46 protein-coding genes (2 of these 46 only partly in view) are annotated in these 57,671 nt (G+C 70.1%); 24 read left to right on the forward strand and 22 right to left on the reverse strand.

Translation table 11 applies throughout. The features are described 5' to 3' along the window. Positions 1-214 carry the 3' portion of a hypothetical protein gene (locus tag ACN20J_RS31085; RefSeq protein ID WP_419667303.1) on the forward strand. The gene continues 1,181 nt to the left of window position 1, outside the view, so the window shows 214 of its 1,395 coding nt (coding positions 1,182-1,395); its start codon lies beyond the left edge, outside the window; it ends in the stop codon at positions 212-214. A 184-nt stretch (positions 215-398) separates the two neighbouring features. Next, positions 399-911 (forward strand): peptide-methionine (S)-S-oxide reductase MsrA, encoded by a 513-nt coding sequence (gene msrA / locus ACN20J_RS31090; protein WP_189837356.1) that lies wholly within the window; start codon positions 399-401, stop codon positions 909-911. A 193-nt stretch (positions 912-1,104) separates the two neighbouring features. Here the strand turns inward: msrA and ACN20J_RS31095 are convergent, their stop codons facing one another. Next, the gene (locus ACN20J_RS31095) at positions 1,105-2,229 is read right to left on the reverse strand and encodes a hypothetical protein (protein ID WP_419667304.1); all 1,125 of its coding nucleotides are present in this window, start codon (positions 2,227-2,229) and stop codon (positions 1,105-1,107) included. 311 nt (positions 2,230-2,540) lie between these two features. On the opposite strand from ACN20J_RS31095, the gene ACN20J_RS31100 reads away from it, so the two are divergent. Next, on the forward strand, positions 2,541-3,695 hold the full coding sequence (locus ACN20J_RS31100; protein ID WP_055614169.1) for a cystathionine gamma-synthase: 1,155 nt from the start codon (positions 2,541-2,543) through the stop codon (positions 3,693-3,695). Between the two features lie 98 nt (positions 3,696-3,793). Here the strand turns inward: ACN20J_RS31100 and ACN20J_RS31105 are convergent, their stop codons facing one another. The 3 genes from ACN20J_RS31105 to ACN20J_RS31115 form a co-directional block, all read right to left on the reverse strand. After that, positions 3,794-4,036: a hypothetical protein gene (locus ACN20J_RS31105; protein WP_362000875.1), complete on the reverse strand. Its 243-nt coding sequence runs from the start codon at positions 4,034-4,036 to the stop codon at positions 3,794-3,796. Between the two features lie 5 nt (positions 4,037-4,041). After that, positions 4,042-4,551, reverse strand: coding sequence for a sigma factor-like helix-turn-helix DNA-binding protein (locus ACN20J_RS31110; RefSeq protein ID WP_246575252.1), 510 nt, complete (start codon positions 4,549-4,551; stop codon positions 4,042-4,044). Between the two features lie 140 nt (positions 4,552-4,691). Continuing rightward, on the reverse strand, positions 4,692-5,192 hold the full coding sequence (locus tag ACN20J_RS31115; RefSeq protein WP_189838420.1) for a MarR family winged helix-turn-helix transcriptional regulator: 501 nt from the start codon (positions 5,190-5,192) through the stop codon (positions 4,692-4,694). A 162-nt stretch (positions 5,193-5,354) separates the two neighbouring features. Here ACN20J_RS31115 and ilvA point away from each other — a divergent pair, with 162 nt between their 5' ends. The 3 genes from ilvA (at position 5,355) to ACN20J_RS31130 (ending at position 8,658) form a co-directional block, all read left to right on the forward strand. Then, positions 5,355-6,584 carry a threonine ammonia-lyase gene (gene ilvA, locus ACN20J_RS31120; RefSeq protein ID WP_190229637.1) on the forward strand — a complete coding sequence of 410 codons (1,230 nt, stop codon included), beginning with the start codon at positions 5,355-5,357 and terminating at the stop codon, positions 6,582-6,584. 200 nt (positions 6,585-6,784) lie between these two features. After that, complete coding sequence (locus ACN20J_RS31125) at positions 6,785-7,804, forward strand: ATP-binding cassette domain-containing protein (RefSeq protein WP_190229638.1); 1,020 nt, start codon at positions 6,785-6,787, stop codon at positions 7,802-7,804. Further along, the gene (locus ACN20J_RS31130; protein ID WP_190229639.1) at positions 7,801-8,658 is read left to right on the forward strand and encodes an ABC transporter permease; all 858 of its coding nucleotides are present in this window, start codon (positions 7,801-7,803) and stop codon (positions 8,656-8,658) included. The genes ACN20J_RS31125 and ACN20J_RS31130 overlap by 4 nt, the downstream gene beginning before the upstream one ends. Before the next feature lie 130 nt (positions 8,659-8,788). Here ACN20J_RS31130 and greA read toward each other — a convergent pair whose 3' ends face one another. Together greA and ACN20J_RS31140 are read right to left on the reverse strand one after the other, a co-directional pair. Further along, positions 8,789-9,286 (reverse strand): transcription elongation factor GreA, encoded by a 498-nt coding sequence (gene greA / locus ACN20J_RS31135; RefSeq protein ID WP_055614165.1) that lies wholly within the window; start codon positions 9,284-9,286, stop codon positions 8,789-8,791. 190 nt (positions 9,287-9,476) lie between these two features. Further along, complete coding sequence (locus tag ACN20J_RS31140) at positions 9,477-9,869, reverse strand: DUF4307 domain-containing protein (protein WP_419667305.1); 393 nt, start codon at positions 9,867-9,869, stop codon at positions 9,477-9,479. 126 nt (positions 9,870-9,995) lie between these two features. On the opposite strand from ACN20J_RS31140, the gene mca reads away from it, so the two are divergent. The 3 genes from mca (at position 9,996) to ACN20J_RS31155 (ending at position 12,337) form a co-directional block, all read left to right on the forward strand. Further along, positions 9,996-10,877 (forward strand): mycothiol conjugate amidase Mca, encoded by an 882-nt coding sequence (gene mca, locus ACN20J_RS31145; RefSeq protein ID WP_079053195.1) that lies wholly within the window; start codon positions 9,996-9,998, stop codon positions 10,875-10,877. Beyond that, complete coding sequence (locus ACN20J_RS31150; RefSeq protein WP_189837361.1) at positions 10,870-11,136, forward strand: hypothetical protein; 267 nt, start codon at positions 10,870-10,872, stop codon at positions 11,134-11,136. The genes mca and ACN20J_RS31150 overlap by 8 nt, the downstream gene beginning before the upstream one ends. A 61-nt stretch (positions 11,137-11,197) precedes the next feature. Further along, a complete protein-coding gene (locus ACN20J_RS31155) occupies positions 11,198-12,337 on the forward strand; it encodes a Fic family protein (RefSeq protein ID WP_190229640.1) in 1,140 nt (379 codons plus the stop codon). Between the two features lie 6 nt (positions 12,338-12,343). Here ACN20J_RS31155 and ACN20J_RS31160 read toward each other — a convergent pair whose 3' ends face one another. The 4 genes from ACN20J_RS31160 to ACN20J_RS31175 all read right to left on the reverse strand — a co-directional run bounded on the left by ACN20J_RS31160 (position 12,344) and on the right by ACN20J_RS31175 (position 20,795). Continuing rightward, on the reverse strand, positions 12,344-13,360 hold the full coding sequence (locus ACN20J_RS31160) for a hypothetical protein (RefSeq protein WP_190229641.1): 1,017 nt from the start codon (positions 13,358-13,360) through the stop codon (positions 12,344-12,346). After that, positions 13,357-14,691: a CHAT domain-containing protein gene (locus ACN20J_RS31165; protein WP_190229642.1), complete on the reverse strand. Its 1,335-nt coding sequence runs from the start codon at positions 14,689-14,691 to the stop codon at positions 13,357-13,359. Before ACN20J_RS31165 ends, ACN20J_RS31160 begins: the two co-directional genes overlap by 4 nt. Positions 14,692-14,696: 5 nt before the next feature. After that, complete coding sequence (locus tag ACN20J_RS31170) at positions 14,697-17,519, reverse strand: ATP-binding protein (RefSeq protein WP_190229643.1); 2,823 nt, start codon at positions 17,517-17,519, stop codon at positions 14,697-14,699. Positions 17,520-17,591: 72 nt separating this feature from the next. After that, positions 17,592-20,795: a tetratricopeptide repeat protein gene (locus ACN20J_RS31175; protein ID WP_419667306.1), complete on the reverse strand. Its 3,204-nt coding sequence runs from the start codon at positions 20,793-20,795 to the stop codon at positions 17,592-17,594. 183 nt (positions 20,796-20,978) lie between these two features. Between ACN20J_RS31175 and ACN20J_RS31180 the strand changes: the two genes are divergently transcribed. The 5 genes from ACN20J_RS31180 (at position 20,979) to ACN20J_RS31200 (ending at position 29,928) form a co-directional block, all read left to right on the forward strand. Beyond that, the gene (locus ACN20J_RS31180; RefSeq protein ID WP_419667307.1) at positions 20,979-23,009 is read left to right on the forward strand and encodes a thioredoxin domain-containing protein; all 2,031 of its coding nucleotides are present in this window, start codon (positions 20,979-20,981) and stop codon (positions 23,007-23,009) included. A gap of 199 nt (positions 23,010-23,208) precedes the next feature. Further along, the gene (locus ACN20J_RS31185) at positions 23,209-24,534 is read left to right on the forward strand and encodes a glycosyltransferase (RefSeq protein WP_419667308.1); all 1,326 of its coding nucleotides are present in this window, start codon (positions 23,209-23,211) and stop codon (positions 24,532-24,534) included. Beyond that, positions 24,531-26,231, forward strand: a complete 1,701-nt coding sequence (locus ACN20J_RS31190; protein ID WP_419667309.1) for an ArnT family glycosyltransferase — start codon at positions 24,531-24,533, stop codon at positions 26,229-26,231. Before ACN20J_RS31185 ends, ACN20J_RS31190 begins: the two co-directional genes overlap by 4 nt. After that, positions 26,228-27,463, forward strand: coding sequence for a glycosyltransferase (locus ACN20J_RS31195; protein WP_419667310.1), 1,236 nt, complete (start codon positions 26,228-26,230; stop codon positions 27,461-27,463). Before ACN20J_RS31190 ends, ACN20J_RS31195 begins: the two co-directional genes overlap by 4 nt. Then, entirely contained in the window at positions 27,463-29,928 is a 2,466-nt protein-coding gene (locus ACN20J_RS31200) for a galactose oxidase-like domain-containing protein (protein WP_419667311.1), read from the forward strand. Before ACN20J_RS31195 ends, ACN20J_RS31200 begins: the two co-directional genes overlap by 1 nt. Positions 29,929-30,021: 93 nt before the next feature. Here ACN20J_RS31200 and ACN20J_RS31205 read toward each other — a convergent pair whose 3' ends face one another. From ACN20J_RS31205 to trhA, 3 genes are all read right to left on the reverse strand, one after another. Beyond that, positions 30,022-30,660: a TetR/AcrR family transcriptional regulator gene (locus ACN20J_RS31205; RefSeq protein ID WP_419667312.1), complete on the reverse strand. Its 639-nt coding sequence runs from the start codon at positions 30,658-30,660 to the stop codon at positions 30,022-30,024. Continuing rightward, positions 30,657-32,294: a DHA2 family efflux MFS transporter permease subunit gene (locus tag ACN20J_RS31210; protein ID WP_419667313.1), complete on the reverse strand. Its 1,638-nt coding sequence runs from the start codon at positions 32,292-32,294 to the stop codon at positions 30,657-30,659. Before ACN20J_RS31210 ends, ACN20J_RS31205 begins: the two co-directional genes overlap by 4 nt. Positions 32,295-32,399: 105 nt before the next feature. Then, positions 32,400-33,113: a PAQR family membrane homeostasis protein TrhA gene (gene trhA / locus ACN20J_RS31215; protein WP_189837373.1), complete on the reverse strand. Its 714-nt coding sequence runs from the start codon at positions 33,111-33,113 to the stop codon at positions 32,400-32,402. Between the two features lie 361 nt (positions 33,114-33,474). Here trhA and ACN20J_RS31220 point away from each other — a divergent pair, with 361 nt between their 5' ends. Next, positions 33,475-35,319, forward strand: coding sequence for a phosphoenolpyruvate carboxykinase (GTP) (locus ACN20J_RS31220; RefSeq protein ID WP_361902802.1), 1,845 nt, complete (start codon positions 33,475-33,477; stop codon positions 35,317-35,319). Between the two features lie 683 nt (positions 35,320-36,002). On the opposite strand, the gene ACN20J_RS31225 is transcribed toward ACN20J_RS31220, so the two are convergent. From ACN20J_RS31225 to ACN20J_RS31250, 6 genes are all read right to left on the reverse strand, one after another. Beyond that, on the reverse strand, positions 36,003-36,611 hold the full coding sequence (locus ACN20J_RS31225; RefSeq protein WP_419667314.1) for a hypothetical protein: 609 nt from the start codon (positions 36,609-36,611) through the stop codon (positions 36,003-36,005). Further along, positions 36,598-38,208: a substrate-binding domain-containing protein gene (locus ACN20J_RS31230; protein ID WP_419667315.1), complete on the reverse strand. Its 1,611-nt coding sequence runs from the start codon at positions 38,206-38,208 to the stop codon at positions 36,598-36,600. The genes ACN20J_RS31225 and ACN20J_RS31230 overlap by 14 nt, the downstream gene beginning before the upstream one ends. Before the next feature lies 1 nt (position 38,209). Next, entirely contained in the window at positions 38,210-39,385 is a 1,176-nt protein-coding gene (locus ACN20J_RS31235; RefSeq protein ID WP_361916752.1) for a toxic anion resistance protein, read from the reverse strand. A gap of 12 nt (positions 39,386-39,397) precedes the next feature. Then, a complete protein-coding gene (locus ACN20J_RS31240) occupies positions 39,398-40,474 on the reverse strand; it encodes a hypothetical protein (protein ID WP_419667316.1) in 1,077 nt (358 codons plus the stop codon). 315 nt (positions 40,475-40,789) lie between these two features. Further along, positions 40,790-41,218 carry a hypothetical protein gene (locus tag ACN20J_RS31245; protein WP_419667317.1) on the reverse strand — a complete coding sequence of 143 codons (429 nt, stop codon included), beginning with the start codon at positions 41,216-41,218 and terminating at the stop codon, positions 40,790-40,792. A 113-nt stretch (positions 41,219-41,331) separates the two neighbouring features. Next, positions 41,332-42,543 carry a pyridoxal phosphate-dependent aminotransferase gene (locus ACN20J_RS31250; RefSeq protein ID WP_055614150.1) on the reverse strand — a complete coding sequence of 404 codons (1,212 nt, stop codon included), beginning with the start codon at positions 42,541-42,543 and terminating at the stop codon, positions 41,332-41,334. A 125-nt stretch (positions 42,544-42,668) separates the two neighbouring features. On the opposite strand from ACN20J_RS31250, the gene ACN20J_RS31255 reads away from it, so the two are divergent. Next, the gene (locus tag ACN20J_RS31255; protein ID WP_419667318.1) at positions 42,669-43,403 is read left to right on the forward strand and encodes a hypothetical protein; all 735 of its coding nucleotides are present in this window, start codon (positions 42,669-42,671) and stop codon (positions 43,401-43,403) included. A 334-nt stretch (positions 43,404-43,737) separates the two neighbouring features. After that, positions 43,738-44,652, forward strand: coding sequence for a S1 family peptidase (locus ACN20J_RS31260; protein WP_361903410.1), 915 nt, complete (start codon positions 43,738-43,740; stop codon positions 44,650-44,652). Positions 44,653-44,667: 15 nt separating this feature from the next. On the opposite strand, the gene ACN20J_RS31265 is transcribed toward ACN20J_RS31260, so the two are convergent. Both ACN20J_RS31265 and ACN20J_RS31270 read right to left on the reverse strand, forming a co-directional pair. After that, entirely contained in the window at positions 44,668-46,293 is a 1,626-nt protein-coding gene (locus ACN20J_RS31265) for an N-acyl-D-amino-acid deacylase family protein (protein ID WP_419667319.1), read from the reverse strand. A 9-nt stretch (positions 46,294-46,302) separates the two neighbouring features. Further along, positions 46,303-47,586, reverse strand: a complete 1,284-nt coding sequence (locus ACN20J_RS31270; protein ID WP_419667320.1) for an amino acid deaminase — start codon at positions 47,584-47,586, stop codon at positions 46,303-46,305. Positions 47,587-47,791: 205 nt separating this feature from the next. On the opposite strand from ACN20J_RS31270, the gene ACN20J_RS31275 reads away from it, so the two are divergent. From ACN20J_RS31275 to ACN20J_RS31295, 5 genes are all read left to right on the forward strand, one after another. After that, positions 47,792-49,018: a sugar kinase gene (locus tag ACN20J_RS31275; protein ID WP_419668997.1), complete on the forward strand. Its 1,227-nt coding sequence runs from the start codon at positions 47,792-47,794 to the stop codon at positions 49,016-49,018. Then, positions 49,015-49,779 carry an IclR family transcriptional regulator gene (locus tag ACN20J_RS31280; protein ID WP_189837383.1) on the forward strand — a complete coding sequence of 255 codons (765 nt, stop codon included), beginning with the start codon at positions 49,015-49,017 and terminating at the stop codon, positions 49,777-49,779. Before ACN20J_RS31275 ends, ACN20J_RS31280 begins: the two co-directional genes overlap by 4 nt. Continuing rightward, positions 49,776-50,186: a RidA family protein gene (locus ACN20J_RS31285; RefSeq protein ID WP_419667321.1), complete on the forward strand. Its 411-nt coding sequence runs from the start codon at positions 49,776-49,778 to the stop codon at positions 50,184-50,186. Before ACN20J_RS31280 ends, ACN20J_RS31285 begins: the two co-directional genes overlap by 4 nt. 161 nt (positions 50,187-50,347) lie before the next feature. Next, positions 50,348-51,976 carry a GntP family permease gene (locus ACN20J_RS31290; protein WP_419667322.1) on the forward strand — a complete coding sequence of 543 codons (1,629 nt, stop codon included), beginning with the start codon at positions 50,348-50,350 and terminating at the stop codon, positions 51,974-51,976. A gap of 58 nt (positions 51,977-52,034) precedes the next feature. Next, a complete protein-coding gene (locus tag ACN20J_RS31295) occupies positions 52,035-52,778 on the forward strand; it encodes a hypothetical protein (protein ID WP_419667323.1) in 744 nt (247 codons plus the stop codon). A 70-nt stretch (positions 52,779-52,848) separates the two neighbouring features. Here the strand turns inward: ACN20J_RS31295 and ACN20J_RS31300 are convergent, their stop codons facing one another. Then, the gene (locus ACN20J_RS31300) at positions 52,849-54,225 is read right to left on the reverse strand and encodes a M14 family metallopeptidase (protein WP_189837387.1); all 1,377 of its coding nucleotides are present in this window, start codon (positions 54,223-54,225) and stop codon (positions 52,849-52,851) included. Between the two features lie 632 nt (positions 54,226-54,857). On the opposite strand from ACN20J_RS31300, the gene ACN20J_RS31305 reads away from it, so the two are divergent. Then, the gene (locus ACN20J_RS31305) at positions 54,858-57,320 is read left to right on the forward strand and encodes an ATP-binding protein (RefSeq protein WP_419667324.1); all 2,463 of its coding nucleotides are present in this window, start codon (positions 54,858-54,860) and stop codon (positions 57,318-57,320) included. Between the two features lie 321 nt (positions 57,321-57,641). After that, positions 57,642-57,671, forward strand: the 5' end (the start) of a protein-coding gene (locus ACN20J_RS31310; RefSeq protein ID WP_419667325.1) for an anti-sigma factor RsbA family regulatory protein. It continues 858 nt past the right edge of the window; only the first 30 of its 888 coding nucleotides appear in the window; it begins with the start codon at positions 57,642-57,644; its stop codon lies off the right edge, out of view.

Genomic DNA, 57,671 nt, shown 5'->3' on the forward strand with positions numbered 1-57,671 from the left:
GGACCTGGAAGCGCCCGTCGACGCACTGGTCCGGCTGCTCGCCGACCCCGACCGTCTTGTACGCGCCATGGCAGCCGCGCACCCCGCCCTCCCGGTCGATCTCATCCTCGAAAGCTGCGAGAACCCGGACACCTCCACCGACGCCCTAACCAACCCGAGCCTTCCTGCGAAAGCCATGCACGGATACCTGGACGAGGCGGGCGTCCCTCGCTGAAGCAAACAGACCGGCAGTAACGATGCCGCGTGCCCCACCCCCGGCCGTGGCGGCCGGTTGGACGGGCGCGGAATCGCCCGGAACCCTCGTGCGTTGAGGACAGTGGGTAAGGGATGCCGGTGGTGTGCGAGCCGATGACCCCGAGTGACCGAGCTGACAGATACAGACATTGGAAGGGGCCGTGATGGCTGCGCAGACGCAGAGGGCCGTACTGGCGGGCGGATGCTTCTGGGGGATGGAGGAGCTGATCCGCCGGCTTCCGGGCGTGACGGGGACCCGGGTCGGATACACCGGCGGTGACGTGCCGAACGCGACGTACCGTAACCACGGCACGCACGCGGAGGCCATCGAGATCGTCTTCGACCCCGAGAAGACAGACTTCCGCGCGCTCCTGGAGTTCTTCTTCCAGATCCACGACCCGAGCACCAAGAACCGCCAGGGCAACGACATCGGCCTAAGCTACCGCTCGGCGATCTACTACGTGGACGACGAGCAGAAGCGGATCGCCGAGGACACCATCGCGGACGTGGACGCCTCCGGACTGTGGCCCGGCAAGGTCGTCACCGAGGTGGAGCCGGTCGGCCCCTTCTGGGAGGCCGAGCCCGAGCACCAGGACTACCTGCAGCGTTACCCGGACGGCTACACCTGCCACTTCCCGCGCCCCGGATGGCGCCTGCCCGCCCGCACGGAGGGCTGACCGCGAGGCGGCCCGGCTGGGAAGGCTGAGGTCCTGACGGGCCCAGGCTTCCCAGCCGGGCCGCGCTTGCGTTCGCGGGGCCGGAGCACCCCGCTTGCGATCCGGCACCCTTCACCCGCCCACCACCTGGCCGGCGGGTCGTCGGGCCGCCTCGGTCGTTCCACCGGTCACCGCCCCGACCGGCGGTCCGCACTCAGTGCGGCAACGTAGCCGGGCTCCCCCCGTTCGCCTCGTACCCGCCCACCGCCAGTGCCCGGTACACCGCGTAGTCCGCGGCCGGGTCGGACGTCAGGGTCCAGGGGAGGGCCCCCACGTGGCCGTCGACGTGGATCAGCTGGGTCATCGCCTCCGACCAGCGTTCGCTGCGGACCAGGAAGAAGACCAGCAGGTGGCGGACGTGGGCGAGCATCGGGTCGTCGGGGCGGGCCGAGTGGACCGCGTAGAGGGCGCCGTGGACCGCCTTCGTCACGACCTCGCTCTGGTAGAAGCTGCTGACCAGGTTCACCTCGGGGAGGTGCTCGAAGACGGCGAAGAGGGGCATCGCGGCCAGGAGGGAGCCCTTGGGAGCCCGGGCAGCCGCCGCCTCCGCGAAGGAGTACGCCACCTCGCGCGAGCCGTGCCACTTCTCGCACCAGTAGTGCAGCGCCGCCAGATGGGCCCCCATGTGCGCGGGCGCGCGGTCCAGGATCTTCAGCCAGACCTTCTCGAACTCCGCCTGGGGATAGGCGAGTCCACGGCCCACGGAGAGCTCTATGACGTACGGGATCGGGTCGCCCGGAGACAGCAGCGCGGCCTCACCGCAGGCCGCCCTCGCCTCCTCCATGATGATCCGGAACTCGTCCGTCCCCGGCGACGACGTACGCCACGCCTGTTGCACCAGGAACTCCGCGTGCACCGCGGCGCCGCCCGCGTCCTTGGGATTCTCGGCCCGCCACACCCGCAGCCACTGCCCGCCGGGGGAGTCGCTCACCCCGCCGGGGCGCTGCTGCAGCTCCAGCGACGCGGCGCCCGCGAAGGCCTGCACGCGCTGCCAGCGCCGCTCGCCCTCGATCTCGGTGCCGGCCAGGAGCTGCGACGCCGCCCGGTAGTCCTGGGTGCGCTGCACCAGGTCCAGGACCTCCAGCAGGTCCTGGTCGGGGCCGGGCATGCGGATGTCCAGCTCCTCCTGGCGAAGGAAGCCGTAGTTCGCCGGGTCGGCCGCGTCCGGGTCGCCCGGGGCGACCTGCTGGATACCACCACCGGCACGCCTGCGCAGAAGGGTCGGCCAGAGGATGAGGCTCACCATGAGCATCGCCATCAGGACCCAGAGAATCTCCATGCCTCAAGCGAACCAGACTCGTCCGACAATTGGCGAACCTGGTCACCGCTCCTGTGGAAAACGGTCGGCACCTCCTGTGGAAAACCGCCGGACACGGCCCCGCCTCGGCCCCACCCCGGCTTCCCCCGGCCGCCGCCTGGCTCGCGACTGACCCACGCCAGACCCGCGTCGGACCCGCCACTAGACCCGCGTATGCCCCGCGTCAGACCCGCGCCCACCCACTGGCCCCCCACTGCCCCGGCCTACCGCCCCGGCCCACAGCCGGGCCCCCTGCCGTCACTTTCCCCGCGAGCGCATTACCCTCGGTGCCCATGAGCGACAGGCACATCAGCCAGCACTTCGAAACCGTGGCGATCCACGCGGGCAACACCGCCGATCCCCTCACCGGCGCGGTCGTCCCGCCGATCTACCAGGTTTCGACCTACAAGCAGGACGGCGTCGGAGGTCTGCGCGGCGGCTACGAGTACAGCCGCAGCGCCAACCCCACCAGGACCGCCCTGGAGGAGAACCTCGCCGCCCTGGAGGGCGGTCGCCGCGGGCTCGCGTTCGCGTCCGGACTGGCGGCCGAGGACTGCCTGTTGCGTACGCTGCTCAGCCCGGGCGACCACGTGGTCATCCCCAATGACGCGTACGGCGGTACGTTCCGCCTCTTCGCGAAGGTCGTCTCCCGGTGGGGCGTGGAGTGGTCGGTCGCCGACACCAGCGACCCCGCGGCCGTACGGGCCGCCATCACCCCGAAGACCAAGGCCGTCTGGGTCGAGACCCCCTCCAACCCCCTTCTCGGCATCACCGACATCGCCGCGCTCTCGCAGGTCGCGCGCGAGGCCGGCGCGAAGCTGGTCGTCGACAACACCTTCGCCAGCCCTTACCTCCAGCAGCCGCTCGCGCTCGGCGCGGACGTCGTCGTGCACTCGCTGACCAAGTACATGGGCGGCCACTCGGACGTCGTCGGCGGCGCGCTCGTGGTCGCCGACCAGGCTCTCGGCGAGGAGCTCGCCTACCACCAGAACGCGATGGGCGCGGTCGCCGGGCCCATGGACGCCTGGCTGGTGCTGCGCGGCATCAAGACGCTCGCCGTCCGCATGGACCGGCACAGCGAGAACGCCACGCAGGTCGCGGAGATGCTCACCCGGCACGCGCGCGTGACGCGCGTTCTGTACCCGGGCCTCCCGGAGCACCCCGGTCACGAGATCGCCGCCAAGCAGATGAAGTCGTTCGGCGGCATGGTCTCCTTCCAGGTCGAGGGCGGCGAGGAGGCGGCCGTCGAGGTCTGCAACCGCGCCAAGGTGTTCACGCTGGGCGAGTCCCTGGGCGGCGTCGAGTCCCTGATCGAGCACCCGGGGCGCATGACGCACGCGTCCGTGGCCGGCTCCCTCCTGGAGGTCCCCGCCGACCTCGTACGCCTCTCCGTAGGCATCGAGAACATCGACGACCTCCTCCAGGACCTCAAGCAGGCCCTGGGCTAGTCACCGACGGGCTCACCGGCCGGGCGAACAGGTCACCCGACAACAGGTCACCCGGCAACGGGTCACCCGGTCGACGGGCCCACCGGCCGCTGGTGGGCTCACCAGCCGGTCAGCGGTGGAGTCGTCTCCGACGGCGGCTCCACCCACGGCTGGACCAGCGACGCCCACACCACGAAGGCCACGGCCGCCGCGAACAGCAGCAGCCAGAACAGCCGCCGCGCCGCCCTCCTGCGGCGCAGCATCCGGCCGCCCCGGCGCAGAGCCTCCCCGTACAGATCGGGTGGTACGGGCGGCTGCGGCTCCTCCAGGATCCGGCGGACGTCCGCCTCCCTGCGGCTCATCGAGCTCATGACGGGGCCACCTTCGCGATCACCGGAGCGGTCTCCCTCGGCGGATGCAGCAGCGTCGCCATGGCCCGCGCGCAGATGGCCCGTACGCGCTCCGTGGGCAGCCCCAGCAGCGCCGCGGCCTGCTCCTCGGCGACGCCCTCGTACATGCGCAGCACGAGGATCAGCCGCTCCTGGGGCGTGAGGCAGTGCAGGACGCTGTCGGGATTCCGGTGACTCCGGGGGTGTGTCCAGCCCAGGCCGCCGTACTGATGCCACGCCCCGCGCGCGAAGCGCACGGCGAGCTGCTGCCGGGTCCGGTCGTACGGGTCCTCGCCGCGCAGCCGGTCCCAGGAGGCGTATGTATGGGCGAGGGCGGCCGTGAGCAGGCGCCGCGCGCGTGGGTTGTCGTCCGGGGGCTCCGCCGTGAGCAGTGTGGCGGCATGCAGCAGCCGCCCTGCCGCGCCCGCGACGAACGCCTCGAACTCCCGGGCCCGGCGGGCGTTCTGGGACGCCTGCCGCTCTCGCACCGCGCCTCCCGGCTGGGGGAAACCGGGCCCTGGAGACGTACGCCGAGGACAGCCGCGTACGACAGGACCCGGTCTCATATGAGGCCAGGCGCGGGTCCCCGGTCAAGAGGCCGGGGCCGATGCGGTGCGCGCGGGGTGTTTCAGGAGGGCTCCGGTGCCTCCGCGGAGGGGGATGCGGCCATGCGGGCGGAGAGCGCGAGGTTGAACCGGGTGAGCAGCGTGCAGAAGGCCTCGCGCTCCTCCGGGGCCCACTCCTGGGTCAGCTCCGCCATCAACTGGCGCCTCGAGGACCGCACTTCCTCCAGGCGGGAGAGCCCGCGCGGCGACAGCTGGAGCACCACGGCACGTCCGTCCTCCGGGTGGGAGGTGCGCTTGACGAGCCCGGTGTCGACGAGCGGGGCGACCTGCCGGGTGACCGTCGACGAGTCGATGCCCATGCTCGCGGCGAGTGCCTTGACGCCCATCGGCCCCTCCTTGTCGAGGCGGTTGAGCAGCAGGTATGCGGCACGGTCCATGGAGTTGCGCACCTGGCCGACCCCGCCGAGCCGGGTCTGTTCGGCACGGCGGGCGAACACCGCCACCTCGTGCTGCAGCGATTCGAGAAGACCGGTGTCACCGACGGTCGTCATGTCCATCGACATTTCAGGTGTTGTGGGCATGGCCGGAGGCTCTATTCATGCGTGGGGCTGGGTTGGGGGACAGAGTACGCGGACGGGGGGCGGGCCGTACCTGCGCTGAGCAAACCGGTCTCGGACGTTGGTCACAGCCGGTGTGGCGCCACGTGAACTGCGAGACTGGTGGTCATGAGCTACCGCACGGCTGACTCCTTGCCGCTGGTGACCCTCGACGATGTACGCGGCGCCCAGAAGATGCTCGCGGGCGTGGCGCGGATGACCGCCATGGAGGGCAGCAGGTACCTGTCCCGGCTGGTGGGCGCGCCGGTCCACTTCAAATGCGAGAACCTCCAGCGGACGGGTTCGTTCAAGCTGCGCGGCGCGTACGTGCGGATCGCCGGGCTGAGCCCCGAGGAGCGGGCCGCCGGCGTGGTCGCGGCGAGCGCGGGGAACCACGCGCAGGGCGTCGCCCTCGCCTCCTCCCTCCTGGGTGTGCGCTCCACGGTGTTCATGCCCAAGGGCGCCCCGCTGCCGAAGGTCGCGGCGACCCGGCACTACGGCGCCGAGGTGCGCGCCCACGGCACGGTGGTCGACGAGACGCTGGCCGCCGCGCAGGAGTACGCGGCCGAGACGGGCGCCGTCTTCATCCACCCCTTCGACCACCCCGACATCATCGCCGGGCAGGGCACGGTCGGCCTGGAGATCCTGGAGCAGTGCCCCGAGGTGCGCACGATCGTCGTCGGGATCGGCGGCGGCGGTCTCGCCGCGGGCATCGCGGTCGCCGTGAAGGCGCTGCGGCCGGACGTACGGATCGTGGGCGTGCAGGCGGCGGGCGCCGCCGCGTACCCGCCCTCGCTGGCGGCCGGCCGGCCGCTGTCCATCGAGAACCCCGCGACGATGGCCGACGGCATCAAGGTCGGGCGGCCGGGAGACGTGCCGTTCGGGATCATCGGCGACCTGGTGGACGAGGTCCGTACGGTCTCCGAGAACGATCTGTCCAGTGCGCTGCTGCTCTGCCTGGAGCGGGCCAAGCTGGTCGTCGAGCCGGCCGGCGCGAGTCCCGTGGCGGCGCTGCTGAGCGAGCCGGGGGCCTTCGAGGGCCCGGTCGTGGCGCTGCTGTCCGGCGGGAACGTGGACCCGCTGCTGATGCAGCGCATCCTGCGCCACGGCATGGCGGCGGGCGGCCGCTACCTGGCGGTCACGCTGCGGCTGACGGACCGTCCCGGTGCTCTGGCCACACTTCTCGGGGTGTTGTCAGTGGTGGACGCTAACGTCCTCGATGTGAGTCACGTACGGACCGATCCACGGCTCGGGCTCACGGAGGTGGAGGTCGAGCTGCACCTGGAGACCAAGGGACCGGAGCACTGTGCCGAGGTGAACTCCGCGCTGCGGAAGGCGGGTTACACGGTCATCGACTGAGGTCGTCACTCGGTCGTCGGCTGAGGTCGGTTCGGCTGTCGCCCCGGTTGGAAAATTCCGTTGAGAAACGCGATACATCGCGTTATGGTGTGTCTCTGGTCACAGGTCCGCCTCGTCGCCGATCCGCTCGTCGGACGGGGCAAACCTGAGAAAAATAGCCTCTCTTCTGCGCAATCCCCAACCACTTTTCGGAGACTCATATGCCAGGCGCCATCTACGCCGAAGGCCTGGTGAAGACCTTCGGCGACGTAAGGGCTCTGGACGGCGTCGACCTCGATGTCCCGGAGGGCACCGTTCTCGGCCTGCTCGGGCCGAACGGCGCGGGAAAGACCACCACGGTCCGCTGCCTCACCACCCTGCTCCGGCCCGACAGCGGCAAGGCCGTCGTCGCGGGCATCGACGTGCTGAAGCAGCCGAACGAGGTGCGGCGCTCGATCGGCCTGTCCGGCCAGTTCGCCGCGGTCGACGAATACCTGACGGGCCGCGAGAACCTCCACATGGTCGGCCAGCTCTACCAGATGCGGTCGAAGCAGGCCAAGGTCCGCGCGGTCGAGCTGCTCGAGCAGTTCCACCTCACGGACGCCGCCGACCGCCCCGCCAAGACGTACTCCGGCGGTATGCGCCGCCGGCTCGACCTCGCGGCGGCGCTCGTCGTCTCGCCGCCGGTCATGTTCATGGACGAGCCGACGACCGGCCTCGACCCGCGCAACCGCCAGCAGTTGTGGGAGGTCATCAAGGACCTGGTCTCGGGCGGTACGACACTGCTGCTCACCACCCAGTACCTCGAAGAGGCCGACCACCTCGCGCACGAGATCGCCGTGGTCGACCAGGGCCGCGTCATCGCCCGGGGAACCGCCGACCAGCTCAAGGCCCGCACCGGCGGCGAGCGCGTCGAGGTCGTCGTGCACGAGCGCGAGCACATCGAGACGGCGTCCGAGGTGCTGCGCGGCTTCGGCAAGGGCGACACCACCGTCGAGCAGCACACCCGCAAGCTGACCGTCCCCGTCACCGGTGGCGCGAAGCTCCTCGCGGAGGTCATCCGTGAGCTGGACACCCGTGGTATCGAGATCGACGACATCGGTCTGCGCCGCCCCACCCTCGACGACGTCTTCCTCTCGCTGACCGGGCACCACGCCGAGGCGGAGGAGCAGGAGAACGGCACGGACGAGGACGCCAAGGGCCGCAAGGGCAAGAAGGACAACAAGGAGGCCGCCAAGTGAGCGCCGTCACCGACGCCGTGCGGACCGCTGCCCCGGGAGGCTCGTTCGGCCAGTCCGTCCGGGACTCCCTGGTCGTGGCCAAGCGGAACCTGATTCGGATGACCCGAATTCCCGAAATGATCCTGTTTGGCCTGATCCAGCCAGTGATGTTCGTGGTGCTGTTCACGTACGTCTTCGGCGGCTCGATGCAGATCGGCGACACCACCAATCCGGACGTCTACAAGAACTTCCTGATGGCCGGCATCTTCGCGCAGACCGTCACCTTCGCCACCGCGGGCGCCGGGGCGGGCATCGCGGACGACATGCACAAGGGCCTCATCGACCGGTTCCGCTCGCTGCCCATGGCGCGCGGTGCGGTGCTGACCGGCCGTACCGTCGCGGACCTCGTCCAGACGGCCCTGACGCTGCTCGTCCTCGCGATGGTCGCGCTGCTCGTCGGCTGGCGTCCCGGCTCCATGGAGCCGACCAACTTCGGGAAGATCATGGGCGGTTTCGGCCTGCTCCTGCTGCTCGGGTACGCGTTCACCTGGATCGGCGCGCTGATCGGGCTGTCCGTGCGCACCCCGGAGGCGGCGACCTCGGGTGGTCTGATCTGGCTCTTTCCGGTGACGTTCCTGTCCAACGCGTTCGTGGACTCCAGCAAGATGACGCCCTGGCTGCGCCACATCGCCGACTGGAACCCGTTCAGCGCGACCGTTCAGGCCTGCCGCAAGCTCTTCGGCGACCCAGGCCTGTCCACGTCCGGCGCCTGGCCCATGCAGCACCCGGTCTGGGCCTCGCTCATCTACTCGATCCTGATCGTCGTCATCTTCCGGACGCTGGCGGTACGGAAGTACCGCTCGGCGTCTGCCTGAGACGCGGCGCGCCCGCCCGGAACATGAACATGGTGAAGCCCCCGGACCAATGGGCACCGGGGGCTCACCAGGGGCGACGCGCTGGACGGGTCGCGAGGCGCGGGCAGCGCGCGACGCGACGCGGGAGGAACTACGCGGCGTACGGCTTGGCCTCCAGGATCTTCACCGAGGCCAGCTTGCCGTTCGGCAGTTCGTACTCGGCGTCCTGGCCGATCTTCTTGCCGTTCACGCCGGAGCCCAGCGGGGACTGCGGCGAGTACGTCTCGATGTCCGTGCTCGCGTACTCACGCGAGGCGAGCAGGAACGTGAGCGTGTCGTCCTTGTCGCCGTCGAAGGCGATGGTCACGACCATGCCGGGCGCGACCGCGCCGTCGGCCGCCGGGGCCTCGCCCACCTTGGCGTTCTCCAGGAGCTGGGTCAGCTGGCGCACACGGAGCTCCTGCTTGCCCTGCTCCTCCTTGGCCGCGTGGTACCCGCCGTTCTCGCGCAGATCGCCCTCCTCGCGCGCAGCCGCGATCTTGGCGGCGATCTCCGTGCGCGCAGGACCAGACAGGTGATCCAGCTCGGCCTTGAGCTGGTTGTACGCCTCCTGGGTCAGCCAGGTGACGTTCTCGCTGGTCTGGGTCACAGGTGCTCCTCGTAGGTACTGGGAATACAAAGCATCGCCCTACCCAGAAGAATGTTCCTTCACGGGTGGGCGAAACCACGAGCCTAACAATTCACGGCCCAAAGGGGGAGGACATAAGCCATCAGTAATACGTCAACGCAGGTCAGCGGCTAGTTGTCCAGGGTGACATCCGTCAGCCGCGGGACGGGACTCAGTCCGTGTGGCAGCCGAGGAGCTCCGCGGTCGTGCCGGGGGCCGTGGTGCGCAGGGTGACGACCTTGTCGATGCGGCTGGAGTCCTGGTCGAAGCGGAAGTCCGCGCGGCCCACCTCGGCGCCGCTCTCGGCCTGCGAGCGGATCGTGCAGTAGCCGCTCGCGTCCGCGTCCTTGCGGACCTCCAGGTGCACCTTCACCGAGGTGTCCGAGAGGTCGTAGGTGATGATCTCGGCGCTGATCTTGTTGCCGCCGACGTAGTAGTACGCGAAATAGCCGACCAGGGCGAGCAGGGCCGCCCCCAGCACCGCACCGATGATCCTGAGCCTGCGGTCGGCGCGTCCGTCCGTCGAGCGGCCGTACCGGCCCTCGGGCAGCTGCACCGTACTCATGATCGTCCTCTCCGGGGCGAGCGGGCGGGGTTCGGGGCCCGGAATTATTCGCCCCCCGATTCGGTCACTATAGAAGCGCCGATCGCGCCGTTTCACACAGGGGCGCCGACTTACGAGGATTGAGTCTTGACTGACCAGCTGCGACTGATGGCCGTCCACGCCCACCCCGACGACGAGTCGTCGAAGGGCGCGGCCACCATGGCGAAGTACGTGTCCGAGGGGGTGGACGTGCTGGTCGTGACCTGCACGGGCGGGGAGCGCGGCTCCATCCTCAATCCGAAGCTTCAGGGGGACAAGTACGTCGAGGAGCACATCCACGAGGTACGCAAGAAGGAGATGGACGAGGCCCGCGAGATCCTCGGCGTCAAGCAGGAGTGGCTCGGTTTCGTGGACTCGGGCCTGCCCGAGGGCGACCCGCTGCCGCCGCTGCCCGAGGGCTGCTTCGCCCTGGAGGACGTCGACAAGGCGGCCGGTGAGCTGGTCCGCAAGATCCGCGCCTTCCGTCCGCAGGTGATCACCACCTACGACGAGAACGGCGGGTATCCGCACCCGGACCACATCATGACCCACAAGATCTCGATGGTGGCGTTCGAGGGCGCGGCCGACACCGAGAAGTACCCGGAGTCGGAGTTCGGCCCGGCCTTCCAGCCGCAGAAGCTCTACTACAACCAGGGCTTCAACCGCCCGCGCACCGAGGCGCTGCACAACGCGATGCTGGAGCGCGGCCTGGAGTCGCCGTACGGGGACTGGCTCAAGCGCTGGGACGAGTTCGAGCGCACCGAGCGGATCCTGACGACGCACGTCCCGTGCGCCGACTTCTACGAGATCCGCGACAAGGCCCTCATCGCCCACGCCACGCAGATCGACCCCGATGGCGGCTGGTTCCGGATCCCGATGGACCTCCAGCGCAAGGTCTGGCCGACCGAGGAGTACGAGCTGGCGAAGTCCCTCGTCGATACCTCCCTCCCCGAGGACGACCTCTTCGCGGGCATCCGCGACAATGCCTGACATGAGCGCAAGCCTGGCACTGACACACCTCGTCCCCCTCGCCAAGGAGGTCGACGAGAACAAGGTCACCCCCGGTGTCCTCGGCTTCATCGTCTTCGCGGTGATGGCCCTGGCCGTGTGGGGGCTGATGAAGTCCATGAACCGGCAGCTGGGAAGGGTCGACTTCACGGAGGAGACCGACCCGAAGGCGACCACCCCCGAGCCGGAACCGGCCGGTCCGGCCGGCTCCGGGGGGAAGACCTCGCCCGCCAAGGGCTGAGGGTCCTGGGTGGTTGAGTCGACAGCATGACTCCATGACACCCATTGGGTATCATGGAGTCATGCTGTATGTGACTCCTGCCCTCACGCCGAAGGACCGGCAGGTTCTCGACGAGGTGGACGCGCTGCGCGAGGGACTGCGGCTCCAGGTGCGGCAGTCCCCGGCCAAGTGGACCGAAGGGCTGCGCAGGACCCTGACGGCCCAGGCCATCGCCGGGTCCAACACCATCGAGGGCTACAAGGTCGACTCCACCGACGTCGAGGATCTGATCGACGGAGAGGAGGAAGTCGCCACCTCGGCGGAGAACAAGGCGGAGACGCTCGCCTACCAGCACGCCATGACGTACATCCAGTCGCTCCATGACGCCCCCGACTTCGCCTACTCCAAGTCTCTGCTCAACGGCCTGCACTGGATGCTGCAGGGCCATCACCACCCGGCGCGGCTCGCCGGCCAGTGGCGCAGGCGCGGAGTCTGGATCAACGAACCGGGTGACCCGGAGTCCGCCGCGTACGTCGCACCGGACGCTGAAGCCCTCCCCGGACTCATGGAAGAGCTGGTGAACTGGCTCAACGAGGGTGACCGCGACACTCATGTCCTGGTTCGGGCGGCCATGGCGCACTTCAATCTGGTCAAGATCCACCCGTGGTCCGACGGAAACGGTCGGATGTCACGTTCGCTGCAGACGCTGCTGATCGCCCGGGGCGGCGTACTGGCTCCGGAGTTCTCCTCCATCGAGGCGTGGCTGGGCAAGCCGGGCAACACCTGGGAGTACTACAAGGTCCTGAAGCGGGTCGGCGGTCCCGACTGGAGCCCCGAGGCGGACGCCTCGCCCTGGATGCGCTTCAACCTCCTTGCCTACCACCAGCAGTCCCAGTCGGTGAAGCACCGCATCGACCGGTCCAACCGTGCATGGATCGACCTCGCCGACCACGCCGAGCGCAATGGAATCGACGAACGTCAGGTCACCGCCCTTCACGACGCGGCCCTGGCCGGGCGCGTACGTCGGGCCCGCTATCAGCGTGCCGAGAACCTCAGCAACCAGCAGGCCGTTCGGGACATCCGGGCGTTGTCCGAGGCGGGACTCCTGGAATCCGTCGGCAACACCAAGGCCCGCTACTACGTGCCGGGCCCTGACTTCCCCGCCGACGTACTGGAGCGCGTCCGGCAGCCGATCCGCCTTGTGGACCCCTACGACGACTGACACCTCTCAGCGGGAGTGATCCGCCAGCGAGAGGAGCAGGTGCGCCGACTCGGGGCGCAGATGGTCGGAGTGGGCGCCCGCGGGGCCGTTCCCCCGTGTGAAGACGTCGCTCGCGTCGACGCTGACGAAGCGGTGATCGAGAGTGTCGCGACCGTACGCCTTGTCGGCCGGAAGCATCCGGATCGACGAGACGGGTGCGGGCGCCGTCCCGATTCCCGCATACCCGATGCCGGCCAGTTTCTCGGCACGTAGGTGCCAGAAGCCGGTGGCACGGTCGTGCTGGGAGTACGTGGCCACCACCGGGCCCCGCAACGGTGCCTCGGCGAGCGCGGTGAAGGTCGTGGCGAAGGCGTCGCGCGGGGCCGCCATCTGCAACAGCAGCATCGAGTCGACCGTGAAGGGCCGGCCCGGCGGCTCCGGGGCGCTCCAGCCCAGGGTGACCGGGGCGTCCGCGGCCCACTGCACCGCCTCGCACAGGAAACGGCATCCGAAGGAGTGGCCGACGAGGTGCAGGTACTGACCCTCGCGGTTGGCGAGGGCCGGTGCGGCTGACGGGTCCCCGCGGTGGGCGTCCAGGTAGCCCAGCAACCGGCCGATGACGCGGGCCGCGTGACCGTTGCCCGTACTCATGGCGTGTGCCCGGTCGCGGATGCGCCGGTACCCGCCCAGGGACGGCAGCGAGCGGGAGGGCCAGCGGACGAGGACCGTCCAGGGTCTCCAGGGGCGGAGGCCGGGGTACAGCCCGTCGTGGGAGTACGTGTGGCTGCGGTCGTACTGGGCGGCGGTCAGGTCCAGGAGCCGGGTGACCGCCCTGAGCGCGGACTCCGGCCCGGTCTGCCAGCCGTGGACGTAGACCACAAGGTCCGTGGCCCAGTCCGGCGGGCACAGTTCCTCGGCGAAATGGTCGTCCAGACGGTCAGCGGGGACAGGGCGCGGGCCGGTCGGTGTGTTCTCCATCAGCCAGCCGTCGGTGTCCAGATCCACCGTGTGCACGGGATGCGCCGCGTACGTCGGACCGCTCATACGGCGATCTCCCGGCCGCTCTCGGCGGCCTTCTCCGCGGCCCGCTCCAGGCGGGTGTCCATGCCGCAGTGCAGCGCGTACGCGAAGCCCAGCGGGTTGAGCAGTTTGTCTGCGAAGTGGCGGGCCACCGCGTGGGCGATCTCCCCGGCTGTTTCCGTGCCGCGCAGATAACGGGTCAGGAACTCCAGCGCGTACTCCGCCGCGAAGCGCTGCGGCATCTCGATCTGCGGGCCGAGAACGCCGCGCGCGCCCGCGTGGATCAGGGCACGGCCCAGGAACGCCAGGTCGCCGCCGCCCTCGGGCACTCCCGCGTGGCAGGCGTTGAGCAGGACGAACGGCTGGAACGGGCTGTCCTCGCCGAAGCGTCGTCGGCGTTCGCGCACGGTCTGGGCATCGATGGCGGTCTGGTCGCTCAACTTCACGGCCAGGCAGGCCGGTTGGGAGCCGTTGGGTACGAAGTGGCCGTGGCACCAGAAGTACATCAGGTGCTCGTCCAGGCCGTGATCCGCGAGCGCCCGCACCAGTTCGGCACGCGTGGTGCGCTCCACGAAACGCGTGTTCCTGGCGAGAACGGTGGCGACTTCTGCGGCCTTGGTACGGCCCTGGCGGTCGACCCGTGTGTCGTGGTTGAGGCTGACGGAGGGCACGGCGGGGGGCTCGTGGCGGCCGGCCAACCAGGGGTAGGCGCCGCCGGTCTGCTCGATCTGGTGGCGGTGGCCGAGGAAGTGGGCGAGGAGCGCGGCCGGGTCCTCGTCGTCCTGGTCCGGCGGCGCCTCTTCCTCCGGCCGGAGGCACACCATCGGCCACGGTATGTACAGCTCCGAGTCGAAGCGGACACGCAGGCCCTCGCGAGCGGAGAGCGCCTCGGCCAGGTACGTACGGAAACGGCGGACGCGTGGGTCGGTGCCGCCCAGCAGCGTTTCGAACAACAGCTCCGAGCCCGAGAGCGTCAGTTCTTCGAGGATGGCGTGGAGTTCGGCGGGTGGGCGCGTGCCCAGGTCCACGAGGGCGGCGTAGGGCTGCTCGGGGGTGTCGGGTGCGGGGCGGCCGTCGTCCGTCAACGGGCGGAAGTCGACCAGGAGTTCCTTCCAGAGTCTGCACAGGCGAGCCGCGGCCGTTCGCACCTCGGTGGGGCGCGCGGTCAGGTCTGCGCGGTGTTCGGTGCCGTAGAGGGACGGTACGGCGGGCCCGTACAGCCGTGCCCTGATGCGGTCACCGGCCAGGATGTCGAGGCAGACCGTGATGTCCGGGCCCCGGGTGAGCTCGTCGGGCAGGGTGGTGAAGCCCTGGCTCGGATCCTGGACTACGCGGACCCGGAGTTCCGTGGCCATGCCGGTCACCGCCCCCGCAAGGAGGTCGCGTGCGGTGCCGCGAGGTCGGCCGGGTGGTCGGTGTCGAGGATTTCCAGCTCCGTTTCGACCTGCTGGAGGACGGTGCCGGTGCGTTCCAGGGCGATGGTGAAGCGGATGACGTGGATGCCGGACCGGTGGGCCGTGAGGGCGAACTCGGCGCCGTGGACCTCGTGCGGGGACGCGCGCAGAAGGGCGGTGGGCGGTTCGACGGAGGCGGGGGTCAGGGGGAGAGCCACCACGGTCAGCCACGGGCGGTCGTCGTGGGAAGAGGCCCACGGGTGGCCCGCTTCCGGGGTGACGCGCAGGAGGATCCGGGCGGTGGCGTGGGTGGCGGGCGAGTCGTCGAGGAGCGTCAGCCTGGTGCGACAGCGTGGAGCGGTGGGCGACGGCGTGCCGGTGGTCAGGTACTTGGCGAGAGGTTTGTGCCCGCGGGGATCGGAGACGGCCACGGTGTCGCGGGCGTAGAAGGGGATGGCAGGGCGGGAACCCTCGGACGTGGTGCGCCAGAACGTCCTGATGTCCTCGACGAGTCGCTCCCGGCCGTGGATGACCTGGGAGAGATTCCGCGTCAGGTCGGCCAGCGTGGTGACCTTGTCGGGCAACAGGCGTCGGGCACGGACCGCTTGGGCCCAGGCGAGGCCGCCCTGGTCGTCCAGGGTGGTGAAGAGGGTTTTGGCGAGGGCCCGATCGGGCTCATCCCGAGACGGCCTGGTCCGCAGGGCGCATTCGAGCAGGGACCACGCCTGGCCGAGATCGCAGCCGAGCTCGGTGAACTCGGCCGCTGTGGACCGTAGCTCGGGCACCTGCCATTGGTCCGGTGTGAGAAGAGCCAGCCGGTGGCGGGTCCACGCCGCTCCCAGTTGGTCGTCGCAGGTCCGGAAGTGGTCCGCGGAGGCCAGCAGAGCCACCCGGGCGTCCGCGGTGTGGCCCAGCCGTGCGTGCCCCAGGCCCAGGAGGTGGCACGTCCACCCCATACCGCGGACGTCCTCGGCCTGTTCGTGCGCGGTGAGCGCCCGCTGGGCGGCGATGAGGGCCGCCTCGGCCTCACCGCGCAGGAGGAGCAGCCGGATCCGCTCGGTGGCCGCCCAGTTCAGCCCACGTATGTCGCCCGAGGTGCGCAGCGCCTGAGTGGCCTGCCCCAGCAGATGGTCCGCCTTGCTCACGTGGCTCATCAGCAGGGAGGCACGGGCGTGGTGCAGGAGTGCCCAGCCGCGGCCACGGACGCAACTGGTCAGTCGATACGTCTCCGCGGCCTCTTCGAGTTCCGTTTCGGCTGCCAGCGGCCTGCCCTGGTCGCACAGCGTCGCACCGCGGATCATGGACAGCCAGGCGGAGTCGGCCGCATGTGTCTCCGGTGCGCTGTCCAACTTCTCCAGGGTGCGGTCCAGCTCGCCCGAGCGGTACAAGGCGTCCGCCTGCCCCAGGACGGCCTGTTGAGGGGTCTCCTCGACCTGTCCGCTCCGGAACGTCTGTGGCGTACCGAGAGCGCGGTACAGCAGACTCAGACGGCGCCGCGTGAGATCCCCCGACGCCCGATGGAGCGCCACGAGGCGGTGGGCGTCTCCGCGGACGGCGAGCAGAGTGGCGAGCGCGTCGGCGAGGTCATGGCGGTTGCCCAGAAGGTAACGGTGCCGATCGAGCAGACCCATGAACTCGTCGACGTGCTCCGCGAGTTCGCCAGGCGTGAATCTGGTCTCCCAATGGCCGCCCGGCACCTCCCTGCCGTCCAGCAGGCGTGCCACACCGAGAGCGCTGTGCGTGGCCGCCTTCTCCACGGCCGCCTGCACGCGGGCGGTGAGCAGAGCCCCGTCGGTCTGCGGCATACGCAGGAGCGCGGCGGCCGCCACCGGTGACGGCAGTACCAGGTGTCCGTCTCGCGGCTCCAGCAGAAGCTCGTACGACCGGAGGCTGCTCAGAATGTGCGGTACGTCCGACGGATCGGCGTCCTCGGGGAGGAGCGCCTCGACCGTGAGAGCGGTGAACGGTGCGCTGCCCTCCTCCTGCGCCGCGAGCCGCAGCAGCATGTCCGCCACGGCGGGGTCGAGCAGGTCCGCCGCGAGCGTGAGCAACTCGCCCGGCCCTTTGACCGGGACCGGCGTTGTTCCTTCCAGCCCGGCGAGCACGGCGCCGGCGACTCGTGACCAGAGCGGCAACCCCCGTGCTGCCGAGACCAGCCTGCGGTGCTCGGGGTTCGGGCTGAAGCCGGCCCACCGCGCGGCCGCGACGCCCTGGGCCAGCTGCACGGAGTCGCGAGCACTCAGCGGCCGTACTCTGTGCAGATACACCCCCAGGTCGGCCCACCGGGCCTTCTGGCGCGAGGTGATGATCACCAGGTTGGTGCCCTGGTGGAGCACTTCGAGGAGTTCGGCGCCCAGTGTGGGGTGCACTCCGTCCAGGACCAGCACCGAACCCTGGATGTGCTCCTGGCACTGGTCCCGCAGCTCACGGGCGAACTCTCGCTCGTCTCCGGTCCGGTCGGCCGTCAGGGCTGCCTCGACAACCGGCCGTCGGGGGGCCCGGTGCTCGGCGAGGAGCCGAAGCAGCGTCGGCTCCGCTCGCGCCCGGTCGCCCAGCGACAGCCAGTGCGCGTGACGAAGACCGAGCCGTTCCACCAGCGCGGCCGCCAGTGCCGACTTCCCGACACCGGCCGGTCCGTGCAGGACCACCGCCTTCGGGTTCTCGTCGCTCGTCCCGGGCTCCGACCACCGGTTCAGCCGCGCGGCGAGCGCGTCGACCTCCAGGTCCCGCCCCACGAACGGCACCGGTACCCCCGGCGGCGGCGTGGGCCCGCGCAGCACGTCCTCCATCGATGCCCCCCCAACACCCTTACGTTCCCAGGAAGTCGAGCCTCCATCCACGCGAACGGAAGTCCGGCCCGATCACCCCCGCCGAGCCGAAACCGCCACCCCCATCACCTCCCGCGCATGCCGGTTCGGGACCATGCCGAGGCGCCAGGCCTGCCAGCCGGCCTCCAGGTCGGCTCCCCGTTCCAGGAGCAGCTGGTACGCCTCGATGTAGTCGTCGAGTCTTCCGTCGCGGGTGGGGTGGCCGGTGCGGGAGAGCTGGGTGAGTTCCTCCTGGGCGACCGCCGTGCCGACCTCCACGCCGCCCGGGGAGGCGTAGGGGAGGAGTGTGCAGCGAAGGAAGCGGGACCAGTCCTCGCCTCGGCGGTCGCCGTAGGAGGCGAAGAGGGACGCGGCCTCGTCGCAGAGGGTGAGGGCCGGCTGGGTGCGGGCGTTGCCGGCGTCGACGACCGCCAGTTCCAGGCAGGTCCAAGCCTCGCCGTGGGCGACGCCGATCCGCTGGAAGTCGGCCCGCGCGTCGACCAGGAGCTGGCGGGCGAAGCCCGAGTTCCGCAGGGAACCGGTCTGGGCGGCACGCTGGTCGCGGGTCACCCGGGCCGAGTGGTGGCGGGCGCAGGCGAGTCCGTACACGTCTCGGATGCGGGAGAACATCGTCCGGGAGCGTTCCAGTTCACGGACCGCCTGGTCGAGGTTGCCGGTCTCCTCCAGGGCCTGGCCGAGGTAGTAGACCGTCCAGGCCTCGCCCCGCGAGTCCTCGTTGTCGCGGTGGCGGGAGGCAGCCTGGCGCAGGCCGTCCACCGCGGAGGACGGGTCGCCGTCGACCAGGCGGGCCCGGGCGAGCTGGGTGAGGGCCCAGGCCTCGCCGCGGGCGTCGCGCGTGCGGCCGTAGAGGTCGAGGGCCTCGCGGAGCTCGGACTCGGCGCGCGGTACGTCGCCCATGCGCAGGCCCAGCTGGCCGAGCTGGAAGTGGGCCCACGCCTCGCCGTGCACGGACTCGCCCTCGCGGTGCAGGACCAGGGCCTGGGTCAGGAGGTCGAGCGCCTCGCGCAGTCTCGCGCGGTCCCGTTCCACGGCCGCCAGCGCGTGCATCGTCCAGGCGCGGTCCGCCGAGAGCTCGGGGGAGGCCTGGAGGTCCATGGCCTCCTGGAGCTTCGCCGCCGCCTCCGTGAGATTGCCCTGGTGGTGGAGGGTGATCCCGAGCGAGCAGAGCGCCCGTGCCGCGCCCGCGTCGTGGTGCGCCTCGAAGTAGAGGTCGACCACGGAGGCCAGTTGCGTACGCGCCTTGTCCAGCTCGCCGAGCTGGCGGGCCGCGATGCCCGTACGCCACTGGACCGAGCGCACCAGCAGCCCCTGGTCGACGGCCTGCGTCAACTCGCTGATCTCGCCCAGGCGGTAGAGGTCGCCGCGCAGCAGGCAGTAGTCGCACAGCGCGCCCAGGAGGTTGAGCACCGTCGCCTGGTTGACGCCCTCCGCGTGCCGCAGGGCCGCCGTGATGAAGCTCGACTCGTCGTCCAGCCAGCGCAGGGCCGCGTCCAGCGAGGTGAAGCCGTGCGGGCCGAACTGGTCGGCGCGGGTGGACGTCTTGCCGTCGACCAGGCGGATCACCGAGTCCGCGAGCTCGGCGTAGTTCGCGATGAGACGTTCCTGCGCGGCCGTGCGCTCGGACGGCTCCTCCTCGTCGAGGAGGCGGGCCTGCGCGAAGGCGCGTACGAGGTCGTGCAGGCGGTAACGGCTGCCGCGCACATGGTCGATGAGGCCCGCGCGGGAGAGGGCCTCCAGGTGCCGGGTCGCCTCCGGCTCGTCCGTCGCGAGCAGGGCGGCAGCCGCGGCGGCGCCCAGCGAGGCACGGCCCGCCAGCGCGAGCCGGCGCAGCAGGCGCCGGCCCGTGTCCGACTGGTCGGTGTAGCGCAGCCACAGCACCCGCTCGACCGGCTCGACCGGACCGTACGCCGCCAGGTCGGTGGCGAGCCGGCTGGGTGTGCGCGGGCCCAGCGACGAGCCCGCGATGCGCAGCGCCAGCGGGAGGCCGCCGCACAACTCCCGTACCCGGTCGGTCGATTCGGCGTCGTACGGGGCCGTGCTGTCCTGTGCCGCCGCCTTCAGGAGCTCCTCGGCGCCGGGCGCGGTCAGCGGTTCCACCGCCAACTGGTGGACCCAGGCGGGGAGATCGGCGGGCAGGTCGAGGGGCTTGCGGGCGGTGACCACGACGAGGCTGTCGGAGCGCTCGGGCACGAGCGTGCGCACCTGCTCCACATCGCTCGCGTCGTTGAGCACGATCGTCACCGGGAGGCCGGTCAGATGCTTGTGGTAGAGCTCGGAAAGCCGCCTGACCTGCTGGTCCTGTGAGGAACGCTCACGGAAGAGCAGCTGCTCGCGGGGCGCGCCGAGCCGGTTGAGCAGGTGCAGCAGCGCGTCGCGGGTCGTCAGCGGCGACTCCTCCGGGCTGTCGCCGCGCAGGTCCACCACACAGGCGCCGCGGAACTGGTCCTTGAGTTCGTGCGCCGCCCGGACGGCGAGGGTGCTGCGGCCGGAGCCGGGCGCGCCGTACAGCACGACCACCGTCGGTCTGGTCTCCGTGCTCGCCCGGGCCGCGTGCACCCACTGCGCGACCCGCAACAGCTCCTGCCGACGGCCCGCGAACGGACCGACCGGTTCGGGAAGTTGACCGAACGACTGCTCCAGGACACTCCGTCTGCGGGCCGCCGCGCTCTTGTCCGTACGCCGCAGCTGGGGCGCCCCCTTCTTCGCGCCGGTGGACGCGATGAGGACGCGCTGCTGGTCGAAGAACGGCCGGATGCCGCGCACTTCCAGGGCGGTCAGCCACGCCAGGCGCAGCTGTTCGGGGCCGCCGGGCTGGCCGAGGGCCCCCGCCCGGCGGCTCGCGGCCGGCAGATGGGAGGCCGTCACCTTCGCCACCGTGGCCGCGGCGCCCGCGATGCCGACGACCGCGCCGGCGCCCACCGCGATGCCCGCGCCCGTGCCGAGCGCCAGGTCCGCGACGCAGGCCGCGAGTGCGGCAACGGCGGCCACCAGCAGGGGAGTTCCGGCGCCTTCGCGGGCGTACCGCTGGCCGAAGGTCAGCCGGCCCGCCTCCGCCTCGTCCAGCGCCGAGGTGAACGCCTCGTACTCCTCCGTGGCGGTCTGCTCCATCGTGTCCAGAGCGGCCCGTGCCCGCGACAGCAGCGCGCCCCCGTCGGCCCGCCCGCCCGAACGCCGGACCTCCTCCTCCACGGCCCGCACCAACAGCCGTTCGGCCTCCGCCCGATGGCTGTCCCGCATATCGCGTCCCCCTCCGCCGGTAACGGCTTTCTTGGTCAAGTGTCCTGCGGATGGGCGGGGAAGGCGAGAGAATCAGCCTCTGTCATGTCCACGCCCAACTGAAATGCGTCGGACCCATCACCTACCCCCGGCGCGCACGGGTGATCCGCATTGCCCACCGGGTACTGCGGCAGGATGGACCCCATGCCGAACCGACTGGCCCATGAGACGTCTCCCTACCTCCTCCAGCACGCCGACAACCCCGTCGACTGGTGGCCCTGGTCGGCCGACGCCTTCGAGGAGGCGCGCAAGAGCGGCAAACCCGTGCTGCTGAGCGTCGGATACAGCAGCTGTCACTGGTGCCACGTCATGGCGCACGAGTCGTTCGAGGACCAGGAGACCGCCGACTACCTCAACGCGCACTTCGTGAGCGTCAAGGTCGACCGGGAGGAGCGGCCCGACGTCGACGCCGTCTACATGGAGGCCGTACAGGCGGCGACCGGGCAGGGCGGCTGGCCCATGACGGTCTTCCTCACGCCCGACGCCGAGCCGTTCTACTTCGGCACCTACTTCCCGCCCGCGCCCCGGCAGGGCAGCCCCTCCTTCCGGCAGGTCCTCGAAGGCGTGCACAGCGCGTGGACCGACCGGCGGGACGAGGTCGCGGAGGTCGCCGAGAAGATCGTGCGGGACCTGGCGGGCCGGGAGATCGCGTTCGGCGACACCCAGGTGCCCGGCGAGGAGGATCTCGCGGGTGCACTGCTCGGCCTCACCCGGGACTACGACGCGGGCCACGGCGGCTTCGGCGGCGCGCCCAAGTTCCCGCCGTCGATGGCGATCGAGTTCCTGCTGCGGCACCACGCCCGCACCGGCGCCGAGGGCGCGCTGCAGATGGCCGCCGACACCTGCGAGCGGATGGCCCGCGGTGGCATCTACGACCAGCTCGCCGGCGGCTTCGCCCGCTACTCCGTCGACCGCGAGTGGGTCGTGCCCCACTTCGAGAAGATGCTGTACGACAACGCCCTGCTGTGCCGGGTGTACGCGCACCTGTGGCGGTCCACCGGCTCCGACCTCGCCCGCCGCGTCGCCCTGGAGACGGCCGACTTCATGGTCCGCGAACTCCGTACGAACGAGGGCGGGTTCGCCTCCGCACTCGACGCCGACAGCGACGACGGCACCGGGAAGCACGTCGAGGGCGCGTACTACGTCTGGACGCCCGCGCAGCTCCGCGAGGTCCTCGGCGAGCAGGACGCCGAACTCGCCGCCGACTACTTCGGCGTGACCCAGGAGGGCACCTTCGAGGAGGGCGCCTCCGTCCTCCAGCTCCCGCAGAGCGAGGGCGTGTTCGACGCGGAGAGGATCGCCTCCATCCGCGCCCGTCTCCTCGAAGCACGCGGCGAACGACCCGCCCCCGGCCGGGACGACAAGGTCGTGGCCGCCTGGAATGGGCTTGCCGTCGCCGCCCTCGCCGAGACCGGCGCGTACTTCGACCGCCCCGACCTGATCGAGGCGGCACTCGGCGCGGCCGACCTCCTCGTACGGCTCCATCTGGACGAGCACGCCCGGCTCGCCCGTACCAGCAAGGACGGTCGGGTCGGTGCCAACGCGGGTGTGCTGGAGGACTACGCGGACGTCTCGGAGGGCTTCCTCGCGCTCGCCTCGGTGACCGGCGAGGGCGTCTGGCTGGAATTCGCCGGTTTCCTGCTCGACCACGTCCTCGTGCAGTTCACCGACGAGGAGTCAGGAACGCTGTACGACACGGCCGCCGACGCCGAGAAGCTCATCCGCCGCCCGCAGGACCCGACCGACAACGCCACGCCTTCCGGCTGGAGCGCGGCGGCCGGTGCTCTGCTGAGCTACGCCGCCCAGACCGGCGCCGAGCCCCACCGGGCCGCCGCGGAGCGGGCGTTGGGCGTCGTCAAGGCGCTCGGCCCGCGCGCCCCGCGCTTCATCGGCTGGGGTCTCGCCACCGCCGAGGCGCTGCTCGACGGGCCCCGTGAGGTCGCTGTGGTCGGACCGGTCGACGATCCCGCGACCAAGGAGCTCCACCGGGCCGCCCTTCTCGCCACCGCGCCCGGCGCGGTCGTCGCCGTGGGCGCTCCGGACAGTGACGAACTGCCTTTGCTCGCGGAACGATTGCTTGTGAGCGGTGAACCAACCGCGTATGTCTGCCGTAACTTCACATGTGACGCTCCGACGACCGATGTCGACCGTCTTCGGGAGGCCCTCAAGCGCTGAGCGGTGAAAGCACCTGCTCAGTGGGGGTTAATGTGTGCACGTGTTCGGATACGTCCTACAAGTCGACTGACCATTCCGAAACACGCTATTTATCAGAACACCTCCCGGACTTCACAGAACCCCCATAGTCTCTGTCCCGGACACGACAGGAGTGACTCGCTGTCGTGACAGGGGGTTATGGGGATCCTGGGGGGATCTGTTGCTTACGTCTGTGCTCATTGCTGCCGTTTCGCTTGCCCTTTTCGGGATGGCTGCCTTCACTTTGTGGTGGCAGATGCACGCGTGGCGCACGCCCGAAGTGCTCGCGTCCACCCGGTTCAGCAGTCCTGACGGGGGTGAACACCTGTCGTTCTCGCTGCTGCTGCCGGCGAGACACGAGCAGGCGGTGCTCGACCACACCATCCAGCGACTGCTGGAATCCAGCCACACCGACTTCGAGATCATCGTGATCGTCGGCCACGACGACCCGGAGACCACCGAGGTGGCCTGCGAGGCCGCGGAGCGCGACCCGCGCGTACGCGTCGTCGTCGACACCCACGAGAAGAAGAACAAACCGAGGGCCATGAACACGGCGTTGCCGCACTGTCGCGGTGACGTCGTCGGAGTCTTCGACGCCGAGGACCAGGTCCACCCGGAGCTGCTCGCGCACGTCGACCACGCCTTCCGGTCGACCGACGCCGATGTCGTCCAGGGTGGCGTCCAGCTCATCAACTTCAACTCCAGCTGGTACAGCCTGCGCAACTGCCTGGAGTACTTCTTCTGGTTCCGCTCGCGGCTCCACCTACACGCGCAGAAGGGTTTCATTCCGCTCGGCGGCAACACCGTCTTCGTCCGCACGGACGTCCTGCGGGCCGCCGACGGCTGGGACCCCGACTGCCTCGCCGAGGACTGCGACCTGGGCGTGCGGCTCTCCAGCATCGGCAAGAAGGTCGTCGTCGCGTACGACTCCGACATGGTGACCAAGGAGGAGACGCCCGGCAGCCTGATGTCGCTGCTCAAGCAGCGCACCCGGTGGAACCAGGGCTTCCTCCAGGTCTACCGGAAGAGGGACTGGAAGCAGCTGCCCGGCTTCGGCCAGCGGCTGCTCGCCCGCTACACGCTGATGACGCCGTATCTCCAGGCGATCTCCGGCGTGATCATCCCGCTCAACGTGGCCGTCGCGCTCTTCCTCGACGTCCCGGTCGGTATCGCCTTCATCACCTTCCTGCCAGCCGTCACCGCCTTCGTCACCTTCGTCTTCGAGCTCGTCGGACTGCACGACTTCGGCAAGCAGTACGGGCTTCGCGTCCGATTCGTCCACTACCTCAAGCTCATCGTCGGCGGCCCCTTCTACCAGGTGCTCCTCGCCGGGGCGGCCGTCCGTGCCGTGTGGCGTGAGCAACAGGGCCGCAACGACTGGGAGTTGACCAGTCATGTCGGCGCACATCTCACCGATGTCGGGGCCGCCCGCCCCCTCGAAGCCACTGAAGCCACCGTTGCCGCGGCCGTAGCGTCCCGCGGGTCCCGAGAGGACGTTCCTGCGTGACCTCCACCCTTCCCGCGGTGACCACCCCAACGGTCCCCGCGCAGCGGACACCTGTCCCCAAGACCGGTTCGACCCCTCGAACGACCCCGCTCCCGTCCCGTCTGCGCACCTCGCGCGCCGACCTGATCCTGTGCGGCGTACTCCTCGTGGTCGTCATGACCGTGCAGGGCTGGAACATCGCCGACTACCCCGCGCTCAGCGACGACGAGGGCACCTACCTCGCCCAGGCCTGGTCCGTCCAGCAGGGCAACGGGCTCGCCCACTACACCTACTGGTACGACCACCCGCCGCTCGGCTGGATACAGATAGCCCTGCTGACCTGGATACCGTCCCTGATCAGCCCCGAGTCGATGACGGTCGGCTCGATGCGGATCGTGATGCTCCTGGTCAGCGCCATCAGCGCGGTCCTCGTCTACGTACTGGCCCGCCGCCTGTGGCTGCCCCGCTGGGCGGCCGGGCTCGCGATGCTGCTCTTCGGGCTCTCGCCGCTGTCGGTGGTCCTCCAGCGGGAGATCTTCCTCGACAACATCGCGGTGATGTGGACGCTGGTCGCGTTCTGCCTCGCCGCCTCCCCGAGCCGCCACCTCTGGCACCACTTCGGAGCGGGCCTCGCCGCCGCCGCGGCCGTCCTCACCAAAGAGACGATGATCTTCGTCCTGCCCGCGGTGATGATCACGATGTGGCGCCACAGCCACCGGGACACCCGCAAGTTCGCCCTCACCGGAGCCATCACGGCCTGCGTGCTCATCGGCATGTCGTACCCGCTCTTCGCCCTCCTCAAGGGCGAACTCTTCCCCGGCGGCGGACACGTCTCGCTCTGGGACGGCCTCGAATACCAGCTGACCAGGCCCGGTTCGGGATTCATCCTCGACCAGGGCTCCGGCTCGTACGGCGTCCTGCAGTCCTGGCTCTACTACGACCGTGTGCTGCCCCTCGGCGGCCTCGCGGGCGCGCTGCTCCTCCTGGTCACCTGGCGCTGGTCGGTGACCGCCCGCGCCCTGGCCGGACCCGCGTTCACCGTCGCCATCCTCGCGCTGGTCGCCCTGCGCCCGACCGGCTACCTGCCCGCGATGTACGTCATCCAGGCCCTGCCGTTCCTCGCGCTCGTCCTCGCCGGAGGCGCCGCGAGCGTCGCGCACGGGGTGCTGCGCAGATGGCGGAGCACCGACGAGAGGGAGTTCGTCACCCGCGCCCGGTACGCGGTCGCGGCACTGCTCGTCGCGGCCTCGGCGGCGTACGTCGTGCCGCGCTGGTACGACGGCGACCGCACCGCCGTCACCGCCGACGCCAACGCCCCCTACCGGGCGGCCTCCAAGTGGCTGGCCACCGAGGTCGACCGCCCCGAGGACACCCGCGTCCTCGTCGACGACGCGCTCTGGCTCGACCTCGTGCACGCCGGTTACGAGCCCGGACTCGGCGTCATCTGGTTCTACAAGGCCGACCTCGACCCCGCGGTGACCAAGACGATGCCGCGCGGCTGGCGCGACATCGACTACGTCGTCGCCTCCCCGACCGTGCGGCGCGACGCGGCCGATCTCCCCAACGTCAAGCAGGCGATGAAGCATTCGACCCCCGTCGCCACCTTCGGCAAGGGCCCGGACAGGATCGAGATCCGGCAGGTCAGGGGCGGTTCCACGGCAAGCACGACGGACACGGCCGACACCGCCGACGAGGCGACCACCGGAGGCGACCGATGACGTACGAGTCCACCGTCCCGGGGGAGTTGCACGACCCGGCCCTGCGCGAGACCGCCACCGTCCCCGAACCCGGCGCCGTCACCATCGTCGTGCCGACCTTCAACGAGTCCGCGAACATCCGGGAGTTGCTCCACCGGATCACCGAGTCGGTGCCCTCGCGGCTGCCCTGCGAGGTCGTCTTCGTGGACGACTCCACCGACGACACACCCGAAGTCATCCGGGACGCCGCGCGGGACTGCCCGTACCCGGTGACCGTGCTGCACCGCGAGGCACCGGTCGGCGGGCTCGGCGGCGCGGTCGTCGAGGGCATCCGGGCCGCGAGCTCCGACTGGATCGTCGTCATGGACGGCGACCTCCAGCATCCCCCGTCCCTGGTCCCGGAGTTGGTGGCCGCGGGCGAGCGCGAGCACGCCGGACTCGTCGTCGCCTCCCGCTACATCAAGGGCGGCAGCCGGGCCGGACTCGCGGGCGGCTACCGCATCGCCGTCTCACGCGGCGCGACCCTGCTGACGAAGACGCTGTTCCCGCGCCGCCTGCACGGCATCAGCGACCCGATGAGCGGCTTCTTCGCCATCCGCCGCAGCGCGGTCACCGCCGACGTCCTCAAGCCGCTCGGCTACAAGATCCTCCTCGAAATGGCCGTACGCGCCCGCCCGCGCCAGGTCACCGAGGTGCCGTTCGTCTTCCAGGACCGGTTCGCGGGCGAGTCCAAGTCGACCGCGCAGGAGGGCATCCGCTTCCTGCGGCACCTCGCAGGGCTGCGCACCGCCTCGCCGGTCGCCCGCATGGTCGTCTTCGGGCTGATCGGCGCGACCGGCTTCCTGCCGAACCTCGCCGCGCTGTGGGCCCTCACCTCCGTCGGGATGCACTACCTGCCCGCCGAGATCGTCGCCAACCAGTTCGGCGTCGCCTGGAACTTCCTGCTCATCGAGCACCTCTGCTTCCGGGACCGCAGACAGCACCGGCGCTGGTGGGACCGCTCGGGCCGGTTCGCGCTGCTGGCCAACGCCGACCTGGTGCTGCGCATCCCGCTCATCGCGCTGTTCGTGGGCCAGCTCGGGATGTCCGTCCTCGGCGCCACCGCGCTCGCCCTGGTGACCACCTTCGTCCTGCGGTTCGCGGGCACGGAGGCCCTGGTCTATCTGCCGCGGAAGGGAGGGCGCGCAGGAAACACGACGGCCGCCGAGACGGGCCGTCAAGCAGGGAGCCGCACAGCAAGGAGATCCAGCTGATGTTCAGTAGACCCGCTCCGAAGTTCAGAAGACCCGCCCGCTCGGGACGACCCGTCCGCCCTCGCCGCCGTACCGCCCTGCTGGCCGTGGGCGCCCTCACCTCGGGGCTGCTCCTCATCGCCCCGCAGCCCGCCTCGGCCGCCAACCTCGTGAAGAACCCCGGCTTCGAGACCGCGGGCACGGCCGACATGCCGTACTGCTGGGAGAAGTCCGGCTGGGGCGACAACGACTTCACCTTCTCCACCGTGGCCGATGCCCACTCCGGCTCCAAGGCCATGAAGGTCGAGCTGACCCGCCGCACCGAGGGCGACCGCAAGGCGCTGATCACCGAGTCCGCCGAGTGCGCGCCGGTCGTCAGCGTCGGCAAGCAGTACGACCTCGGGCTCTGGTACAAGTCGACGACCCCGGACACCTCGCTCACCCTCTTCCGGCACGACACGACCGCCGGCTGGCAGTACTGGACCGACCTCAAGACCCTGCCGATCAGCGGCGGTTGGTCCGAGGCCACGGTCCGTACGCCCGAGGTCCCCGCGGGCACCGACCGCATCACCTGGGGCGTCTCCGTCTACGGCACCGGCGCGGTGACCACCGACGACTACACGATGGACCAGGTCGCCGACCCGATCCCGGACCCCGTGTGCACCGGCACGGCCGAGGAGTGCGCCAACGGCAAGTGGGACGTGCTGCCCACGCAGAACCCGGTCCGCTCCATGCACTCCGTCGTCCTCAACAACGGCAAGGTGCTGCTGATCGCCGGCTCCGGCAACAGCGAGGAGATGTTCAACGCGGGCACGTTCACCAGCGCGGTCTACGACCCGGTGAACGGCACGTACAAGCAGATCCCCACGCCCAAGGACATGTTCTGCGCCGGGCACGTGCAGTTGCAGGACGGCCGGGTCCTCGTGATGAGCGGCAACAAGGGCTACCCGTCCGCCGACGGCACGATCGGCTACCAGGGCTACAAGGACTCGTACATCTTCGACCCGGTCACCGAGACGTACAGCAAGACGAACGACATGAACGACGGGCACTGGTACCCGTCGGCGACGATCCTCGGCAACGGTGACGTGATCTCCTTCGGCGGGCTGAAGGAGGACTCCTCGGGGTCCGTGACGGCCGAGCGCTGGTCGGCCGCCGAGAACAAGTGGCTGCCGCTGTGGCAGGTCAACCAGACCTGGTCGTACTGGGGTCTGTACCCGTCGATGGTCCTGATGCAGGACGGCCGCCTCTTCTACACGGGCAGCCACACCTTCGGCAACAACATCCCCGGCACCGGTTCGGCGATCTACGACTACGACGCCAACACCACCACCGAGGTGCCCGGCCTGCAGAGCAAGGACGAGCGCGACCAGTCGGCGAGCGTGCTGCTGCCCCCGGCCCAGGACCAGAAGGTCCTCACCATCGGCGGCGGCAACATCGACTCGAACCCCGACGCGAACCGGCTCACCGACATCATCGACCTCAAGTCCGCCAACCCCGCGTACGTCGCCGGACCGCCGCTCCCGCAGGGCACCGTCGACCTGGGCAACGGCAAGATCCCGCAGACCGGCAACCAGGGCAAGATGTACGTCTCCGCCGTGCTGCTGCCCGACGGGAAGGTCCTGGAGACCGGCGGCGCCCTGCACAACCGCGCCAACCCGGTCTACGAGTCGTCGATCTTCGACCCGGCGACGGAGACCTTCGACCCGGTGGCCGCCGACCCCGAGGCCCGCGGCTACCACTCCTCCGCGTTCCTGCTCCCCGACGGCCGCGTCATGGCCACCGGCGACAACCCGGGCAACGGCTCCTGGAACCACAACGTGTCGATCTACACCCCGCCGTACCTCCTCAAGGGCACCCGTCCGACGATCACTTCGGTGATCGACAACGAGTGGACGTACGGCGACACGCAGCGCATCACGGTCGACCGGCCCATCGCCAAGGCGGAGCTGATCCGCCCGGCCGCGGTGACGCACTCCTCCGACCCGAACCAGCGCTTCGTGGACCTGCCGCTCTCCGTCGACGGCAACAACGTCGACCTGAACGTGACGAGCAACCCCAACCTGGCCCCGCCCGGCTGGTACATGCTCTTCGCGGTCGACGCCAACGGTGTGCCCTCGGTGGCGAAGTGGGTCCACCTCCAGGGCCCGTCGGCCATGGCGGCGGCCGCCTCCGACACGCCCTCGGCGCACGAGCACTCCTTCGCGGACTCCCTCGAAGGCAAGGTCAAGAAGCCCGGCAAGAAGCGCGCCTCGGCCAAGGTCAGCCCGACCGTGGCCGGCTGCGACCGCCACTACGGCTCCGCCAACGTCTGTGTCCCGACGGTCTTCCCCGACGAGGTCAAGAAGACGACGGCGGCCCGCTGCGCCTGGCTGAAGGAGAACGACTACGGCCGCCTCAAGATCAACGGCAAGGACGACCCGCTGCGTCTGGACCGCAACAAGGACGGGGTGGCGTGCGGGAAGGGTGATGTGACGAGGCGCTGAGCTCGCTTTGTGAGCCAGTGAGTTCGTGAGCTCGTGATACGGAGTTGCCCCCGCCCCTTCCCAGGGGCGGGGGCAACTGCCTTCTTCCGCCGACTACTCGGTCCGCGGCACGAGCCCGTGCTCCAGGACGTCCAGGGCGCGGTCGACCAGGCCGGCGAAGTCGTCCTTGTGGTCGTGCTGGGCCCAGTAGAGGGACACCTCCATCAGACCGCCGATGAGGGACATCGCGAAGACGCGTACCTCGAAGCTGTCGGGGCCCCGGCCGGTTCGCTCGCCGATGACCTGGCAGAGCAGGTGGCTCGTGACCGACATGCTCTCCATCATCCGCGAGCGCACGGCGGGCACCTCGGCCATCAGCCTGGTCCGCAGCCGGGTGACCTCTGCGTCCTCGGCCATCCCGAGACCCACGGCCTTCCCCAGTACGTACCGGAGCGAGTCCATGGGCGGCTCGTCCGCCGGCCGTGCCCGCAGCTCCGCCTCCAGCAGCGGGTCGTACTCGTCCGTGAGGACGATGTCCTCCTTGGTCGGGAAGTAGCGGAAGACCGTGGACGGCGACACCTCGGCGAGCTCGGCGATCTGCTCGATCGTCGTGGCGTCGTACCCCTGCTCCTCGATGAGCCGGTAGGTCGCGTCACGGATCGCCGTCCGTGTCTTGATCTTCTTCCGCTCACGAAGTCCCAGCTGGGGGCGGTCGGCGGGGATGGAGCTGCGTGCGGCCGTCATGGGGCTCATTGTCGGCCATCGGCCGGGCCCGGGGCCATGCGCGGGGTCATCTCCGGAGTGGGCTTCGGGGTCGTGTCCGGAGTCGGCTTACCCTTCGCGGACCCCGTGACGTCCCGCGACTTGGTGTTCGGTCCGGTGTTCGACTCTGTGTTCGGCAGGAACGCCCCCGCGAGCAGCGCCGCCACCAGCGAGGCGATCCCGCACACCAGCAGGACGAGGCCCATGCCATGGACGTACGCCGAGTTCGCGGAGGTCACCAGGTCGGCGGCGCCCGCGCGGTCGCCGACGATATGGGCCGCGACCACGGACTCCCGGGCCGTGTCCGCCGCGCCCTCGGGCAGCCCGGTCACGTCGAGCCGGTCGCGGAACGCGCTCGCCAGCAGACTGCCGAGCAGCGCGATACCGATCGCCCCGCCGACCTGCCGCAGGGTCATGAGCAGCCCGGAGCCGCTGCCCGCCCGTTCGGCGGGGAGGGTGGCGAGCGCCCCGTCCATCGCGGGGACGACGGCGAAGCCGAAGCCGAGGCCCGCGACCGACAGCCACAGTGCGGTGAAGCCGTACCCGGACTCGACCGTCGTACGACTGCCGAGGAGCGCGGCGAAGGCCAGCACCACCAGACCGGCGCACACCACGCCACGCGACCCGAACCGCTCGACGACCGGCTGGGCCGCCCTCGCCGCGACCATCAGCCCGCCCATCATCGGCAGCATCCGTACGCCCGTACCGAGGGCGTCGTTGCCGAGGACGGCCTGCAGATACTGCGGGAGCACGAACATCAGGCCGGACAGGACGAACATCACGAGCGTCGCCGCGACCGCGTTGAGCAGGAAGCCGCGGTGCCCGAGCAGCGACATGTCGAGCATGGGGCGTACGGACCGGCGCTCGCGCACCACGAGCGCCGCCAGCAGGACGACGGACCCGGCGATCAGGGCGAGCACGAGCGGGTCGCCCCAGCCGCGGTTGGGCGCCTCGATGATCGCGTAGATCAGCGCGCCGAGCCCGGCCGCGGTGAGCGCGGTGGAGACGGCGTCGACCTTGGGGGAGGACGGGTCGCGGGTCTCCGGCAGCAGGAAGAGACAGGCGGCGATGCCGATCGCGGCCATCGGGACGTTGATCAGGAAGACCGAGCCCCACCAGAAGTGGTCAAGCAGCCAGCCGCCGATGATCGGGCCGAGCGGCATGCCGAGCGCGGACGCGGCCGAGATGATGCCGACCGCCTTGGTGCGCTCGGTGGGCGGGAAGAGCGAGGGCAGGACGGACAGGGCGAGCGGCATCACCAGCGCGCCGCCCACGCCCATCACCGCACGGGCGACGACGACCCAGGTCACATCGCCGGCCAGGGCGCCGACCAGCGAACCGGCGAGGAAGACGCCGAGCCCGACCATCAGCATCCGGCGGCGCCCGAACCGGTCGCCGAGCAGGCCGGCCGGGAGCATCAGCGCCGCGAAGACGACGACGTACGCGTCCGCCATCCACTGCTGCTCACCGGTGCTCGCGCCGAGCTGCCCGGCCATCGTCGGCAGCGCCACGTTGAGGATCGTCATGTCGAAGCCGAGTACGAGCATGCTCGCGACCAGGGCGCCGAGGGCCCACCAGCGACGGGGGTCGAGGTGTGTCTCGGGAGGTGGAGTGACAGTAACCATGAAATGAGAGTAACTCTCAAAAGATGGTCGCTGTCAATATGTGGGAACGCGAAAGGGCCCCACCGCGCGATGCGGTGGGGCCCTTTCGTCGAGTGCCGGCCGGGGCTATCCGTGCTGGTAGGCCACCATCGAGATGCCGATGTAGTGCGTGGCGAACGCCGCGAGCGTGAGGGAGTGGAAGACCTCGTGGAAGCCGAACCAGCGCGGTGACGGGTCGGGGCGCTTGAGCGCGTAGATCACACCGCCCGCGCTGTAGAGCAGTCCGCCGACGATCACGAGGACCAGTACGGCGATGCCGCCCGCCCGCATGAAGTCGGGCAGGAAGAAGACGGCCGCCCAGCCCATCGCGATGTAGCACGGGGTGTAGAGCCAGCGCGGGGCGCCGATCCAGAACACGCGGAAGGCGATGCCCGCGACGGCCGCGCCCCAGATGCCCCAGAGCAGCCACTGCCCCTTGGCCTCGGGCAGCAGCAGCATCGTCAGTGGTGTGTACGAGCCCGCGATGATCAGGAAGATGTTCGCGTGGTCGAGTCTGCGCAGCACACCGTCCATGCGTGGTGTCCAGGTGCCCCGGTGGTAGATCGCGCTGACGCCGAACAGCAGGCACGCCGTGAGCGCGAAGATCGCGCAGGCGATACGGGCGCGGGTCGAGTCGGCGAGAGCGGTCAGGACGAGGCCGGAGACCAGGACGGCCGGGAACATCCCGGCGTGCAGCCAGCCGCGAAGCCTCGGCTTCACCGGATGCGGCAGGGAGAGCGCTTCGGCGACGCGGTCTACGACCGGCGTGTCCGAGGGCGCGTCGGGGACGGACGCAGTCATGAAGGGCATCGTACCTACGGAACCGTAAGTTACGCATCAGTCCGGCCGTATGAAGGGCGCCAAGTGGCCATGGTCTCACCGGCGTACGAGCCGGGGTTCCACCGGCGCGCGAGGTGAGCGGCTGGTGAGTGGCCGGTGGGAGGGGAAGGGCCTGGGTGAATGACCGGGTAAATGACCGGCAATAAGTGGTGATGCTCACGCTGCTCACGTGTGAGGCCCTCTGGACATATGCGCGGACCCGTCGGATGATCAAATGAGTGCGGTCGGCACCGGATGAGCGCCTAAGCGTCACCACGTGAAGCATCCGGGTCGCAGCCCCCACGGGGCATCAACAACCAAAACCCCTCATCTAGGAGCAATCGTGGCGCGCGACATCGCGGCTCCCTCAACCGTTCCCACCAATCACCAGGAACTGATCTCGTGGGTCAACGAGATCGTCGAACTGACGCAGCCGGACAGCGTGGTCTGGTGTGACGGCTCAGAGGCCGAATACGAGCGACTGAGCGAGGAGCTCGTCCGCAAGGGCACCTTCAAGAAGCTCGACCCGATCAAGCGCCCCAACTCCTACTACGCCGCCTCGGACCCGACCGATGTCGCCCGGGTAGAGGACCGGACGTTCATCTGCTCCGAGAAGGAGCAGGACGCGGGCCCGACGAACCACTGGAAGGCCCCCGCGGAGATGCGGGAGATCTTCCAGGGCACGGGCACCGGCGAGGACGCCAAGGGCGGCGTCTTCCGCGGCTCGATGAAGGGCCGGACGATGTACGTCGTCCCGTTCTGCATGGGCCCGCTCGGCTCCGACCTCTCCGCGATCGGCGTCGAGATCACCGACTCGGCGTACGTCGCCGTGTCGATGCGCACCATGACCCGCATGGGGCAGCCCGTGCTGGACGAGCTCGGCTCCGACGGCTTCTTCGTGCGTGCTGTGCACACGCTCGGGGCGCCGCTGGAGGCGGGCGAGGCGGACGTGCCGTGGCCGTGCAACTCCACGAAGTACATCTCGCACTTCCCGGAGACCCGCGAGATCTGGTCGTACGGCTCCGGCTACGGCGGCAACGCGCTGCTCGGCAAGAAGTGCTACGCCCTGCGCATCGCGTCCGTGATGGCGCGCGACGAGGGCTGGCTCGCCGAGCACATGCTGATCCTCAAACTGACGCCCCCGCAGGGCGAGTCGAAGTACGTGGCGGCGGCCTTCCCGTCGGCCTGCGGCAAGACCAACCTCGCGATGCTGGAGCCGACGGTCGGCGGCTGGACCGTCGAGACGATCGGCGACGACATCGCCTGGATGCGGTTCGGCGAGGACGGCCGTCTCTACGCCATCAACCCCGAGGCCGGTTTCTTCGGCGTCGCGCCCGGCACCGGTGAGCACACCAACGCCAACGCGATGAAGACGCTGTGGGGCAACTCCGTCTTCACCAACGTCGCGCTGACCGACGACAACGACATCTGGTGGGAGGGCATGACGGAGGAGACTCCGGCCCACCTGACGGACTGGAAGGGCAACGACTGGACCCCGGAGTCGGGGACCCCGGCGGCCCACCCCAACGCCCGCTTCACCGTGCCGGCCGCGCAGTGCCCGATCATCGCGCCGGAGTGGGAGGACCCGAAGGGCGTGCCGATCTCGGCGATCCTCTTCGGCGGCCGTCGTGCCACGGCGGTCCCGCTGGTGACGGAGTCCTTCGACTGGAACCACGGCGTGTTCCTCGGCGCGAACGTGGCGTCGGAGAAGACCGCCGCCGCCGAGGGCAAGGTCGGCGAGCTGCGCCGCGACCCCTTCGCCATGCTCCCCTTCTGTGGCTACAACATGGGCGACTACATGGGCCACTGGATCGACGTGGCCAAGGACAAGGACGCCTCCAAGCTCCCGAAGATCTACTACGTCAACTGGTTCCGCAAGAACGACGAGGGCAAGTTCGTCTGGCCCGGCTTCGGTGAGAACAGCCGCGTCCTGAAGTGGATCGTGGACCGCCTCGACGGCAAGGCGGAGGGCGTCGAGACCCCCATCGGCATCCTGCCGACGAAGGCGGCCCTCGACACGAACGGACTCGAACTCTCCGACTCCGACCTCGACTTCCTCCTCACGGTCGACAACGAGGTCTGGCGCGAGGAGGCCGCGCTGGTTCCGGAACACCTCAACACCTTCGGCGACCACACACCGACGGAGCTGTGGGACGAGTACCGGGCCCTGGTGAAGCGCCTGGGCTGAGGCCGACTTGGCCCGACTCGGGCGGACGGTTGCTCGGTCTGCCGTCCGCCCAGGCCTGGCCGACCCCGGCTTGCCCTGACGCCCACCGCCTGAACTCCGCGGCCGGCCCCGAGTTGCCCTGACCTGCGACGTGGTTGGGGCCGGCCGCGGTGGCATTCTCCTCGCCCCCGCCGCCCCTACCCGTCCCGTCCCTGGGGGCTGCCGCCCCCAGACCCCCGCATCGCGCTGCCGCGCTCGTCCTCAAACGCCGGACGGGCTGAGAGGTGGGTGGGGGCTGGCGGGGTGGGTGGGTTGAACGGGGGTGGGCGGTAGATCGGCCTGAACGGCCTCGTCCTCAAACGCCGGACGGGCTGAGATGTGCCTGGACTGGGCTATAGAGGTGCGGCCCGGCCCGTGAGGTCTTCAACTCAGCTCCGAAGTCTCAAGCTCAGCCCGCAAGGTCTTCAACTCAGCCCCGAAGTCTCGAGCTCAGCCCGTGAGGTCTTCAGCTCAGCCCCGAAGTCTCGAGCGCAGCCCCCGAAGTCTTCAGCCCGGCCCGCGAAGTCCTCGGCCCGGCCCGCGAACTCTTCAGCCCAGTCCAGGCAATCTTTAGCCCCTCCGGCGTTTGAGGAGCGGGGGTTCGGGGGCGGAGCCCCTGAGTAAGGGACGGGAATGGGTAGGGGCGGCGGGGGCGAGAAAAGACCCTACGAGCGGTCCTCCAAATAGCGGGTGTGGGATTCCTGGCGGCGGGCTTCCGCTTCGTGGAGGGTGGTTGCCAGGGACTGGGCCTCGCTGTGGAGCACGGAGAGCTGGCGCTCCAGGTGGCGTTCCGGTGGTTCCGTGCCCGGGGCCAGGCGCGTCCACCACCGCGTCCGTACGAACGTGTCGACCGCCTCAGGGATGTCCTGCCGTACGGCCCGGGACAGGGCATGCACCCCCTCCGGGTCCTGGGCCAGGATCTCGGCGACCCAGCCGGGGTCCAGCAGGGCGGTCAGGAGGTCCGTCAGCTCGGTCAGGTGGCCTGCCGCGGCCGGTGGGAGCTCGATGTCCGCGAGGTAGGCGCGCAGCTTGCCGTAGTCCTCCCGCAACTCCTCCAGTTGGGCCGAGGGGTCCGGGAAGTCCGGCGGCGGGGGCCGTTCCGGGGGTGCCAGTAGTGCGCCCGCGCCGTACAGACCCGCCACCACCACCGGCCAGTACGGGCCCGCCACCCCCGCGAACGTCAGCGCCAGGCCGACGACCCCGCACGCGCTGCCGGTGAGGTTCTTGCGGGACTCCAGGTAGCCGAGGAGCTTGTTGCTGTTATTGGTAGCCACGGATCTCCTCGAAGGCGCCGTCGAGCGAACCCTTCTGGGCGTCGAAGAGCCGGCCACCGGTCAGTTCGGCGATGTGTTCCAGTTCGCCCCGGTCGGAGTCGCCGAAGAGGATCGGGAAGACCGGGATCTCCCGTTCGGCTTGCGGCAGTTCGCCGTAGAAGCCGTCGAAGGCCGCCGGGCTCGCCCCCGCCGTGTTCTCGCCGTCCGTCATCAGCACGATCGACGTGAACGTGTCGTCGTCGGCGCCCAGATGCTCGTACGCCTTCTCCAGTGAGGTGTAGATCGCGGTGTCCCCGTCGGCGGTGAGCGCCTTGGTGTCGCGGCGGATTCCGTCGAGTCCCGACCGTGGGTTCTCGGGCCGCACCACATGCGTCCGTATGCTCTTGACCTTCGAGCCGAACGGCATCAGCGTCACCTCCTCCCGGTCGCGGAAGTCGCTGGTCAGATCGGTGAGCGCCTTCTTCAGACGGTCGAGCCGCCCGTCGTCTCCCATCGAGCCCGAGGTGTCCAGGACGTACACGGTCCGGGAGGGCCTGCGCAGTTTGTTCTCGTACGCGTCCAGGAGGCCGTCTGCCACTGAACGGCTGCCCGGGAAGGGGAGTTCGCGTCGGCGTGTGGTGTTCAGGCCCGTCGCGGGTGGGACCGAGGCGACCACCGGGCGGCGCAGCGTGCGGTCGGTGATCAGCCGCTGAGTTGCCGGTGCGCGCAGCGCCTCGGTGAGGCGGCGGACGTCGTCACGGACCGCCTGGCTCGTGGACGCGAGCGAGGAGAGCGGATAGTCGGCGGTGACCACGCCGTCGCGCGGCCGGATCACCGTGAGGTCCTTGCGCGCCTTCAGCACCGACTCGTAGTTGAGCAGCGCGTCGACGTCACCGCGCCGGTCGTACGCCTCCGCCAGCCAGCCCGACGAACCGGACGTCAGCTTCTGTCCCTTGAAGAACTCCGCCAGCCTGGGCGTCGCCTGCTTCACGTCCCCGTCCGTCAGCGCGGACTGGGCGTCGGAGAGGCCCGACGCCACCGAAACGAGCGTGGAGAAACCGGAGTTGGAGCGGGACGGGTCGGTCATCCCGTACGTCAGGTCGCCGTCCGCCACCGCCTTCTCGATGTCCGCCCAGGTGACGTTCTCCGGCTTCCAGCCCAGCGCTCGTACGGTGGCGGTCTTCACGCCTATGGCCACCGGGCTGGACATGACCGGGGTCTCCGACACGATCTGCTGCGCGGCGGTGGGGTTGAGGCGGAGGTAGTCGTTGGAGGAGAGCCAGATCGCGTCGTACGTGCCCTTCGCCTTGTCCTTGCCCAGGAGGTTCACCGCGTCGAGGGTGCCCATGTAGGTGGGGCGGACCTTGATGCCGGTGTCCTGCTGGATCCGGTCCAGCACGCTCTTCATGTCTGAGAGTTCGCTGGAGGCGAGGATGCGGAGGGTGCCGGGCTCCGGCTTGGTGGAGGGGCCTGGCTCTTCCGTTGCCGATGTGCATCCTGCCGTCAGCAGTACCAGTGCGATCGCGGCTGCGGCCCGGTGGGTCGTCTGTGCCCACCCGTTCCGCCCTGCGGACGCCTGCCCACAGACGACGGACGGCGGGCCTCGAAGGTGTCCCATCTCATGCGAGGCCCCCGTCCAGCGCCGCGCGCGAGCGGCTGCGGTCCAAGTACGCGCTCGCGTGCTGGAGTTCAGCCGTCAAGGACTCCACCGTCGCCGCCATGGACTCCGTGGCCTGGGCCTTGTACGTGTCGATGGTGTCGAGGGTCTGGTAGATCTGCTGGAAGGCCGAGCGGAGCGTCTCCGCGCCGACCGCCGGGTCGGCGGCGATGCGCTGGATCTCGCCGGACTGCGTGGCGAGCATCTCCGCGTTGCCGCGGATGAGGTCCTCGGTCGTGCCGCGCAGGGCGTTGACCTGCTCGACGACCTTGCGCTGGTTGTCGAGGGCGGAGGCGAGCATCACGGAGATGCGCAGCGCGGAGACGGTCGTGGTGGCCGCGCGGTCGACGCCCTTGATCAGCTCGTCGTTGTTGCGCCGGACCACGTCCATCGCCAGATAGCCCTGGGCGCACACCGCGAGCTGGGTGAGCAGGTCCTGGTGCTTCTGCCGGACGGGGAAGAGGACGTCCGCGCGCAGGGTGTCCGCCTGGGCGGGGTCGGTCGCCTCCACGCCCGCGATGTGGCCCTCGACCGCCGCGTCCAGGGCCTCCGTCAGGACCACGTACTCCTGGAGCTTGCCCATCGAGTCCCAGAGGCGGACGCGTTCGGTCTGCAACGCGGCGTTGTCGCGGCGCAGTTCGTCCTGGCCGCCGCGGAGCGAGCCGACGATCTTGTTCAACGTGCCCTGCGCGGAGGCGTACTTGGCGACGTGGTCGCGGAGCTTGTTGCCGCCGGGGAGCCGGGACAGCAGCTTGCGGGCCTTGCCGCCGGGCAGGTCCCGCGGGTCCAGGTCCTCGACCGTACGCCGCAGTTCGACGAGTGAGGACGAGACGCGGGACTGGGCGTCCTCGCCGTTGGCGGGCAGGCTGCGGATCGTGCGCTCCAGCATGCGGTTCGACTGGGCGGCGGCGCCGCGCATCTCACCGGAGCCGAGGCCGACGATCTCCCCGATCTTCCCCGCGAACTCGGGGGAGCGGGCGTCGAGCGCGGCGAGCCCGTCGACGTACTCGGCGGCCTTGCGCGCCATGTCGGTGCGGACCGACTCGTCGACCGGCACGAGTCCGCCGGCCTTCTCCTTCGGCACGGCCGCGACGGCCTGCGGAGGGGTCAGGACAAAGGTGTCTTCGGTGTTGCTCACTTGCTGTTCCCCCTAGCCCCGCGCCCGGCGCGCCATCTCGTGCAGCACCTTGGAGGCGGGCACGGGCGACTGCCGGACACCGGTCAGCTTCTGGTTGAGATACGTGGTGTGGGCGGCGGTGGCCGCCGTGAACTCGGCGCTCGTGCCCTGCGGCCGGAACCCGTGCCGTACCGCGAGCTTCCGCAACTCCTTGTCCGTGCCGAGGAGTTCACCGAGCGCCCGGCCCTCGTCCGTGAGAGGGACGACGGTGTGGTCGCTGTTCGCGGTGGTGTCGGGGTAGAGGACGGTCAGGTCGCCCACCTCCTGGCCCTGCGCGAGCAGCGAGGCGACCTGCGACTCGTACACGAGGACCAGCGGGTTGCCTACGCCGCTGATGAAGTCCCTGAACGCCGCGTCCGAACTGGTCTGTTGGGCGCCCTGGACGCTGATCAGCTTGCGCATCAGGGGTGCCGTGCGGTTCACGGCCGCGGTGCCGTCGGCGACCCGGCCGCCGTCGGCGACGTACGAGGCGGCGGCGAGGTAGAGCGCGCCGGAGTTCGAACTGGTGGGATCCGTGGTGGAGATGAAGAGCGTGCCGCTCAACTCCCCGTGCCGCTCGGCCCCCTTGAGCTGCTGCCAGGTCCGGTCGGCACCGGCGGCCTTGAGGTAGGCGGCCATCCTGAACGTGCCGTTGCCCTTGGCCGGCAGCGTCGCGAGCCCGTTGTCGGCCAGCACCCCGGCGGCGCTTCGGTGCGCCACGACCACGAGGGGCGAGTAGAAGGGGCGCGGCAGGGGCTGCCGTACGTCGTACTTGGCGGCCAGCTCGTCGGCGGGGGCCTGGCTGGACGGGAAGGCGAAGTCGTACCCCTTGAGGTCGAGTCCCTCCATGGCCCAGGACCCGGAGGTCTCCGTCTTCAGGGTGTAGCCCTTGGCAGCGAGGGCCTTCACCACATCCGGATCGGCGAAGAACTCCGCCTTCTCCGATCCGATCACTCCCAGCACGGTCTTCGTTGCCGTGCTCTTGTCCTGCTCTTCGCGGCCCGCGACGACGGCTGCTGCAACTCCGCCGATCAGGAACACCGCCAGGACGATGGCGACTATTCGTCTCACACCCGGAGCCTGCTCCCGGAACCCAACATTCCCCGGCGCTCTGGGTGAACAGGGAGTGGCCGACCCATCCCAGTACGCAACCGGAGCGGTGTGATCCGGCTAGGGGCGGGCCAGGGGCGCCCCTAGGGGCGCGGGGAACGGCGCGAGCAGCCCCCACCGACCCGCACGTTCATCATCGGGCGTCCAGCGGAGCGCAATGGCACCCGGCCCGCGCGTCACTGCGGGCGCACGCGGACCGGGGCCGATCGAGGGAGCCCGAAGGCTCAACGGGAGACGCGAGCCCGGAGGCTCAAAAGGAGCCCCGAACCCGGACGCTCAGTGGGTGGTGAGTGCGCGGCGGGCCTCGGTGGCCGCCGTGTGCACGTCCATGCGCTCGGCGGCCAGGATCGCGGCAGCCGTGTCCGCGCGGGACGCCGCGACGACGAGGGCGCGGCCCGCGAGGGCGTGCGCCCGCTCGTGCAGCGCCGCGACCTGGGCGGACTCGGCGGTGGTACCGGCACCGGTCACCGACGCGCGGACCGGCGAACGGCCCCCGCGAAGACGCGCGACCTGAGCGTCCATGCGCTCGGCGGCGACGTCGAGCTCGGCGGACGGTTCGATCCCGCGCAGCTCGTCGGTCACGGCCAGCAGTGCCGCGAGGTGACCGGCGAGCTGGATGTCCAGCTCCTCTTCGCGCGACCGATGGGGAAAGTCGGCGGTGCCGGCCATCGTGTGGACCGACTTGGTGCGGATCGGTTCGTACATGGGAGATGGCCTCCTGTGCTCTGACAGGAAACCATCCTAGCTTGGATTTCGTCTAAAGTTGAGCCGGTTCAGAAAAGCGAGCCGTTTGACCACGGAGCGTGACTGATTGGGCGTCAGGGCTGGCCGTATCCGTCCAGGAAGTTCCCGATCCGGGTCACGGCGTCCGTCAGGTCCCGGGCCGTGGGCAGGGTGACGACCCGGAAGTGATCGGGCTCCGGCCAGTTGAAGCCCGTCCCCTGCACCACCATGATCTTCTCGGTCCGCAGCAGGTCCAGCACCATCTGCCGGTCGTCCTTGATCTTGAAGACCTTCGGATCGAGACGCGGGAAGAGATAGAGGGCACCCTTCGGCTTCACGCACGTCACGCCGGGAATCTGGGTCAGCAGCGCGTGCGCCACGTCCCGCTGTTCCCGCAGCCGCCCGCCGGGAAGCACGAGCTCGTTGATCGTCTGCCGCCCGCTCAGCGCGGCGACCACACCGTGCTGACCCGGCATGTTCGCGCACAGTCGCATGTTCGCGAGGATGGTCAGCCCCTCGATGTACGAGTCGGCGTGCGCCCGCGGCCCCGAGATCGACATCCACCCGACCCGGTACCCGGCAACGCGGTACGCCTTCGACATGCCGTTGAAGGTGAGCGTCAGCAGGTCGGGGGCGACCTTGGCGGTCGGCGTGTGCGTGGCCTCGTCGTACAGGATCTTGTCGTAGATCTCGTCCGAGCAGACCAGCAGGTTGTGGCGGCGGGCGATGTCGGTCAGCCCGCGCAGCATCGCCTCGTCGTAGACCGCGCCCGTCGGGTTGTTCGGGTTGATGATCACGATCGCCTTGGTGCGGTCGGTGACCTTCCGCTCCACGTCGGCCAGATCGGGCATCCAGTCGGACTGCTCGTCGCACCGGTAGTGCACGGCCGTACCACCGGACAGCGACACGGCGGCGGTCCACAGGGGGTAGTCGGGCGCCGGTACGAGCACCTCGTCGCCGTCGTCCAGCAGCCCCTGCATCGCCATCACGATCAGCTCGGAGACGCCGTTGCCGATGAAGACGTGCTCGACGTCGGTCTCGATGCCGAGGGTCTGGTTGTGCATGACGACGGCCCGGCGCGCCGCGAGCAGGCCCTTGGCGTCGCCGTACCCGTGTGCCGACGAGACGTTGCGGAGGATGTCCTCCAGGATCTCGGGCGGACACTCGAACCCGAACGCGGCCGGATTCCCCGTGTTCAGCTTGAGAATGCGATGCCCGGCCGCTTCCAGCCGCATCGCCTCCTCGAGCACCGGGCCCCGGATCTCGTAACAGACGTTGGCGAGCTTGGTCGACTGGATCACCTGCATGTCCGTGAGCTTACGGCCGGGTAACGCTTCCCGCGGCGTGTTTTCCACCACGTGAGACGGGTGGTTTGAGTGGTTATCGCCGGTAGCTGTCCCGTCGGCCTCTCCCGTCCCTACAATGCGCGGCCATGTCGAGGCCACCTGAGAACGAAAACGGGGTGTCCGGCGCGAACGCCGCGAACAACGCGGCCGGCGCGCCGGACACCCATGGTGCGCATCGGGAAGGCGACGAGCCCGTGGTCCCGCCGATCGTGTACCACCCGCAGGTCGAAGAGATCCCGGCGTACGACGAGTACGCCGACCCGGCGACTGCCCACGGCTGGCAGAACGCGTACGACGAGACCCGTGAGCTGCCACCCGTGCCAGCCGGAGCGGAAGATCGCCGCCGGGTCGGTGGCGGCCGTCCGGGCGACGGCCATCGGGCCGGCGGTCGTCGTTCCCGGCGGAAGCCCCGAGCCTTGACGTCACGGCGTGCGGTGGTCGTCGCCGGGGCGGTGGGCGCGGTGTCCCTGGCCGCCGTGATGGCCGGGTTCTCCTTCGGGCCGTCGGACGGCGGAGCGCGGGACAACGAGGACCGCACGAGCCCGACGGCCGGGGATCCCGCGTCGCCCACGGACGCCAAGTCCTCGGGCGGAGCCCCCGCCGCACGGTCGTCCGACGGCGGGGAGTCGTCTCGCACAGGGGACCCGAGCAGTTCGGCGAGCCTCGCCCCGACGGGCGACGAGACCGAGAACCCCTCGGCCAAGTCCCCCGCCACCCCTTCGGCCCCCTCCACCCCCACCGCCACCACGAACCCGAGGGGCCCGGGCAACTCCGACGGCAAGCCGGGGCGCGGCCAGGGTGGCACCAAGGGGCCCAAGTAACCGTCCTCCGGCCCCAGTGACCGCCGCCCGGCCCGAGCAGCCGCCGGACGAGGAGCCACGTGGCCGCCGGGCTCGGCAGGCCGACCTGCTCGGCACCGGCCGGTCCGCCCCCGAGCCGGCCGGACCGCCGCGCGGCTCCCGGGGGGCGACCCCGTTCACGTTCACCGTGCCGGGGGATGGGCAGGAGCAGTCCGGGAATGCGAGGGAATCCGCCAACGCCGCGCCTGAAGCGGCTCCTTGCCCGCACCCCCCTCTCGCTTCACAATGTGCATGACAGACGTATGGGCGGCCGGAAATTCTCCGGCCGCCCGAGTCACGATGAGGGGACCCCCACATGAGAAAGCCTCTCGGCGCCGCGCTCTTCGCCCTGGTGATAGCCGGGGCGGGCGCGGCACCCGCGGTCGCGGCGCCCGAACCCGCGACCGGCGTGGACACGGACACCGCCACCTCGGTGGTCAGGGACGCCGTCACGTCCACGACGGCGGCCGTGTCCAGGATCACCGCGCCGACCGTCCAGGCCGTCAACTTCGCCGGCACCGTCTCGCTCAGCAACTGCTCGGGCTCCGTTGTCCGCTTCCCGGACTCGGAGGACAACGACCCGGCGATGGTCATGTCCAACGGCCACTGTCTGGAGACCGGCTTCCCCGCGGCCGGTGAGGTCATCGTCGACCAGGCCTCCAGCCGCACCTTCGGCCTGCTCAACGCCGCGGGCACCCGGGTCGCCACCCTGCGAGCCAGCAAGATCGCGTACGCGACGATGACCGACACGGACGTCTCGCTGTACCAGCTCACCACCACGTACGCGCAGATCAAGAGCTCGTACAACATCAGCCCGTTGACGATGAACGACACGCACCCGGTCGCCGGGACCGCCATCACGGTCGTCTCGGGCTACTGGAAGCGGACGTACGCCTGCAACGTCGACGGCTTCGCCTACCGCCTCAAGGAAGGCGCCTGGACCTGGAAGGACTCGGTCCGCTACACCTCGGCCTGCCAGACCATCGGCGGCACCTCGGGCTCGCCCGTCGTCGACAACGCCACCGGCAACGTCGTCGCCGTCAACAACACCGGCAACGAGGACGGCGGTCGCTGCACCGACAACAACCCCTGTGAGGTCGACGAGAGCGGCAACGTGACCGTCCGCGCGGGCATCAACTACGCCCAGGAGACCTACCAGATCCCGGCGTGCTTCGGCGTCGACAACAAGCTCGACCTGAGTGCGAGCGGCTGCACCCTGCCCAAGCCGTGATCTCGCGGCGGGCGGTCACGGAGCAGTTCCGCGCACCGCCCGCCCCGCGAGCACGTCCGTCCGCCGCCCGTCCTCCACGACGAACCGCCCGTCGATCAGGACGTACGGAATGCCCGTGGGAAGTACGCGAGGATCCTCGAAGGTCGACCCCGCAGCCACCGTGGCCGGATCGAAGAGCACCAGATCGGCCCGGTACCCCTCGCGGACCAGCCCCCGGTCGGGCAGCCGGAGCCGGGCGGCAGGCCGTGACGTCAGATGGGCGACGCACTCCTCCAGCCCGAGAACGCCCAACTCCCGCACATACCGCCCGAGATAATGCGGGAACGTGCCGTACGCGCGCGGGTGTGGCTTGTCACCGCGCAGGATGCCGTCCGAGCCGCCGGTGTGGACGCGGTGCCGCATGATCGCCTGCACGTTCTCCTCGTGCCCGACGTGCTGGAGGATCGTCGAGCCGAGCCCGTCATCGAGGAGCAGCCGCCGAGCGGTGACCCAGGGAGCCTCGCCCCGCGAGTCGGCCGACTCCTGAACCGTCCGGCCCACATACTCGGCGAGCGCCGGATCGGCCACCCCCGAGATCTCAATGGTGTCCCACTCGATGGGAACGCCATGACACCCGTCCGCACCCACCACCTCCATGTGATGGCGGATCTTCTCCGCGGTCCCCTCCTCCCGCAGCCGGGCGAGAATCGCCTCGGGACCGCCCTCACTGGCCCAACTGGGCAGCATGGCCACGAGAGTCGTACACCCGGGCGTGTACGGATAGGTGTCCAGACTGATGTCGGCCCCACCGGCCAGCGCGTCATCGACGAGCGCCAGCAACTCGGGCCCCCTGCCCTTGTTCACACCGAAGTTCATGGTGGCGTGGGCCAGATGAAGAGAGCAGCCGGCCTCGCGCGTCAGCTCGACCATCTCCCGGTACGCGTCCAGAGCCCCGGCCCCGTACGACCGATGATGCGGGCAGTAGTAACCCCCGTACTCAGCCACCACCCGGCACAGCTCGGTGAGTTCGGAGTCCTTGGCGTACATACCCGGGGTATAGGTGAGCCCCGACGACATGCCGACCGCGCCCTGCCGCATGCCCTCGGCGACCAACTGCCGCATCCGGTCCAGTTCCCGTGGCGTCGCCTCGCGATCGTCCCAACCAAGGGCAAGCATCCGAACAGAGCCCTGAGGAATCAGATAGGCGGCATTGACGGCGATGCCCTCGCCGCCGAAACCATGATCCAACCGATCCAGATACTCGCCCACGGACCGCCAGGTGAAGTCGATGTCGTCCCCGTAGCCGTTCCACCCGGTGATGGCCCTGCGGACCTCGGCGAGGGTTCGGTCGTCGACGGGGGCGTACGACAGCCCGTCCTGCCCGATGACCTCCAGCGTCACGCCCTGGGCGACCTTCGCGCTGTGGTCGGGGTCCCGGAGCAGGGCCAGATCGCTGTGGGCGTGCATGTCGATGAAGCCGGGGGAGAGGACGAGCCCCTCGGCGTCCAGAACCCGGCGGGCCACGGGCCGCAGGCACCCGGCAGCAGCGGCCTCCTGCACGATGGCCGTGATCCTGCCGCCCTCGATGCCCACGTCGGCCCGGTAGGAGGGGCCTCCGCTCCCGTCGACAACCTCCACGTCACGCACTACGAGGTCCATCATGGCGGGCTCCTAGAAGTAGGTGCGGATGTAGTCGACGACCGTCCCGTCCTGCTCCACCACCGGAATCAGCTCCCACTTGTCGAAGGACGTACAGGGATGCGAGAGCCCCATCCCCACCCAGTCACCGACCTGAAGCTCGACCCCTTCGTCCGTACGAATCCAGGCGTGCTGATCGGACAGCCCGGTGACGGTGATGCCGTCCGCAGGCCGCTCCCCGCCGTCGGCACGCACCACCTGAGCCTCGGGCAGATCAAGGTCGTAAGCGGCATCCCGCTTGCCCGCGTTGACGAAGGCCTGCTCGACCGACGGACGGGAAACAACCTGGGCCCAGAGCCGGAACGCAGGCTGCAAGGAACCCTCCTCGGGAACCCGGTTGAACGGAGTGATCTTCCGGTAGTGCCCGTCATCGTGCGAGACATAAGCACCGGACCGCAGCAACTTCAGCACAGGCAAGGAGAGTTCAGGAATCCCGGCAAAAACATCGGCAACGGCATCGAACCAGGCGCTGCCCCCCGCACTGACCACGATCTCTTCGACCCCGTCGAACCGACCGTCCTTGTCGAAATCGACGGCCAACGAGACAAGCCGCCGCAGCCACCCCCGCACCCGCTCCGAATCGGCGTCCGGAACTTCCCCCTCGTACCCGGCAACACCCACCAACCGCAAGGTGTCCACACCGGCGACGGCATCCGCGACGGCGGAGCACTCTTCCTCCGTCCGCACCCCGGTCCGAGCCCCCTCACCGGCAGCCAGCTCGACAACGACGTCCACGGGCCGACGAGAACCCCGCAACGCGGAGTCCATCAACTCCACCCCCCGCACGGAGTCGACGTAACAAACAAAACGAAACCCGGGATCATCGGCGAGCTGCAGCGAAACCCACTCCAAAGCAGAGGCATCCACCACCTCATTCGCCAGGAAAACCCGCTGGACTCCGAAGGCTCGCGCGACCCGCACCTGATGAGGCACGGCCAGAGTGATCCCCCAGGCCCCATGCTCGATCTGCCGCTGAAAAAGCTGGGGAGCCATGGAGGTCTTGCCGTGCGGGGCGAAGGAGAGCCCGTGCCGGACCGAATACGTCTCCATGAGCCGCAGATTGTGATCGAGCCGCTCGGCGGACAGGGCGAGCACCGGAGTGGTGAACCCACCACTGAACAGATTGCGGCGCTGAGCGGCCAGCTCACCGACCGTGAGCCCGTCGGCATCGGGCGGGAGCCCCTTGAACCGGTGGTCGACACGTTCGTCCGCGAGCGCGGCAAGACGCTCCGCACCGGTACCGGAATCGGCGGCCATGAAGCCTCCCAAATATTCGCCGTTGCACTCCTTGCAACAGTCATTGCGTGTCGCGCTTACTGCTGTCTAACATCTCGGCCAACGCCGGGTCAACGAAGCCGCCGAGACCCACAAAGGCCAAGGAGCCCAAGCCATCGTGACCCCCACCGGACCCGCCCCCACGGCCGCCGCGCCCGCCGTGGATGTAGTCGCCCTCGGCGAGTCCATGGTCACGTTCCTTCCCTCCCGCGCGGGCCGTCTGGCGGACGTGCCCTCCTTCGACCGGGCGATCGGCGGCGCGGAGTCCAACGTGGCCTGCGCACTGGCCGCCGCCGGCCACACCGCGAAGTGGGTCAGCCGGGTGGGCGCCGACGGCTTCGGCGACCACCTGACCGAGGCGATCGGCGCGTACGGCGTCGACACCTCCGCCGTACAACGCGACCCCACCCGCCCCACCGGCATCTACTTCCGCACGGCGAGCGACCGTTCCACCGACGCCCACGAGGTGGCGTACTACCGCACAGGCTCCGCGGCCTCGGCCATGTCCAAGGCAACCGCCGACATGGCGGCCATCCACTCGGGCCGAATCCTCCACCTCTCCGGCATCACGGCGGCCCTCTCCCCCGACTGCCGGTCCCTCCTGACCGCCCTCACGGCACCGGCCCCCCACCGCCCCCTGATCTCGTTCGACGTCAACTACCGCGCAGGCCTCTGGCCCACCCCCTCCCAAGCAGGGGCCACCCTCCTCGAACTCGCCCGCGGAGCAGACCTCGTATTCGTCGGCGAGGACGAGGCGGAGGAGGCCTGGGGCATCACGGGCGGCCCCACCGCGATCCGCGCCGCACTCCCGGAGCCCCGCGTACTGGTGGTCAAGGCCGGCAGCCAAGGCGCCACGGCGTTCGAGGCAGCACTCCCCACGCAACCGCACCCGCCCACGGACGCGAGGGGGCGTGTCGGGGGGTGTCCGCCCGCAGCGGCTGGCGTGTCAACTCGTAGCCCTTTTCAGGCAACCGATTCCACGCCGGACCGAGGACGGATACCCCCCGACATGCACCCGACCCCGCTCCAGAACGAGAGCGAACGCACCACGGAACGGCACCCGCACACCCCACGCCAGAGCGACGGAACCACCGCGCACCACCCAACCGACACGATCACCTTCGTCCCCGCCCTACAGGTGGACGTAGTAGCCCCAGTAGGAGCAGGCGACGCCTTCGCGGCAGGCTTCCTGTCGGCGACACTCCGCGGGCTCCCCCCGAGGACCCGCCTCCGCCACGGCCACCTCATGGCCGCCGCCACGCTCACCGACCCCGGAGACCTCGGCGCACCCCCCACCCGCGACCACGCCGACCGCCTCGCCGCCCTGGACGACGACGCGTGGGGGACACTTCGACTCGGCCCCGGCTGGACGCACCCCGCAGACCGGGCCCAGGAGGAGGTACCCACCCCATGAGCCAGACCGTCGACAGAGCGCTGTCCATTCTGCCGCTCCTAGCCGAAGGCCCCGCCGACCTGGGCCAGGTCGCCGACCGCCTGGGTGTCCACAAGTCCACAGCCCTGCGCCTCCTGCGCACGCTCCACGAACACGGCCTCGTCTACCGCCAGTCCGACCAGCGCTACCGCCTCGGCGCCCGCCTCTTCGCCCTGGCCCAGGAGGCCGTGGAGAACCTCGACGTACGGGAGATCGCCCACCCCCACCTCGTACGCCTCAACGAGCAGTGCGGCCACACGGTCCACCTCGCCGTGCACGAGGAGGGCGAGGTCCTCTACATCGACAAGGTCGAGAGCCGCTACCCGGTCCGCATGTACTCGCGCATCGGCAAACCGGTGGCCATCACGGTCGCCGCGGTGGCGAAACTGCTCCTCGCGGACCTCCCGGAACCCGAGCGCCAAACCCTGGCGGACAAACTCGACTACCCGATGTACACATCCCGCTCGACCCCCAACGCCCCAGCGTTCCTCAGGGAGTTGGAGAAGGTACGGGACCAGGGCTGGGCCACGGACCTGGGCGGCCACGAAGAGTCCATCAACTGCGTGGCGGCCCCCATCCGGGGCACGGACGGCCGAGTCGTCGCAGCCATGTCCGTCTCCGCCCCGAACGTGGTCGTCACCGCCGACGAACTCCTCACACTGCTCCCACTGGTGCGCCGTACCGCGGCGGCAATCAGTGGCGAGTACTCAGGCAAGACCCCGACGAAGGAAACCAGCTCATGACCGACAAGATCGCCCTCACCCCCAAGACCCACACCGCCCCGCCCGCCAAGTTCTCGCACGGCGTCAAGAAGGGGAACATCCTCCAGGTGGCGGGCCAGGTCGGCTTCCTGCCCGCGGTCGAGGGCGAGCCCCCCACGCCCGCGGGCCCGACCCTGCGGGAGCAGACCCTCCAGACCCTCGCCAACGTGAAGGCCATCCTCGAAGAGGGCGGCGCCTCCTGGGACGACGCGATGATGATCCGCGTCTACCTCACGGACGTGGACCACTTCGCGGAGATGAACGCGATCTACAACGCGTACTTCGAGGAGCAGGGCCTGTCGGCACCCCCCGCGGCCCGCACAACGGTGTACGTGGGCCTCCCCGCAGGCTTGCTGATCGAAATCGACGCGCTGGCAGTACTGGCCTAAAAGCCACAACGCACCCCACGCACCCCCCCCACAAAGCCCCCCACAACACCCGCACCGGCACCCGCACCCGCCAAGTCATCAAGGTCCGGCGCCCACCCCAGGGCGCCGCACCGCGATCCCCCCTGCCCGAAAGCTCCATGCCCTTAAGAAGAGGCCCCCCCATGTCGTCCCTGCTAGCAGCCACACCCACCCCAGAAGCGCCACCCCACACAGGCGGCCTGCTCCTCCTCATGGACGGCACCGCGGGCCTCCTGACGGTCGCGGCCCTCGGCATAGTCCTGCTCCTCGTCCTGATCATCAAGGTCAGGCTGCAGCCGTTCGTAGCGCTGCTGGCGGTGTCCATAGCCGTCGGCCTCTCGGCCGGCCTCTCCGTCACGGAACTCTTCGGCACGGTCCAGCGGTCGACCTCGGTCTCGATGATCGAGTCGGGCATGGGCGGCATCCTCGGCCATGTCGCGATCATCATCGGCCTCGGCACGATGCTCGGCGCGATCCTGGAGGTGTCGGGCGGCGCGGAGGCGCTCTCGGCCCGCCTGCTCAACCTGTTCGGCGAGAAGCGCGCCCCACTGGCCATGGGCCTGACGGGCCTCATCTTCGGCATCCCGGTCTTCTTCGACGTAGGCATCTTCGTCCTGGCGCCGATCGTGTACGCGGCGGCCAAGCGCTCCGGCAAGTCGATCCTGCTCTACTGCATGCCGCTTCTCGCGGGCCTGTCGATGACGCACGCGTTCCTGCCACCGCACCCGGGCCCGGTCGCCGCGGCGGGTCTGTTCAAGGTGGACCTGGGCTGGGTCATCCTGATGGGCATCATCGTCGGCATCCCCGCCGTGCTCGCGGCGTGGGCGTACGCGGCCTGGATAGGCAAGCGCCTCTTCGTCCCCGTACCGCAGGACATGGTCGAGGCCGCGGACGAGGCGAAGGCGGCGGTCGCCGCGGAACGCGCGGCACGCCGTGCGGCAGTCGGAGGACCCACGGACGGCGCAACCACAACCACAACCACGGGCAAGAGCACAGTCCCGACCCAAAGCACAGGCTCAGGCACAGGTGCGGGCACAGGCACAGGCGCGGGCTCCGGCTCGGTAGCCGTCGCCGAAGGCCCGTCCGGGTCCCCCGCCGAGCAGCCGCCCTCCCTCTCCACGGTCTTCCTCATCATCGGTACGCCGCTGCTGCTGATCCTCGCCGCGACGTTCTCCTCCATCGCCCTGGACCCGTCGACGTTCCGCTCGGTCATCGAGTTCTTCGGGCACCCCTTCGTGGCGCTGACGATCGCGCTGCTCATGGCGTACTACCTGTTGGGCATCCGGCGCGGCTGGTCACGCAAGTCGCTGGAGACGGTGTCGACGGCGTCCCTGAAGCCGGTCGGCAACATCCTGCTGGTGGTCGGCGCGGGCGGCGTCTTCGGCGCCGTACTGAAGGGCTCGGGCATCGCGGACGCGCTGGCCGACACGTTCAACGACGTGGGCCTGCCCATCATCGTGCTGGCCTGGCTGATCTCCGTGGTGCTGCGGGTCGCCCAGGGTTCGGCGACGGTCGCCATCGTCACCACGGCCGGCATCGTCGTCCCGCTGGTCGAGGGCCAGGACCTCTCGCAGGCCCATCTGGCGCTGATCATCATGGCGATCTCGGCCGGTTCGATCTTCGCCTCGCACGTCAACGACGGAGGCTTCTGGATCGTCGCCAAGTACTTCGGCATCTCCGAACGGGACACCCTCAAGTCCTGGACTGTCCTGGAAACGGTCCTGTCGGTGGCGGGCTTCGCGGTGGCTGCGCTGCTGAGCATCTTCATATAGCGGGACGAAGCGGAGCCCGACTGTTCTCGACACAGGATCGTCGACCATACTGCCCGCTGTGGAGCAGCGCATAGGACCCAACATCCAGCCCCTGCAAGGCGCCGCGGTCGACCCGGCGTTCGTGCCCGGCATCACGGGCCCGCGCCCCGCCGAGCCGAAGGACGCCGAGCCGACGGAGGCCGTCTCCGAGGAGACGGCCTCGGAGGAGGAGACGGCCCCCGAGAAGCGGAAGCCTGCCAAGCAGACGGACCTCAAGAAGGAAGCCGCGGAGGAGGCCCCCTCCGACGACGAGCCTTCCACCGACGAGCCCTCCGGCGAGGACTCCTCCAGCGAGAAGCCGGAGGAGCGGGAGGAACCGGCGGCGGAGCCCGAGGAGGCTCCCGAGGGCGGCCCCGTCTTCGAGGCCTCCGACCGCCGCGCGAAGATCGTCGCCGACCACAGTGGCGTACGGCTGAGCCTGGACGACCAGGAGGCCGAGTTCCGCTGGGAGGAGATCGGCGCGGTCGAGACCGAGTCGCCGCGCTTCGGGAAGCGGTTCACCATCACGGTGCACACCCCCGACCGCCGCTGGTACCCGATCGAGATCGAGGCGTCGGCCAGGTCCCGCTTCAAGGAGTGGGAGACCCAGCTGGACGAGGTCCTGGACACGTACTTCGAGGACGCCGAAGAGGGCGAGGTCGAGACCGAAGCCGAGGCCGAAGTCGAGACCGAGGTCAAAGCTGATGCCGAGGTAGAGGCCGAAGCGGAAGCCGAAGCGGAGGCCAAGGCCGAGGCGGCGCCCGAGGAGAAGAAGACCCCATAAAGGCACGCGGGGAACTGCGCGACAGGCCACAACGGCCCCGCAGTTCCCCACGCACCTCAACCGAACTCACTCAACTGCAGTACTGCGCTTCCTTCCCGATGGACCGGTACATGCAGTCGGAGTTCTCCAACAGCTGCAGCACGGCGTCGCGGTTCCGCGCGGTCTCCCGCTCGATCACCTCGTCGGGCGGGTAGAACCCGCCCCCGCCGCTGGACCCCGGATACATCTCGAACGTATAGGCGAAGATCTTCTGACTGCCCCACAGGTAGTCGTCGATCGACCCGTCGGTGATGTAGAGGTCGCTGGACTGCTCGGGCGTGTAGCCGTTGCTGGCGGCCATCTTCTGACCGACCGTGGCGAAGGCGTTGCGGTCGTCGACCGTCATCCCGGTCGTGGTGTCCGCGTTGGTGTAGCCGAAGGGCCACAGCACCAGCTCGCTGTACGTGTGGAAGTCCACGCCCGCCCTGATCTGCTGCTTGCCGCCCACGACCCGGCTGCGTACGAAGTCGGCGACGACCTTCACCTCGGGCGCGGACTCGGCCGCGGTGCCCCGGTAGGTCTCGGAGGACGTCGAGCCCGACGAGCCGCCGCAGCAGCCCCAGCGGTAGTTCCAGTTGCGGTTCAGGTCGGTGCCGACGTACGAACTGCCGGTGTTGGGCTGGCGGTTCTTGCGCCACGAGCGGTAGGCGCCGGACGCGATGTCGTACTCGCCGCCGTCCGGGTTGAGGTCCGGGACGATCCAGATCTCGCGGTTGTTCACCATGTTCGTGACGCGGGAGTCGGAGCCGTACCCGGCGCCCAGCTCACGCAGCAGATAGAGCGCCATCTCCACGGTGAGGTGCTCACGCGCGTGCTGGTGGTGGGTGAACAGGACCTCGGGCTCGGCCTCGTCGGTCGCGACGTTGTCGCTGATCTTGATGGCGACGATGTCCCGGCCCTGGTACGACTTCCCGATCACGCGCTTGCTCATGATGCTCGGGTAGGCGGCCAGGCGCTGGTTGATCTCCGTGTTCATCTCGGCGTAGTTGTGATAGCGAGAGTCGGCGGAGGGGAAGTCGAGGACGCCCACGTCCGCGGCGCTGGAGCGGTCGGGGGCGGAGCCGAGGGCCGTGACCTCGTAGCCGAGCTGCCGCAGCTTCTTCGCCTGGGCCGCGCGACCCGAGACGACGACGGTCTCCTCGTCGGCCTCGTCGATCGACACGCCCGCCTGGGAGATCGCCGTACGGGTGGCCGAGGTGCTGCCGTGGACATGGACCTCGTACTGACGGATGTCCTCCGTGTCGGAGGCGGGAGCCGCCCCGGAGGCGCCGTTCGCGCTGGTCGTGGCGGCGATGGGGGCCGCGAGAGCCAGGGCGAGCAGGGTGGCGAGGGCGGCCGTGCGCCGGCCGCGTCTGCCGGGTGAGGGGGGTGCGGCGGGTGTTCCGCCGCCCTTGATGCGAAGTCGCATTGATTCTCCTAGTTTCTCCAGAAATTCCGGGATCACCGGAAGTGTGGGGAGTGGAGCGGGGGGTGGATCGGTGCGACGTGCCGGGGCTGTCCGCCGAATGAGCCGACAGGACCCCGTGTGCGGGTGTGGCGCTCATCGTGGGGCTATGGCATGTTCGGGTCAAGACCAGACCGAAACCCGCCACCCCGAACCGGCCGAAACGAGACGGTCGTGCCCCGAGCCCCGTCCCCCGAGCATCGGTCGACACGCGTGCATGCCGACCGCGCCCCTCCAGGGGCGCGGGGAACTGCGCACGAAGCCCCCACCAACCCGCCGCTTCGAACCGACCCCAAGCCCCCGCCAACCCGCTGCTTAGGCCAGGCCCCAAGCCCCACCAACCCACCGCTTTGACCCGGCCCCAAGCGGAGCGCCCGCGCACGCCGGGCGGCACAGGGCGCACAAGCCGGGCGCAATGCATATATGCGGCCCGGCAGTGTACGCGCCCGCACCCCACACGTCGCGGACCCACCCAAAGTGCACCCACGGGTGTGACGCGCGCGTGCGAAGCCGAGCCGCAGCCGGAAAACTGAGAACCAGCACAAGAGGAGCCGCTCACTCCGGCTCCCGTCTCACACCCAGAGGACTGGCTGATCATGGGCGGATCAGCGCCGCGAAGGGTCCATCAGCCACCGGTCGAGACGACCAGCTTCGTCGACCGGCGGGACGAACTGGCCGAGGGGCGACGGCTGTTGGCCACCGCACGGCTGGTCACGCTGACCGGCCCCGGAGGCGTCGGCAAGACGCGGCTGGCCGGGCGGATCGCCGCCCGGGTCGAGCGCGCGTTCCCCGACGGCGTGCGCTTCGCACACCTCGCCGGCCTGCAGGACCCGGAGCTCGTCCCGCTCGCCGCGGCCGACGCGCTCGGCCTGCACGACCACTCCGAACAGCCGCCCCTGGACACGCTGGTCGAGCAACTGCGCGACCGCCGACTGCTTCTCGTCCTCGACAACTGCGAGCATCTGCTGTCCGCCTGCGCGGAGTTGGCAGCCGCGTTGCTGCACGGCACGACCGGCGTCCGCGTCCTCGCGACGAGCCGCCACCGTCTGGCACTCACGGAGGAACACCTCCTGGACGTACGTCCCCTGCCGGTGCCCGATCCGGACTCGGACCTCTCGGCCGCCGCGACCTACCCGGCCCTGGCGCTCTTCGCCGACCGGGCCGCCGCCGTCGCCCCCGGCTTCGAACTCACCCCCGACAACCGGGCGGCCGTGGCCCGCCTCTGTCGCCGCCTCGACGGCCTGCCCCTCGCCATCGAGCTCGCGGCCGTCCGGATGCGCGTCCTCGGGGTCGACCAGCTCGTGGCCCGGCTCGACGACCGCTACCGCCTCCTCACGACCGGCAGCCCGGCCGTCCTGCCCCGCCACCAGACACTGCGCGCGGCGGTCGACTGGAGCCACGAACTCTGCACGGAGGCCGAGCAGTTGGTGTGGGCCCGGGCCTCGGTCTTCGCGGGGAGCTTCGACCTGGAGGCGGCGGAGGCGGTGTGCGCGGACGGGGCCCCGGACCCGGACACGGACGGGAGCGCAGCCGAACGCCACGGAAAGGCCGAAGGCGACCGCGAGCCCGAAGGCGACAGCGAGCCCGAGGGCGATCGCGAGCCCGAGGGCGTACACCCCCAGGACGTCCTCGAAGCCGTGGCCGGTCTGGTGGACAAGTCCGTGCTGTGCAGGGAAGGCGGCCCGGGCACGGCCAGATACCGCCTGCTCGACACGCTTCGGCACTACGGGCTCGACAAGCTGCGGCAGCGGCCCGGGGAGGAGTCGGCCGCCCGGCGTCGGCAGCGGGACTGGGCCCAGGAGGTGGCCGCGGAGTGCGAGCGCAGGTGGTTCGGGCCGGGGCAGCGGGAGATCGTGGCCCGGCTGCGGGCCGACCAGGACAACCTGCGGGCCGCCCTGGAGTTCAGCCTCACCGTGCCGGGCGAGGCCCGGGCCGGACTCGGGCTCGCCGGGACCCTCTGGTTCTACTGGCACGCCTGCGGAGCGCCCCGCGAGGGCCGGTACTGGCTGGACCGCGCACTCGACGCGCACCCCGAGCCCACCCGGGAGCGCGCCAGGGCGCTCTGGGTCGCGGGCCTGCTCGCCGGCTGCCCCGAGGACCTCACCCGGGGCCGCCACCGCGCCGAGGACGCCCGTGCGCTCGCCCGCCGCCTCGGCGACCCGGCCGAGGTCGCGCACGCCGAGTACCTGCTCGGCCTGATGGCCCTGTTCGGCGACGACCTGCCCGCCGCCCTCGAGCACTACGAGGCCGCCGTGGCCCGCAACCCCGTCGACGGCCAGCTCCCCAGCCTCGCCGTCCTCGACCAGGTCGAACTGGCCGCCAGCCTCGCCTTCCTGGGCCACACCGACCGGGCCGTCCAGGTCTGCGAGGACGCCCACCGCCTCTGCGAGGAGCACGGCGAGGAGTGGGTCCGCTCGTACGTCCTGCGCGTCCTCGCCCTCGCGTACGCGGAGCGGAAGGAGTGGGACCGCGCGGAGCCGCACGCCTGTGACGCCCTGCGCCGCAAGCTCGCCGTGCACGACGTCATCGGTATCGGCCTCACCCTCGACCTGCTGGTGGTCATCACGGCCGCGCGCGGCGCCCACGAACGCGCCGCCGTCCTGCTCGGCGGCGCCGACCGCGTCTGGGCCGGCATCGACGGCAACCGCTTCGGCTCCGCGACGTACAACTCCGCGCGCAAGGAGAGCGAGACGCGGGTACGGGCCGCCGTCGGACCGGGGCTCTTCGACCGGGCGTACCGGCGTGGCGGCGGGCTCGGGCTCACCGCGATCGTCTCGTACGCCCTCCAGGAGACCGGGAGAGCGGTCGTCCCCGGCCCCCGCCGGGCCGACGGCGGCCCTGCCCCGGACCCCGTCCGCGGGGACCCCCGTCTCGCGTCGCTCACCCGGCGCGAGAGGGAGGTCGCCGAACTCGTCGCCGACGGGCTCGCCAACCAGCAGATCGCCGACCGCCTGGTGATCGCCCGCCGCACCGCGGAAGGCCACGTGGAACGAATCCTCGGCAAGCTCGGCTTCAGCAACCGCAGCCAGATCGCGGCGTGGGTCTCGGCACGCCGCTGAACCCCGGTTCCCGGGGCCGGCCCGGGCGGGGCGGGGTGCCACAACGCCCGCCCGCAGCCGGGTGATTCGCAGCCGGCCGGGCAGCCCGCCCACGGCCGGGCGGATACGCCAGACCCTCAACCAGGTGGATACGACAGAAGGGGAACCCTCGTGACTGCCGACCCAACCCAACCGGCCGACCCAACCAAGCCGACCGAAGCAACCGAGCCGGCCGGCCCAACCAAACCGGCTGACCCGAGCAAGCCGGCCGAACCAACCATGTCGGCCAAGCCGTCCCGCTCGGCTCAACCAGCCCCGCCCCCAGGGACGTTCGACCACCGCATGGCGGTCTTCGGCTCCGACGACGCGTTC

The organism is Streptomyces sp. 2-1 (genome assembly GCF_048564895.1).
Lineage (GTDB): Bacteria > Actinomycetota > Actinomycetes > Streptomycetales > Streptomycetaceae > Streptomyces > Streptomyces phaeochromogenes.

Coding starts and splice junctions, on each gene's coding strand:
- ACN20J_RS31160 (WP_190229641.1), bottom strand. CDS start 13,360: ATGAGCGGTCCGACGTACGCGGCGCATCCCGTGCACACGGTGGATCTG.
- ACN20J_RS31230 (WP_419667315.1), bottom strand. CDS start 38,208: ATGGGACACCTTCGAGGCCCGCCGTCCGTCGTCTGTGGGCAGGCGTCC.
- ACN20J_RS31305 (WP_419667324.1), top strand. CDS start 54,858: ATGGGCGGATCAGCGCCGCGAAGGGTCCATCAGCCACCGGTCGAGACG.
- ACN20J_RS31170 (WP_190229643.1), bottom strand. CDS start 17,519: ATGGAGGACGTGCTGCGCGGGCCCACGCCGCCGCCGGGGGTACCGGTG.
- ACN20J_RS31260 (WP_361903410.1), top strand. CDS start 43,738: ATGAGAAAGCCTCTCGGCGCCGCGCTCTTCGCCCTGGTGATAGCCGGG.
- ACN20J_RS31115 (WP_189838420.1), bottom strand. CDS start 5,192: ATGTCGATGGACATGACGACCGTCGGTGACACCGGTCTTCTCGAATCG.
- ACN20J_RS31300 (WP_189837387.1), bottom strand. CDS start 54,225: ATGCGACTTCGCATCAAGGGCGGCGGAACACCCGCCGCACCCCCCTCA.
- ACN20J_RS31105 (WP_362000875.1), bottom strand. CDS start 4,036: ATGAGCCGCAGGGAGGCGGACGTCCGCCGGATCCTGGAGGAGCCGCAG.
- ACN20J_RS31205 (WP_419667312.1), bottom strand. CDS start 30,660: ATGAGCCCCATGACGGCCGCACGCAGCTCCATCCCCGCCGACCGCCCC.
- ACN20J_RS31250 (WP_055614150.1), bottom strand. CDS start 42,543: ATGCAGGTGATCCAGTCGACCAAGCTCGCCAACGTCTGTTACGAGATC.
- ACN20J_RS31245 (WP_419667317.1), bottom strand. CDS start 41,218: ATGTACGAACCGATCCGCACCAAGTCGGTCCACACGATGGCCGGCACC.
- ACN20J_RS31285 (WP_419667321.1), top strand. CDS start 49,776: ATGACCGACAAGATCGCCCTCACCCCCAAGACCCACACCGCCCCGCCC.
- ACN20J_RS31140 (WP_419667305.1), bottom strand. CDS start 9,869: ATGAGTACGGTGCAGCTGCCCGAGGGCCGGTACGGCCGCTCGACGGAC.
- ACN20J_RS31180 (WP_419667307.1), top strand. CDS start 20,979: ATGCCGAACCGACTGGCCCATGAGACGTCTCCCTACCTCCTCCAGCAC.
- ACN20J_RS31195 (WP_419667310.1), top strand. CDS start 26,228: ATGACGTACGAGTCCACCGTCCCGGGGGAGTTGCACGACCCGGCCCTG.
- ACN20J_RS31275 (WP_419668997.1), top strand. CDS start 47,792: ATGGTCACGTTCCTTCCCTCCCGCGCGGGCCGTCTGGCGGACGTGCCC.
- ACN20J_RS31100 (WP_055614169.1), top strand. CDS start 2,541: ATGAGCGACAGGCACATCAGCCAGCACTTCGAAACCGTGGCGATCCAC.
- ACN20J_RS31095 (WP_419667304.1), bottom strand. CDS start 2,229: ATGGAGATTCTCTGGGTCCTGATGGCGATGCTCATGGTGAGCCTCATC.
- ACN20J_RS31200 (WP_419667311.1), top strand. CDS start 27,463: ATGTTCAGTAGACCCGCTCCGAAGTTCAGAAGACCCGCCCGCTCGGGA.
- ACN20J_RS31270 (WP_419667320.1), bottom strand. CDS start 47,586: ATGGCCGCCGATTCCGGTACCGGTGCGGAGCGTCTTGCCGCGCTCGCG.
- msrA (WP_189837356.1), top strand. CDS start 399: ATGGCTGCGCAGACGCAGAGGGCCGTACTGGCGGGCGGATGCTTCTGG.
- ACN20J_RS31155 (WP_190229640.1), top strand. CDS start 11,198: ATGCTGTATGTGACTCCTGCCCTCACGCCGAAGGACCGGCAGGTTCTC.
- ACN20J_RS31150 (WP_189837361.1), top strand. CDS start 10,870: ATGCCTGACATGAGCGCAAGCCTGGCACTGACACACCTCGTCCCCCTC.
- ACN20J_RS31290 (WP_419667322.1), top strand. CDS start 50,348: ATGTCGTCCCTGCTAGCAGCCACACCCACCCCAGAAGCGCCACCCCAC.
- ACN20J_RS31165 (WP_190229642.1), bottom strand. CDS start 14,691: ATGGCCACGGAACTCCGGGTCCGCGTAGTCCAGGATCCGAGCCAGGGC.
- trhA (WP_189837373.1), bottom strand. CDS start 33,113: ATGACTGCGTCCGTCCCCGACGCGCCCTCGGACACGCCGGTCGTAGAC.
- ACN20J_RS31175 (WP_419667306.1), bottom strand. CDS start 20,795: ATGCGGGACAGCCATCGGGCGGAGGCCGAACGGCTGTTGGTGCGGGCC.
- ACN20J_RS31125 (WP_190229638.1), top strand. CDS start 6,785: ATGCCAGGCGCCATCTACGCCGAAGGCCTGGTGAAGACCTTCGGCGAC.
- ACN20J_RS31280 (WP_189837383.1), top strand. CDS start 49,015: ATGAGCCAGACCGTCGACAGAGCGCTGTCCATTCTGCCGCTCCTAGCC.
- ACN20J_RS31255 (WP_419667318.1), top strand. CDS start 42,669: ATGTCGAGGCCACCTGAGAACGAAAACGGGGTGTCCGGCGCGAACGCC.
- ACN20J_RS31210 (WP_419667313.1), bottom strand. CDS start 32,294: ATGGTTACTGTCACTCCACCTCCCGAGACACACCTCGACCCCCGTCGC.
- ACN20J_RS31265 (WP_419667319.1), bottom strand. CDS start 46,293: ATGATGGACCTCGTAGTGCGTGACGTGGAGGTTGTCGACGGGAGCGGA.
- ilvA (WP_190229637.1), top strand. CDS start 5,355: ATGAGCTACCGCACGGCTGACTCCTTGCCGCTGGTGACCCTCGACGAT.